The following is a 56,945-nucleotide window of genomic DNA, read 5'->3' as shown; positions in this document are numbered from 1 at the left end:
CGCTGTTGGGCAATCTCCTTTTCAGTGATCACTTTGATCACCTGCGGGGAGTCATTGCGCGAGCCGTCGGTGCGCGTAGCCGTTACAACCACGTCTTCTTCACTGCTTGTCGCATCCTGCGCATAAAGCGGCGACGCGATGACCAGAGTAAGCGCGCCATATAAAGGGGAAAATCGCATGCAAACAACCCTCAATGTAATATCTCGCCGCACGGGCAAAGATCATCCGTAACAACATCAAATAAGAACAATAAGAAACAATTTGAGACCGATTATCATTATCAATAACTCAATGTAAAGTGAATATTCCCGTCTCGAAACTTATAACTATGCAGAATGCGTTATGGCGCACAACGCTGCTAACAAACCGCCGTTTCACATTATTTTGTCTACCCTTTATCAGGCACGTTCTGTGGCTTGAGTCGTGGTCACTTCCCGATCCCCCGTTTACTAAGGAAGACCAATGCAAACTACCTCCGGACCATCGCGGGTCGCCATTGCGCTCTATGAACTGTTAAACCCCCTGCCGCTCGGCTTTTTCACCGCCGCGTGGATCTTCGATATTCTCTATCTCAAATCTTTTCAAATTATGTGGACCGACGCGGCAAGCTGGCTTATCGCCATCGGGCTGGTGCTGGCGATTGTGCCGCGGCTAATAAACCTGGTGCAGGTGTGGTTCACCCAACGCCCGCTGGCGACGGCGGCGGTGAAAATCCACTTCTGGCTCTGGCTGCTTGCCATTGTGCTGGCGATTTTTAACGCCTTTGTCCACAGCCGCGACGCCTACGCAGTAGTGCCGCTGGGGGTGATCCTCTCCACCGCCGTGGTGGCGCTGCTGCTGATTGCTAACGTCCAGCTTGCCCTTCGTACCCGCAAAGGAGTGATCGCATGAGAATCCACCGCAAAACACTCCTCGCCTTTACGCTCACCGCACTGCTGGCCGGCTGCGATCAGGGCGCGAGCCTCGATCCTGCCAAACAAGTGGGGCCAAACCCTGAACTGCCGAAAGCGCAAAACTTCCTGATGCCGCCGATGCAGGTGCCGGAAGGGGTGGCGTGGAAAGAGGGCGAGATGCCAAAAGTGGCGCAGGGGCTGAAGATTGAGAAAGTCGCCGATGGCCTGCAACACCCGCGTCAGGTCTATGTGCTGCCAAATAACGATGTGCTGGTGGCGGAAGCCAACGGCCCGGCGAAGCCAACCACGCGCCCGAAACAGCTGATTATGGGCATCGTGCAGAAAGCCTCCGGCAAAGGCGGCCCCGGCGGCAATCGCATTACCCTGCTGCGCAATGTCGACGGCAAATGGCAGAAGCACACCTTTATTGAAAACCTGCACTCGCCGTTCGGTATCCAGCTGATTGGCAACACCCTGTGGGTGGCGAATGCCGACAGCCTGGTGAAATTCCCCTATCAGGAGGGGCAAACCTCCATCACCGCGCCGGGTGAAGTGGTGACGGAACTGCCGGGCGGGCCGATTAACCACCACTGGACCAAATCTCTGCTCGCCAGCCCCGACGGCAGCAAGCTCTATGTCGGCGTTGGCTCCAACAGCAACATCACCGAGAATGGAATCGGCGCGGAATACCGCCGTGCGGCGGTGCTGGAAGTGGATGCCGCGACCGGGGCGAGCCGCATTTTCGCCAGCGGCCTGCGTAACCCGACAGGATTGCAGTGGGAACCGGAAAGCGGTGCGCTATGGGCGATCGTCAACGAACGTGACGAGATTGGCTCCGATCTTGTGCCGGATTACATGACCTCGGTGCAGGATAAAGGCTTCTACGGCTGGCCTTATAGCTATTTTGGTCAGCATGTGGATGAGCGCGTCCAGCCACCGCGCCCGGATCTGGTGAAGCAGGCGATTAAGCCAGATTACGCGCTCAGCTCCCACGTCGCGCCGCTCGGCCTGCTCTTCTACACCGGCGAGAATATGCCGCAATACCGCGGCGGCGCGTTTGTCAGCGAGCACGGAAGCTGGAACCGCAAGCCGCTTAACGGTTACCAGGTGGTGTGGGTGAAGTTTGAAAACGGCAAACCGGTCGGGCAACCGCAGCCGGTGGTGAGCGGTTTTCTTACCGATGACGAGAAGCAGGTGCGCGGCCTTCCCGTTGGACTGGCGATGGATAAGCAGGGCGGCGTCCTGATTGCCGACGATGCGGGCAACACCATCTGGCGGGTCAGCGCGCGCTAACCTTGTGGCTGCCTGCCGCCTCGCTTATAACATAGCCTCAACATTTTTAAGGAGAGGCGAATGGAGAGCAGGTTGCAGGCAGCGATTGCGCTGCGAAAAGCGGGCGAGCATGAGCAGAGCCGCGAAGCGTTAAAGGTCCTTGCCGACGAACCGGCGCTGCGCGCGCAGGCGCTGCTCAATATCGCCTGGTCGTTTGACAACCAGGGCCGCGAGCGGGATGCCGAAGGGTATTACCTGGCGGCGATTGAGGCTGGCCTTGGCGATGAAGATGAGTTTGAAGCGCGCTTTGGCCTCGCCTCAACCTGGCGCTGTCTCGGGAAATACCCGCAGGCAAAAGCGCAGTTTAAGGAGATTATCGCCCGCTGGCCGCAGGCAACCGAAGTGCCGCCCTTCTATGCGCTTTGCCTGCACAACCTCGGCGAGCACGACGCCGCGCTTGCCGTGCTGCTGGGATCCATTGTGCAAAACCCCGATGCCCGCACAGCACCCTACGCTGAGGTGCTGCGCAACTACGCGCAGAACCCGCATCAGTGCTGGTAACAAGTGCATGCTGGCAGCGTCTGACTGTAAAAAGGGCTGCGCGAACAGAAACCTGCCAAATTTGCAGACTTTCCATTTAAGGCAGCTATGTGTAGATTACGCGCACTCTTATTTTTTCTGCTTCCGTTGCCTTCGAGGCAAGAGATCGTCTTGTGCTTTATACCTATACTGCTTATATCCTTGAATATTTAGTCTATTTCGGCATTCTTGTCGCAACGGTTACAGCTACATCTTCCCTTATCGGGATTAAGCCGCCCGAGCAAAAATACCTTGCCCTCGACGGCCTGCGCGGTATTTGCGCAGCGCTGGTGGCGATATTTCATCTCTTCTGGCGAAATGGCGGCGCAGCAGACGATTACTGGTCGCTCGACTATATCTCTTTCAGCCAGATTAAAAGCGCGATTTTCATCACCGGACAGCTCCCCGTCGGTATTTTCTTTATGCTTTCCGGCTTTCTTTTTTTTAAGAAAGCCCTCGCCCCCACCTTTAATTATCGCGGATTCGCGCTGTCACGACTGGCAAGGATCTACCCGCCGGTTATCGCCACGCTGGCGCTTATCTATGCCGCGACGTTTATTATGCATCCAGGCAGCCATACGTCGCCGGACGAGTGGTTTATCTCGTCGCTGCCCTTCCTTTTTGAGCCGCCTGGCGCCGTGATCAATGGCACCACGCTGCAAATCGCTACCTCGGGTATCTTCTGGACGCTGGTGTGGGAGCTTCGCTTGTACCTTGCGATCCCTTTCTTATACCTGCTCATGCGCCACATTAAGCACGCGACGCTCTTTGTCATTTTCTTAATGGCGCTGGTAATGGGCGGAAAGTATCTGCTCGGCAGTGACGAACGGCTGGCGTATGTGATGTATTTTCTGGTGGGCTTTTTGGTTGCCACTATCAAGTCGGATAAACGCCCGTCGGATCTCATTTGTCTGGCGCTGCTTATTGCCGCAATCGCCTTTACCCGCCATGCCTATAATCCGACTACCGCGTTTTACATGCTGGTGGTCTTCTATACCGTGAAATGCGGATGTGACTATTTCGGCCTGCTGACCTCTCTTCCGCTACGAATGCTCGGCACCTGTAGCTTTTCGCTCTATCTGGTGCATGGCATTACGCAAACCGTCGCCAAGCACTATCTCTACAGCGCCGGTCACTATCTCTGGCAGGTTTGCGCATTGGTCGCGGCAGGCGTGATTGCCCCGGTGATGTATAAATGGGTTGAGAGCAAGTGCATGTGGAAATCTGCACCTGCTCCGCAACAGCATCTCTCAAACTAAACCGTCAATAATCACCTGTTTCATGCCCTGCGAGCAGGGCTCCACCCGCCCGCGCACGCCGTACACCTCTGCCAGCGTGTGCGGGGTGATCACCTCACCCGGATCGCCGTTGGCTACCAGTTGGCCCTTTTTCAGGATCAGCACATGGTCGCCGTGGCGCAACGCGATATTGATATCGTGCACCACTACCACGGTGACGATATTGCGGCGCTGGGTTTCGCGCTTCACCAGATCCATCACGTGAAATTGATAATTAAGATCCAGCGCGCTGAGCGGCTCGTCCAGCAGCAACAAAGTGGGCTGGCGGATCAGCGACTGCGCCAGACCGACCAGCTGTTTCTGCCCGCCGGAGAGCTGATCAAGATAGTGCAGCGCCAGGTGCTCAATGCCCAGCTGGCGCAACAGCGTCATCACCTGCGCCTGCTGCTCAGCGCTGTGCAGGCCGCCGGACGCGCGCTGCGCCACAATAATTGACTCCAGCACATGCAGATGCACGCCCGCTGGCAGCGACTGCGGCAGGTAAACCACCTGCTCGGCGCGTCTGGCGAAGGGTTGCGTCAGCAGATCCTCCCCGTCGAGCCGCAGTTCGCCCTGGGCTTTGTTCAGCCCGGCCATGGCGCGCAGCAGCGTCGATTTGCCGCTGCCGTTCGGCCCGAGCAGGATCGTCACTTTGCCGCGCGGCAGATGGTCAATCGCCAGATCCTGAATAATCGGCTGTTTGTGGTAGCCCGCGCTGAAGCCGCGCAGGGATAAACCGGACTGCGGGCTCATACACTCCCCCGGTGGCGCACAATAATGGTGATAAAGAACGGCACGCCGACCAGCGAGGTGACGATGCCGACCGGGATGATGACGCCATCAATCAGGTTTTTGGAGACAATCGACGCCAGTGACAGTACCAGCGCGCCAATCAGCGCACTGCCCGGAAGATAGAAGCGGTGATCTTCGCCAAACAGCATGCGGGCAATGTGCGGTGCTACGAGGCCGATAAAGCCAATCGGCCCGACGAATGCCACCGACAGCGCCGACAAAATACTGATGCGCAGCAGCGTCGTCAGCCGCAGGCGTCGCACATTGATACCAAAGCTGATGGCGCGATCTTCGCCTAAACGCAGGGAAGTGAGCTTCCAGGAGCTGAGCATCGACAGCGGCATAATCACCGCCAGCGCCAGCAGCAGAATGCCGAGCTTCTCCCACGAGGCGCGGGCAATGCTGCCCATCGTCCAGAAGACCAGCCCCTGCAAGGTGTCCTCATTGGCGATAAATTGCAGCATCGACACCAGCGCGTTAAAGGTGAAGACCAGCGCGATACCAAACAGCACCACACCGGAGGTCGCCACCTGCGTCCAGCGGGTAATGCCATCCAGCAGCAGCGCCGCCAGCAGCGCGAAGATAAAAGCGTTAGCCGAGATAAACCACTGCGCGGGGATGCCGGGAATGCCGATGCCAAGCACAATCGCCAGCGCCGCGCCAAAGGCCGCCGCTGACGAAACGCCGAGGGTAAACGGGCTGGCGAGCGGGTTATTAAGGATGGTCTGCATCTCAGCCCCTGCCAGCCCCAGCGTTAAGCCGACGACAATCGCCATCAGCGCATAGGGCATGCGGATATCCCAGACAATCACCCGTGTTCCGGCATCCACGCTCTGCGGATGCAGCAGCGTTTGCCCCAGCACATCCAGCGACAGGCCAGAGGGGCCGAGGGTAAAATCGAGCAGCATTGAGGCGATAATCAACCCCACCAGCAGTGCCAGCAGGCCGACGCGACGACGAATTATCGCGCGGTAGTTGTCCATCAACGCGCCCGCGTCAAGAGTGGTACTCATTCTGGTTATTTGCCCTGCTGCCAGCTGTAAACAAAGCCGTCATCCGGCAATTTGGTGAAGTTTTTGATGATGTGATGATAAGTCGCATCGGGGTCGAGGTCGGCAAACGCCTGCGGGTAGATATCCTTCGCCAGATACTCCATGCCCACGATGTTATACGGGTGGTTATAGAAGTGATGATAAACGCCATAAACGTGCTTTTGCGCCACCGCCGGGATCTGGCTGACTCCGGTGCGGCTCAGCAGCACCTGCGCCTGCTTGTTCACCTCGTCCGGCGAGGCATTCAGGCCGAGCGGCAGCACCTGGCCGTTGCCGCGTTTGGAGCCGGTCATGATGTAGACATCCGGATTGACGCTGATGAGCTTCTCAAGGGAGATAAAACCGGTGGCACCCGGCAGCAGCTCGGAGCCGAGGTTGGTTGCGCCGACCGCTTCCACCAGACCGCCCCAGCCGCTGTGGCCGTGGGTAAAGCAGCAGCTGTCGGCTCTGCCCGCCAGCGCTTCGACAAACACTTTCGGCTTCGGCGTAATGGCGGCGGTTTTCTGCGTGATCGCCTGCTGATGCTGGCGATAGTAAGTGGTGTAAGCTTCAGCGTTGCTTTCGCGGTTAAGCACTTTGCCCAGCAGATCGATGCTCGGCGCGGTATCTTTCGCCGGGTTCACATTGTAATCGACAAATACCACCGGGATTTTCAACGCCGTCAGCTTGTCGAGCACGCCGCTGTCCGTCAGCGACGGTTTCGCGCGCAGCTGGGCAATCATCAGGTCCGGCTGCTTTGCCAGCACGCTTTCGAGTTCAACATTCCCTTTATCGCTAAAGCCCATATCGAGAATGTTGACCGCTTCCGGCCAGCGGGTTTTCAGCATCTTCCAGCTTTCGATATCCTGCTTTTTCGCCAGGTTGTTCCATGCCACCAGCCGCTTAAACGGGTTATCGCGATCGAGCAGCGCGAGGGTCATGATGTCGCGGCCATCCTGCAAAATCACGCGCTGCGGCTCGTGATCCAGCGTCACTTTGCGACCGCTAAAATCGGTCACCGTAAGGGGGTACTGCGTGGCCTGCGCGAGAACGGGCAGCGTGAGCAGCGCGCCGAGAAGCAGCGTAGTGCGGATTTTTCCATGCATAGAAAAAGGTGTCCTGATGGTAATGAGAATTTTATACTTTTGATAATTATTATCATGTTTAGCTCAACAAAACCTATACGGTTTCAACAAATACACCCCTTTCTTAACATCCTGATTCTCTTTCTCTTTTTCTGACATATTTTCTTACGGGTTTATACGCGGCAATGCTTTACCCTCATGCTTTGCTTTTGCCGGACCCGCTGCCATGAAATACACCCTCTTTCTGCTGTTGATGTTTATTGCCACCGCCCGCGCCGACGATGCGGTGAGGCTGAACTGCCCGACGCGCGGCGCGTTGACCATCTCTTTTTTTGATTACAGCCTGACGACCATGAAGTGGGGCGACCATTTTCAAATCGCGGCGGGCAAAGAGAAGGCGCACACCAAAGCGGGCGTGCCCTTCTGGAGCACCACCTTTCGCAACGGCGACAGCCTGGCCTTCTTCCCGGATTCGAACCAGTATTATCTCTTTTATGCGGGTGATGAAGATCCGGAGCAGTGCAGCGAAGTGGGCAGCTTTGTTTACCCGGCGATCACCCCGCCGCGGTATGAAAAAGGGCAGGATGACGCCGCCACGCAGGCGCAGGCCAACCGAAGAGAGAGTGAAGTGGTTTTGCAGCACCCGTTCGCGTGATGCGGCGGTTTTGGTATTGCCGGATGGCGCTGACGCTTATCCGGCCTACGCCGTTTCAGCAGCTCCTCACCCGTAGGCCGGATAAGCGTTTACGCGCCATCCGGCAACGTTTTATGCACGACGCGTAAAAAGATCCGCGGCCTTCGTTACCACGCCGCTATCGAGCACCCAACCGCTGATCAGCGCGGCGGGGGTAACATCAAACGCCGGGTTATACACCTGCGCATCTTCCGGCGCCCACTGCACCGCGCCAAAACTCCCCGCCACGCCGGTCACTTCCGTGGCGGCGCGCTGCTCAATCGGGATCGCCTCGCCGTTCGGGCAATGGGGATCGAGGGTGGTTTGCGGCGCGGCGACATAAAACGGCACATTGTGGAACTTCGCCAGCACCGCCAGCGAATAGGTGCCAATCTTATTCGCCACATCACCATTCGCCGCGATCCTGTCCGCACCGACCCACACCGCATCCACCTGCCCTTTCGCCATCAGGCTGGCAGCCATCGAATCGGTAATCAGTTGATACGGCACGCCCAGCTCGCCCAGCTCCCAGGCGGTCAGCCGCCCGCCCTGCAACAGCGGGCGCGTCTCATCCACCCACACATTGCTGATGTTGCCCTGCTGATGCGCCAGCGCAATCACGCCGAGCGCCGTGCCGACACCCGCCGTTGCTAGCCCGCCGGTGTTGCAGTGGGTCAAAATACGGCTGCCGGGTTTAACCAGCGCGGCACCCGCTTGCGCAATGTTGTCGCAGAGCTGTTTATCCTCTTCCACCAGCCGCAGCGCTTCCGTCATCAGCGCGTCAGAGTAAGTCTCCTGCGCCAGCGCCTGCTTCATGCGGTCGAGATTGTTCATCAGATTCACCGCCGTCGGGCGCGCCGCGCGCAGGGTTTCCAGCGCCTGTGCCAGCTGTTCACGGCCCTCACCGCGCGCGGCCAGCAGCGCCAGCAGCAGGCTGGCAGAGAGGCCAATCAGCGGCGCACCGCGCACGCGCAGCGCATGAATATGGCCGACAAGGTCATCTACCGAATCGGCGGCAAGCCAGCGTTTCTCCTGCGGTAACGCCTGTTGATCGAGAATAAATAAACGATTTTCGGCGATGCGCAGGCTGGTGGTCTGTAATGACGTCATATCGTTAAATCCCTGTTGCGTTAATGTGGCGTATTGTGTCAGGATGCAAAGCGGATGTATAGACGTCTAAATGGCTTAAATCGCAAAAAGAGGATCGAGGCAATGTCGCAATACCATACCTTTTCCGCCCGTGATGCCGTGGCATATGCACAACAATTTGGCGGTCTTCGCGATCCCTCCGAACTGGTTGACGCGCAGGAAGTGGGCGACGGTAACCTCAATCTGGTATTTAAAATTTTCGACCGCAATGGCACGAGCCGCGTCATCGTCAAACAGGCGCTGCCCTATGTGCGCTGCGTCGGTGAGTCCTGGCCGCTGACGCTCGATCGTGCGCGTCTCGAAGCACAAACGCTGGTCGAACACTACCAGCACTGCCCGCAGCACACCGTTAACATCCTCCATTTCAACCCGGAGCTGGCGGTGATGGTGATGGAAGATCTCTCCGATCACCACATCTGGCGCGGCGAACTGATTCGCAATGTCTATTATCCGCAGGCAGCCTCGCAGTTAGGTGAATACCTGGCGCAGACGCTGTTTCACACCAGCGACTTTTACCTTCACCCGCATGTGAAAAAAGCGCAGGTGGCGAAATTCATTAACCCGGCGATGTGCGAGATCACCGAAGATCTCTTCTTCAACGATCCCTACCAGATCCACGAGCGCAATAACTACCCGGCCGAGCTGGAAGCAGACGTCGCCGCCCTGCGCGATGATGCGCAGCTGAAAATCGCAGTCGCGTCGCTTAAGCACCGCTTCTTCTCACACGCAGAAGCCTTGCTGCACGGCGATATTCACAGCGGCTCAATTTTTGTTGCCGACGGTAGCCTGAAGGCGATTGACGCCGAGTTCGGCTATTTCGGCCCGATTGGCTTTGATATCGGTACCGCTATCGGCAATCTGCTGCTTAACTACTGCGGTCTGCCGGGCCACCTCGGTATTCGCGATGCAGCGGCGGCGCGCGAGCAGCGGCTGATCGATATTCAGACCCTGTGGGCCACCTTTGCCGAGCGCTTCCAGGCGTTAGCAACCGAGAAGACGCAGGACGCGGCGCTGGCGCAGCCGGGCTACGCGTCGGCGTTTCTGAAAAAAGTGTGGACCGATGCGATTGGCTTTTGCGGCACTGAGCTTATCCGCCGCAGCGTTGGGCTGTCGCACGTGGCGGATATCGACACCATCAAAGATGAGGAGATGCGCCACGCCTGCCTGCGCCATGCCCTCTCCCTTGGCAAAGCGCTGATTGTGATTGCCGATCGCATTGATAGCGTCGATGAGTTAATTGCCCGCGTGCGGCAATACTCGTACGCCCGATAACAAAGCGCCTTCCGGCGCTTTACTCACCCCAGATACTCAATAATCGACAACCCGCCGTTATAGTCGGTGCTGTAGATGATCCCCTGCGCATCAACAAACACGTCGCAGGACTGGATCACGCGCGGGCGACCGGGGCGGGTATCCATCATCTTTTGCGGTGCGGCTGGCACCAGCGCGCCGGTCTCAACCGGGCGATAGGGGTTAGAGATATCGTAAGCACGCACACCGGCATTCTGGTAGGTGGCGAAAATCAGCGTTGAGCTGATAAAGCTACCGGGGCGGTTCTCATGCAGGTTGTGCGGGCCGAAGTGCGCCCCTTTCGTCACATAATCGATCTCATCCGGCTGCGGGAAGGTGGCGATGCTCACCGGGTTAGCGGGCTCGCGAATATCGAACAGCCAGATCAGCTTCTCGCCATCCTCCTGATTGTCCAGCACCGCTTCATCCAGCACCACCAGCAGATCGCGATCCGGCAGCGGCAGCGCGGTATGAGTGCCGCCGCCAAACGGCGGGCTCCAGTTGCGGTGGCTGATAAGTTTCGGTTGGGTGCGATCTTTCACATCCAGCAGCGTCAGGCCGCCGTCGCGCCAGCTGCCGTAGGCGGTATCACCGGCAATGATTGCGTGGTGCAGCGCATAACGTTTGCCCTCCTCCCAGCCCGGCGTTTCGCCTGCGGCCTGGTTCATCCCCGGCAGCCACCAGCGCCCGGCCACCTCAGGTTTGCTCGGGTCTTTGAGATCGATGGTCAGGAAGATGTAGTCGGTAAAACCGTCGATCAGCGCCGAGACATAGGCCCAGCGCCCGCCCACATACCAGATGCGGTGAATGCCGATACCCTCAAGCGACAGAAAGCTGATTTCGCGCGGCTTGTCCGGCGTGGAGATATCGAAAATGCGCAGCCCGGCGCTCCAGCCTTTATCCTGCACATCGCTTACGGTTTCGCCCACCGAGCGGGTGTAGTAAACCTTTTCATCGGCAAAGCGGGCGTCGGCAAAGAGATCGCGGGCGTTGATCACCAGCAGCAGATCGTCGTGGGCTTGCAGATGCACGTTCCAGGTGCCGGGCGGCGCGGCGATATAGCCCACGGGTTTCGGGTTCTTTGGGTCGCGGACGTCCACAATGGAGAAACCCTGCGACACCATATGGCCGATATAGGCAAAGCCGCGGTGCACCATCAGCTGCACACCGTCCGGGCGACCGCCCTGGTCGCTGTGGCCAATCAAGCGCATATTGCGGCTGTAGTCCGGCCGTGGAAGTTCAGTTGCCATGATTTATCCTTCGACGTGATACGCCCTTGTAGGCCGGATAAGCGCCAGCGCCATCCGGCAATCAATGCCGCACCGGCCGACAAAACCGGCTCGCGTTGCAAAACTACTTATTCTTCGCTTCCAGCGTCGCAAACCACGGCGCAATAAAATCCTGCGTCTGGCCCCAGCCGGGAATGATTTTGCCGAGCGACGCCACATTCACCGCGCCAGGCTGGCTGGCGAGCAGCGCCTGCGGAATGGCGGCGGCTTTAAAATCGTAGGTCGCAGGCGTCGGTTCACCGGCAATCTTATTGGCGATCAGGCGCACGTTGGTGGCACCAATCAATTTCGGATCCACCGCCACGCTCACCTTCCACGGGCTGCCCGCTTCGCGCATCAGTTGCAGATCCTGGTTTGAGACATCAATGCTGTAGAGCTTGATCTCGGTGCGGCCATTCTCTTTCAGCGCTTTATAGGCCCCCTGGCTGAAGGCATCCCAGGTGCCCCAGATGGCATCAATCTGCCCTTTCGGGTATTTCGCCAGCACCGCGCCCACTTTATTAGCCGTGTCGCCCTGCACATCGGATGAAACGGCACCAATCGACTCCAGCTCTTTAATACCCGGATTTGCTTTCAGCAGTTCCGCATAAGCCGCCTGGCGGCGCTCCATCGGCGGGAAACCGGCGACCCACAGCTTGATAATGTTGGCTTTGCCGTTGAAATCTTTCACCAGCTCACCGAAGGAGAGTTTGGTCAGCGAGGCGTCATCCTGCTGCGTCACGGTAACGCCGGGAATTTCGCCCTTAACGGCGGTATCAAACACCGCCACTTTGATCCCGGCGGCGACCGCTTTTTTGATCAGATCCGTCGAGTAGGGATCGCGCCCCTGCGAAAGGATAATGCCGTCATACTTCTGGCTGATCGCCTGGTTAACGAAGTCCTGGAATTTGGCGTCATCACCGTTGCTTAAAAAGGTGCTGATCTTAAAGCCAAGTTTTTTACCCTGCTGCAAAGCACCGGCGACAAACTGGGTGGTGTTGTCATCAGAGCCGAGGTTGCGGATCAGCGCAATGCGCACCGGGCCGTTATGGTTGGCGATGGCATCCGGAACCGGCGCAGGTGTGGCGGCGTGGCCCGGCAGGGCGTTGAGTAATCCCAGCGCCAGCAGTGAAAGTGCTATTTTTTTCATCTCTGTTTCCCCTGAAAGTTAACGACGCTGGAAGTAAGTCAACGCAAGAGCACCGGCCAGCACCAGCCCCTTAATAATGTCCATGGCGTAATAGGGCACCGACAGCATCACCAGCCCGTTAGAGAGCACGCCGAGGATCACCGCCCCGACCAGCGTGCCGAGCGCGTTCGGCTTCCCCGAGCCCGCCAGCGAGAAGCCGATCCACGCCGCAGCGACCGCATCCATCAAATACCCGCCGCCCGCATTCACCTGCGAGGAGCCAATGCGCGAGGCGAGCAGAATCCCGCCCAGCCCCGCCAGCAGCGAGGCAATGACATAAGCCGCCACTTTGTAGCGCGTAGTGCGAATGCCGGAAAGACGCGCCGCTTCCGGGTTGCCGCCAATGGCGTACATCCGGCGGCCGTGGGTAGTCAACGAGAGGCCAAGCTGTGCCACCACGGTAACCACCAGCATAATGATGACGATGGTCGGCACCTGGCCGAGCAGCGAAAACGCCGCCGGAATGGTGCCTTCCGCCATATCACCGCTCGGCAGCACCATGTTTTCGGTAATCGATCCGCCGTAGCTGTAGGTCATCGCCACACCCTGAATAACAAACAGGCTGCCGAGCGTCGCCAGCATGTCGGGAATGCGCAGCACCACAATCAGAAAGGCGTTAAACAGGCCGACCAGCGTACAGAGCGCCAGCGTCACAAGGATCGCCTCCGTCGTGTCAAAGCCGTGCCAGACAAAGAGTGAAATCACCAGCGCGTTGGCCAATGACGCGGTGGAACCGACGGAGAGATCAAACCCGCCAATGGTCAGCGAGATCGACACACCAACGGCAATCACCGTGACGATGGCGATCGAGCGCAGGATATTGATGATGTTATTGGGATCGAGGAAGTTGTCCGAGGCGATGCCAAAAATAGCCACCAGCGCCACCACGGTGAGCAACATGCCCCACTTATAAAGGAAATCGAAAAATTGCTGCCGCGGGGATGCCGCCGCACTGACTGAAAGGGCCTTACTCACGGGCCGTTCCTCCGGTGGAATAGTAAAGGAGTGTCTCTTCGCGGGCATCCTCGCCCTGCACTTCTGCCACAATGCGCCCATCCCACAGCACACAAATCCGGTCGCACAAACCCACCAGCTCGGCGAATTCACCCGACGCGTAAATCACGCCTTTGCCCTCGCGCGCCAGCCCGTCGATCAGCTGGAAGAGGTCGGTTTTCGCCTTCACATCGACGCCTTTGGTCGGCTCGTCAAAAATCACCACGTTCGCCTGGCCGCGCAGCCACTTGCCAATCGCCACCTTCTGCTGATTGCCGCCGGAGAGGCGGCGCAGCATCTGGCCTGGGCCGCTGGCGCGCACGCCAACGCGGGCAATTACCTCTTGCGCCCAGCGCCACGCCTGGTGATGGGCAAAGATCCCCCAGCGCGAAAAGGTGCGATCGGCGCTGACGGCGAGGTTCATGCTGACCGGCTCATCGATAAAGATCCCCTCTTTGCGCCGCTCTTCCGGCACCAGCGCCATGCCGCGCGTCACCGAATCGGCCGGATCGCGCGGACGCCACGGCTGATGGTTTAGCTCGCCGCGCGTAACACGGCTTTTACTCGCACCAAACAGGGCTTTGCACAGCTCGGTTTTGCCCGCGCCCGCCAGACCGGCGATGCCAAGGATTTCGCCTTTGCGCAGCCGCAGCGAGATATTTTTCAGCAGCCCCTCGTCATGCAGGCCATCAATGCTGAGCAGCAGTTCGTCGCTGTGCGGCGGGCGCGCGGGCGGGTAGATATCGCTCAGTTCATGGCCGAGCATTTTCTCAACAATCTCTTCGCCGCTGAGCGTCGTCATCGGCCCGGACTCCACCAGCCTGCCGTCGCGCAGCACCGTCAGGGTGTCGCAAATCGCCTTCACCTCATGAATGCGATGGGAGATAAACACCACGCCGATCCCCTGCTGTTGCAGGCGTCTGACCACCGCAAACAGGCGCTCGCTTTCATGCTGATCGAGCGGCGCGGTTGGCTCGTCGAGGATCAAAAAACGGCAGTGATGGGAGAGCGCCCGCGCCAGCAAGATGTGCTGTTTTTCCGCCAGCGTGCAGCTGTCGATGGCGCGGGTGACGTCAAACTCTACATCGAGCTGTGCCAGCGCTTCGCGCGCCTGGCGGCGGATCTCACCCCAGCGAAAGCGGTGCCCGCCCTCGGCCAGCTTATCCAGCATGATGTTCTCAGCGATGCTCAGCCCCGGCACCAGCGCAACGTCCACCTCCTGCTGCACCAGGTGAATGCCGAGCTGTTTCGCATCGCGCGGGGAGCGGATCGACACCACCTGATGGTTAATGGCGATCTCCCCTTCGTAATGGTCATAGGTGCCGCACAGCACCGCCATCAGGGTCGATTTGCCTGCGCCATTTGCGCCGGTTAAGGCATGGACTGAACCGCCCCGTAAGGTGAGGTCGACATTCGACAGAGCGTTGAAGCCGCCAAAGGCGAGGCGCATGCCACGCATTTCGAGGAGGTTGCTTCCCATAGCGCGTGAATACCTGCGATTAATAGATTGATTTAGCGAATTTTTCACAGCCTCGCTTGACTGGCAACGACAGAAAAGGCATAAGTTAAAGCGAAATAATATTAGCCATCCGGATGTCCAGACATAACATCGGGTTAGCGATCACCTTTAAGGACACCTCATATGAGCAGCACCGATATCCGCGTTGTACCCGGCCCCGCCAACTACTACTCCCACCCAGGCAGCCTTGCGCGGCTGGAGGATTTTTACTCCGCTGAGCAGCTTTCACGCGCGGTATGGATCTACGGCGAGCGCGCCTTTGCTGCCGCAAAACCGTTTCTGCCACAAGGGGTTAACGCACCTGGCGCCACGCATCTGCTGTTTAAAGGGCATTGCAGCGAGCATGATGTGGCGGAGCTGGCTCAGCAGGCGGGTGCGGATCGCAGCGTGGTGATCGGCGTTGGCGGCGGTGCACTGCTGGATACGGCAAAAGCGGTGGCGCGCCGGCTCGGCTTGCCGGTGGTGGCGATCCCGACCATTGCCGCTACCTGCGCGGCGTGGACGCCGCTGTCGGTCTGGTATAACGATGCCGGTCAGGCGCTCCATTTTGAGATCTTTGATGACGCTAACTTCCTGGTGCTGGTCGAGCCGCAGATCATCCTTGATGCCCCGGTGGAGTACCTGCTGGCGGGCATCGGCGATACGCTGGCGAAGTGGTATGAAGCGGTGGTTCTGGCACCGCAGCCGGAAAACTTACCGCTGACGGTGCGCCTGGGTATTAACAACGCGCTGGCGATCCGCGATGTATTGCTGGAGAGCAGCGAAGCGGCGCTGGCCGATCAACAGCGCGGGGAAGTAACGCAGGCGTTTCGCGATGTGGTGGATGCAATTATCGCCGGTGGCGGCATGGTCGGCGGGCTTGGCGAGCGCTATACCCGCGTGGCGGCGGCGCATGCGGTGCATAACGGGCTGACGGTGCTGCCGCAGACGGAGAAGTTCCTCCACGGCACGAAAGTCGCCTACGGCATTCTGGTGCAGAGCGCCCTGCTCGGCCAGGACGACGTGCTGGCGCAGCTTGTGGCTGCCTATCAGCGTTTCAACCTGCCGACTACGCTTGCAGAGCTGGAGGTGGATATTCATAACCGCGCCGAACTGGATAAGGTGATCGCCCATACCCTGCGCCCGGTGGAGTCGATCCATGCTCTGCCGGTGGCTGTCACCGCCGACAAGCTCTATGCGGCGTTTGAGAAGGTGGAGACCTTCGCGCGGTAAATTACAAACGCGCCATCCGGCACTCTTTTCGCGGCACCATTGCCGGATGGCGGCGATGCCTTATCCGGCCTACAAAAACGGAACCCGCTGAAACGGCGTAGGCCGGATAAGCGGTACGCGCCATCCGGCGTGGCATGTTGGATTAGTGGAATTATTCCGTTCACCAGAGGTTCTGGAGTTCCATTAATCTCATAGGCGGTGAACGGGACAAGGGAAGCGGCCGCGCTCCCCTTGTCAATCCCCGCGGCCCCGCGAGGAAATCGGTGCTGCGCACTGCGCTCACCTCCCGCGCGCCTGACTGCGGCCGGCTCGACTCGACATCCTGTCTCGGTTCGCCTCTGTCCGCCATCCATGGCGTCCAGACCTTGTCATTCACGCTCCGGTTCGCCGATTTCAGCGGGGGTCAACACCACCGCTGTAAGATGGACGTCCAATGAAAAACAGTCGTTGCTGGAACCGCGTAGGCCGGATAAGGCGAAGCCGCCATCCGGCAATGTTGCCGCTGATAAAATGCCGGATGGCGCTCACGCTTATCCGGCCTACAAACCACCGGTATTTATTCCTTCGGCCACAGCCCCATCGCCATGCGGGCGATGCCGAGCAGCGTTTCGCGGCTGGCACCGTCGCGGGCCTGGATCGACATCCCCTGCTGGATGCTGGTGTAAAGCCGGGTTAGCGCATCAATATCAGTATCGGCAGGCAGTTCGCCCTGCGCTTGTGCCTGCGCCAGACGCGCTTTCAGTAATGCCATCCCGCCGTTGCGCATAGCCTGCACGCGTTGACCAAGGCGATCGTTACCTTCGCTGGCGACAGCGGAGAGCGTCACCATGCAGCCGTGCGGCAGATCGCAGCGCGTCAGCATGTCGGCTGAGCGTTCAAGCCAGCTTGCGACAGCGCGTTTTGGCGAGGGCTCCTGCTCCATATCGCCCCAAATCAGCGGCGCAACGCACTGCTCGTAGTGCTGCAACACCTCATCGTAGAGGTTCTCTTTACTACCGAACGCCGCATAGAGGCTCGGCGACTTAATGCCCATCGCCTCATAGAGATCGCTCATCGAGGTGGCGGTATACCCCTTGCGCCAGAAGAGCAACATCGCCTTGTTCAGCGCTTCTGTTCGATCAAACTCGCGCGGTCTTCCCCGGCTCATCATCAGCTCCTCACATTTTGTGCTGATCGGTATATTAATAATATTGACGAATAGATGGAAGCCTGATTATTTTAATTATGTATCAATCGACACATAATCCAGGAGTCATCATGTCATATTCACTGTCAGGTAAACGCGCGCTGGTCACTGGCGCCAGTCGGGGTCTCGGCAAAGCCATCGCTTTAACGCTGGCGCGCGCCGGGGCGGATGTCGCCATCACCTATGAAAAATCGGCACAGAAAGCCGAAGCGGTTGCTGAAGAGATCCGTGCGCTTGGGCGCAACGGCGTCGCTATTCAGGCCGACAGCGGCGATCCGCAGGCGGCACAGGCCTCCGTTGCACAGGCGGTTTCACAGCTGGGCGGGCTGGATATTCTGGTCAATAACGCCGGGATTGCGCGCGGCGGGCCGCTGGAGTCGATGTCGCAGGCGGATATCGACGCGCTGATTAACGTCAATATTCGCGGCGTGGCCTATACCACCCAGGCGGCGCTGGCGCACCTGCCGGATGGCGCGCGCATTATTAACATCGGCAGCAGTCTCTCCGACCGGGTGCCGTTTAAAGGCGTCACGATTTATTCGATGACCAAATCAGCGCTCAACTCCCTGACACGCGGTCTGGCGCGGGATCTGGGCGCGCGCGGCATCACGGTGAATATGGTGAAACCCGGCTCGACGGACAGCGATATGAACCCGGCAGATGGCGAGCAGGCAGACGAGCAGCGCAGTTTTACCGCGTTAGGCCACTACGGCGAGCCGCAGGATATTGCCGAAGCGGTGGCGTTTCTTGCCAGCCCGGCGGCGAAGCACATCACCGGCGCGGATATCGTGGTGGATGGCGGGACCAACGCCTGATTAGAGGCAAAAAAAAGGCGGCACATTGTGCCGCCTTTTTAGCGTTAACAGCAGCGTGCGCCGCCTTTGCCGCCGTAGCGCGCATCCTGGCGCTCGCGGAAAAACTCCTCGTAGGTCATCGGCGTCTGGTCCGGATGAGTGACGCGCATATGCTCAACGTAGTTGTCATAATCCGGCACGCCAATCATCATCTTTGCCGCCTGGCCTAAGTATTTGCCCGCTTTTGAGAGCGTATCGAACATATCTGCTCCTTCGCTTAATGCGCGTTTTTGGCGCGCGCCACAACCTGATCAACGTTGTCCGGCATCGCTTCGTAAGGCGTCTCTTGCGCCGTTGGGTGATCCGCTTTCAGCGCCGCCAGCGCGGTCTTCAGCGAGTAGAAAGCGAGTACCACCACCACAACCATAAAGAAGAGCGTTAACCCGGCATCGAGACGGTTGTTAAACACCAGCTGCGCCAGCTGTGACTGGGTATACTGCGCCGGAATATTGCCGCTGTCGATCATCGCCTGGAACTTATTGGCAATCGCCAGGAAGCCCACTTTGTTGTCCGGACTGAAGGTCTTCTGCCAGCCGGCGGTCAGCGTACAGATCAGCAGCCAGGCCGTTGGCACTAACGCCACCCACGCGTAGCGCTGGCGCTTCATCTTGAACAGCACCACCGCGCAGAGCATCAGCGCCATGCCTGCCAGCATCTGGTTGGCGATACCAAACAGCGGCCACAGCGTATTGATACCGCCCAGCGGATCGACCACTCCCTGATGCAGGAAGTAGCCCCAAGCCAGCACGCAGAGCGCGGTGGCAAGCAGGTTAGCGGGCAGCGATTCGGTGCGTTTCAGCGTCGGGGAGATGACCCCCAGCAGATCCTGCAACATAAAGCGCGCCGCGCGGGTTCCGGCATCCACCGCCGTCAGAATAAACAGCGCCTCAAACAGAATCGCAAAGTGATACCAGAAGGAGACATCCATCAGGCCGCCGAGCGCGCCGTGCAGAATATAGGCCATGCCGACCGCCAGCGTCGGTGCCCCGCCCGCCCGCGAGATGATCGACTGCTCGCCCACTTCATCGGCAATCTGCTGCAGCGCATCCGGCGTAATGGTAAAGCCCCAGTTGCTCACCACCTGTGCCGCCGAGGCGACCACATCAGTAGTGCCCGCCGGTGCCAGCACCGCCATCGGGCTGTTCATCGCAAAGTAGACGCCCGGATCGATAATGCACGCCGAGACCAGCGCCATGATCGCCACAAACGACTCCATCAACATGCCGCCGTAGCCGATAAAGCAGGCCTGCCCTTCGCTGGCGAGCATCTTCGGTGTAGTGCCGGAGGAAATCAGCGCGTGGAAGCCGGAGACCGCGCCGCAGGCGATGGTGATAAAGAGGAACGGGAAGAGATTACCGGTCCACACCGGGCCGGTGCCATCGACAAACTTGGTCAGCGCGGGCATTGTCAGCGTCGGGCGCATAATCAGGATGCCAATCGCCAGGCCAATAATGGTGCCGATTTTCAGGAAGGTGGAGAGGTAGTCGCGCGGAGCCAGCAGCAGCCACACCGGCAGCACCGAGGCGACAAAACCATAACCGACCAGCATCCAGGTGAGCTGCACGCCGGTGAAATCAAACCACGGTGCCCAGGTCGGGCTTTCCGCGACCCAGCCGCCGGAGATAATGGCGAACACCAGCAGCACCAGTCCAATCACCGACACTTCGCCAATGCGCCCCGGGCGCAGGTAGCGAATATAGATGCCCATAAACACCGCCAGCGGAATGGTAAACGCCACGGTATAGGTGCCCCACGGGCTGTGGGTCAGCGCTTTGACGACAATCATCGCCAGCACCGCGAGGATAATCACCATGATCATAAAGGTCGCCACCAGCGCGATCACGCCGACGGTTGGCCCCATCTCTGCCTTCACCATCTCGCCAAGGGAGCGCCCGTCGCGGCGGGTGGAGATAAACAGCACCATAAAATCCTGCACCGCACCGGCTAACACCACACCGGCGAGGATCCAGATCATGCCGGGCAGATAACCCATCTGCGCCGCCAGCACCGGGCCAACCAGCGGGCCTGCGCCTGCAATCGCTGCAAAATGGTGGCCGAACAGCACTTTTTTGTCTGTCGGTACATAGTCGAGGCCATCGTTGTAGCGCACCGCCGGGGTCATGCGCGTCGGGTCAACCTGCAGCACATTTTTGGCGATATAGAGGCCATAAAAACGGTAAGCAATGAGGTAAATACAGACGGCTGCGACCACGATCCAGAGTGCGTTGATCGGTTCGCCGCGATTCAGAGCGATATAGCCGAGGGCAAACGCGCCAACAAGCGAGAGCGCGCCCCAAACAAGGTATTTCCCTGGGTTGTTCATAGCGGTTATCCGTTTGAGAGACAGAGAGATGTTACATTTTGTTTCTATATCAACTCAAAGAACTTAACAACTTTGAAACACAGGAAAGGCGGCCTGCCGCACGGCATTTCGCTGATTGTGTTAACGGGATCGCAAGAATGCCCTCCTGAGCCGGAGGGCGAAGGGTTAGCCGAGCACCGCAGTACTGAGACGACAGGTTGCGCAGCGCCGCCCCTGCTCATCAAACACCACGATCTCCCAGCTCTGATTCTGGCGGCCAAGGTGCAGCGGCTGGCAAACGCCGCGCACTTTGCCGTGCGCCACCGCGCGGTGATGGGTGGCGTTCAGCTCGGTACCGACCACGCACTGACCGTCGCTGGTCATCATAAAACCGGCCATCGAACCGAGGGTTTCCGCCAGCGCCGCCGATGCACCGCCGTGCAGCAGGCCAAACGGCTGATGCGTGCGGCTATCGACCGGCATCTCCGCTTCGAGAAAATCATCCCCAATGCGGGTGTAGGTAATCGCCAGATGTTCAATCAGGGTGTTATCGCTGGTGGCATTCAGCGCCTCCAGCGTTAAGTGACGTTTCCAGATCATCACGCCCCCAGCGTCGAGCCGCCATCCACCACAATATCCTGCAATGTGATGTGGCTGGCGAGATCGGAGGCGAGGAACAAAATGGTGTTCGCTACCTCCTGCGGACGGGCGATTTTCCCCAGTGGAATACCGAGCTTAAACTGCTCGCCAAAGCCGCGAATGCGCTGCTGCTCCGCATCGTCGCTGACCCACAGCGTGCGCTGCATATCGGTATCCGTCGAACCCGGCGAGACGATATTGCAGCGCACATGGCTGGCGGCCAGTTCAAGACCGACGGTCAGGGCGAGGCTTTTCAGCGCCGCTTTCGAGGCGCCATAAGCACTCATGCCGATGCGCGGCGTGTGGGCGGCGTCAGAGCAGACGGTGACAATCGCTCCGCGCTGCTGGCGGCGAAAGTGCGCCATCGTCTGGCGAAAAAGGTTAAAGGCACCGCCGACGTTAACAGTGAACGTCTGCTGCCACTCTTTGTCAGAAAGCGCATCCGTTGCGCCCATATGCAAAATGCCCGCGGCATTGACCAGCACATCCAGCGGCGCGTTGTTTGCCAGCAGGCGCTCGCTGACGGCGGCGACCTGCGCGGCGTCGGCGATATCCAGCGTTTCACAGGCAAACGGATAGTGCTCGCCGTTAAAGGCGAGATCGAAGCCGGTCACCTGCGCGCCCGCCTCAACGAAGGCGAGCGCGGTGGCATAGCCGATCCCCTTCCCTGCCCCGCTCACCCAGACGCTGCGTCCGCTGAAATCGAGGCTCGCCATCACTGCACCCCGCGCGCGAGCAGCGCCCACCAGGCATCGATGGTTGGTTTTTTCGCCAGCATGACAAAATCGATATCGCCATGCACTTTGCGCCAGCGGGCGGCGAGCGCCATCATGCGCACCGAATCGAGGCCGTAATCAATCAGGTTTTCGTCATCCAGCGGCTCGTCAGACTCATCCAGCAGCGGCAGGATGATTTCACGCAGCGCCGCTTTACTTGCCGGCAGCGGCAGCAGCTCTTGCGTCAGCACCACGCGACCGGAACGCCCGGCGACATAGTTGAGCGACATTAAGTGCTCTTCGCGGCTGAAATCCGCCAGCGCGTCGGCCACCATAAACGGCTTGATATCGCGCATAAAGGCGTCGGTGGCGGTGGTCATACAGCCGATATGCGAATAGACGCCGGTGATCAGCAGCTGGTTGCGGCCGGTCTCTTTCAGCATCTGCTCCAGCGGCGAGCGGTGAAACGCGCTGTAGCGCCACTTCACCAGCACGGTGTCGGCCTCGTCCGGTGCCAGTTCGCTGACGATCTGCTGCTGCTCCGGCGAGCGAGTCAGGCCCGGCCCCCACATGTCGTTCAGCAGCGCGCGATCTTCATCGCTCTGCTCTTTCGGCTGCGCGGTGTAGTAGACCGGAATATTGTGCTGTTTGCAGAAGTGACGCAGCGCGGCGATGTTCGCCACCACTTGCTGCATCATCGGACAGTTATCGCCCCAGAAATTAATAAAATAGTCCTGCATATCATGGATCAACAGCGCCGCACGGGCGGGCTCAAACGACCAGTTCACTTTGTTGTCCGGGATATCAGCCGCTGCGGGCAGCGCGTAGCCCTGTAGTTTTGGGATTGCCATCTTCTCTCCTTTACGCCGGGGTGCGTTGTGCTAACCACTGGCGTAACTGTTTCTTGTCAACTTTTCCTACCGGTGTCAGCGGCAGCGCTTCAAGGCACTCGACGCGATCCGGCAGCTTAAATTCCGCCACACCCTGCTCGCGCAAAAAGCGGCGGATCGCCACCGCGCGCAGCGGGGTTTTCACCACCAGGTACGCGCAGCTCTTCTCGCCGAGCAGGCTGTCCTCCATGCTGACGAGCGCAGCGTGGATCACCGCGTCGTGGCGCAGCAGCAGGTTTTCGATCTCCTCGGCGGCAATCTTCTCGCCGCCGCGGTTGATCTGATCTTTTTCCCGCCCCTGCACGGTGATGTAGCCCTGCTCATCAATAGCGATGAGATCGCCCGAGCAGTAAAAACCCTCAGCATCAAAGGCGCTGGCGTTGTGTTGCGGGCTGTTGAAGTAGCCGCGGAACGTATACGGCCCGCGCGTCATCAGGCGTCCGGTCTGGCCTGCGGGCAGCGGATTGCCATTCTCATCGGCGACCCACACTTCATCATCCGGCGACATCGGGCGGCCCTGGGTGTTGATGATGCGCTCCAGCGGATCGTCGAGGCGGGTGTAGTTCACCAGCCCTTCTGCCATGCCGAACACCTGCTGGAGCTGACAGCCAATCTCCGCCGGAATACGCGCGGCAAGCGTCGCTGAGAGCCGCGCGCCGCCCACTTGCAGCAGCTTCAGCGAGGCAAGCTGGGCATTGCTGCCCCACTCGGCTATCGCCTGTAACCAGAGGCTGACCGCCGGGGGCACCAGCGCGGTGACGTTAATCTGATGTTTTTCAATCAGCGGGAAACAGAGCGTGGCGCTAGGATCGCTCGCCAGCACCACACACCCGCCAGCCAGGAAGACGCCGAGCGCGCCGGGCGAACTTAACGGGTAGTTGTGCGCCGCCGGTAAGGCGCAGAGGTAGCGGGTCTGCGCCGTGAAATGGCAAATCTCATTACTGCGCACAATGCTGTAGAGATAGTCATTGTGCGTGCGCGGGATCAGCTTTGGCGTGCCGGTGCTGCCGCCGGAGAGCTGGAAGAAAGCCACTTCATCCGCCGGGGTTGGCGCAGCGGTAAAGTTATCTGCCGGGCGGGCAATCGCCTGCTCCAGCGACTCACCGCGCAGCAAAATAGCGCGCAGTGACGGCTGATCGTTTTCCAGCGCGCGGAGGAAAGCGTCATCGGCAAACAGCCCGTGGGCGCGATCGGCAATCAGCAGCACAGGTTTGATCTGCGCCGCATAAGCATTAAGTTCGCTGCGCTGATGGCTGAAGAGCGCATTCACCGGCGCGACGCCGATTTTCAGCAGGGCGAAAAAGGTGATGTAAAACTCGGCGACATTGCCTAGTTGCACCAGCGCGGTATCGCCGTGCGCAATGCCCATCGACTGTAATGCGCAGGCGAGGTTGTCCGAGGCGGCATTCAGCTGGCGGTAGCTCAGCTCGCGATCGCCGTCGATCACCGCAACGGCTTCGCTGGCAGAATGGCGCGCCAGAATGTCGCTCAGCGGCAGATCCTGCCAGTAGCCCTTTTCACGGTAACGATGGGCAAACTCTTGCGGCCAGCGGCTAAAAGGAATGGTCACTGTGGCTCCTTAATGCAAACCGAAGGCGTTCAGCATGGTGGTCAGTTTGACGCCGGTTTCGCGCCACTCAGCCAGCGGCGACGAGGCGGGGACAATCCCGGCTCCGGCAAACAGGCGCACGTTGTTGTCGCGGATGCGCGCGCAGCGGATGGTGACCACCCACTCGCCGTTTCCTTCCGCATCGCACCAGCCGACAATGCCGCCGAAGAGTTCGCGGTTAAACGGCTCAAGTTCGGCGATGATTTTCTTCGCAATCTGGTGCGGGAAGCCGCTCAGCGCGGGTGTCGGATGGAGCAGGCAGGCGAGCGTCAGGGCGTTTTCACCCTCTTTTGCCGTGCCCTCAATCGGCGTTGCCAGGTGCCATAGCGTCGGCGTATTCACCAGCTGCGGCGACGACGGCAGGGTCAACATGCGGCTGCGCGGTTGCAGCACTTTTTTCATCGCCTGGGTCACCAGTTCGTGTTCATGGCGATCTTTTTCTGAGGCCAGCAGTTTGTTGCCCGCTTCACGATCGAGCATGTCATCAGGCTGACGGCGCGCCGAACCGGCCAGCGGCAGAGAGCTGAAGTGATCGCCCTCTTTGCGCAGCAGCAGCTCGGGGCTTGCGCCCAGCAGCGCGCCGCCATCGGGCAGCGGAACGTGGAAGTTGAAACTGGCAGGGTTCTGCGCAATTAAGCGCTCAAGCAGCACGCCGCTGTCGACCGGGCGGTCAGTTGCGATCTCAATCAGACGTGAGAGCACCACTTTGTCCACTTCCGGCGTCGCGGTACGCGCGGAGGCATTCGCCACCATTGCCATAAACAGATCCTGCTCGGGCACCGCTGTCTGCGCTTTCACATTCGGCATCGCGCCGCTGTTGAAGTAGCGCGCAGCGCGCTGTTTTTCCGGGCGGGAGAAGCTCTGCCAGCGTTGAGGGATAAAGAGCGCCGAAGGCTGCGTGGTATCAAACGGGATAGCGCCGACCATAATCGGCCGCGCGATGCCCTGCGCTTTGGCATCGGCAAACGCCTGCGCCAGTTTTTGCTGGAAAGCGCTGTCTGGCGCATCGCCCCCCGCTGCCGGCTCTGAGAAACGCGCAACACACCCCGACGTGGTGAAACTGCGGTACGGCGACATAAAGAAAAATTGATCGGCGGCCAGTGTCGTTGCAGACAGCTGGATCTCTTCAGCCAATGACGTATCCATATCATCCTCCGGCAATGATAAATGTATTAAGAATGATTATCATTTTTGTTTGGTGCAGTAAGATAAAAAGTTATTGCCGGTGATGTCAACAGCAGAATCTCCTCTCACACTGCCACAACTTGCATCCATGACGCGCAACGATGAAAATGAGAAGCATTAACTTCAACAGAAACAGGACTCACGTTGTGAATTTTCTTAGCTGGTGTCGTAAACACGCTTTTTTAGTGGGCGTTTTCGTTTTAGGACTTAACTCAGCCTGCGCCGCCGACTGGCCGCGCCAGGTGACCGACAACCGCGGCGTGCATCAGCTTGCCAGCGCGCCGCAGCGCATTGTTTCCACGAGCGTTACCCTCACCGGCTCGCTGCTGGCGATTGATGCGCCAGTGGTCGCCAGCGGCGCAACGACACCAAACAACCGTTTTGCTGACGATCAGGGCTTTTTGCGCCAGTGGGGCGAGATTGCCAAACAGCGCAACGTCGCGCGTCTCTACATCGGCGAAGCCAATGCCGAAGCGGTTGCCGCGCAGATGCCGGATCTGATTTTGATCAGCGCCACCGGCGGCGACTCCGCGCTGGCGCTCTACGATCAGCTCTCGACCATCGCGCCGACGCTAATCATCAATTACGACGATAAAAGCTGGCAGGCGCTGCTTACCCAGCTTGGCGAGATCACCGGCCACGAGAAGCAGGCCGCCGCGCGCATTACTGAATTCAACCAGCAGCTTGCAGCAGCAAAAGCGCACATGAAACTGCCGCCGCAGCCGGTGAGCGCGCTGGTTTATACGCCCGCCGCGCACAGCGCGAATCTCTGGACCCGCGACTCTGCGCAGGGCCAGTTAATGCAGCAACTCGGTTTTACCCTCGCCCCGCTGCCGGCAGGCATTCAGGCGAGCCAGAGCCAGGGTAAGCGCCATGACATCGTGCAACTCGGCGGTGAAAACCTGGCTGCCGGGCTGAATGGCGAAGCGCTGTTCCTCTTCGCCGGCGATCAAAAAGAGGCCGACGCCCTGAGCGCTAATCCGCTGCTGGCGCACCTTCCCGCGGTACGCAATAAGCGGGTTTATGCGCTGGGTGCCGAGACCTTCCGGCTTGATTACTACAGCGCAACCCGCGTGTTGCAGCGCTTGTCCGCGCTGTTTGGTTGAGGGGTTGGCGCAAGCCTTATTGCCGGATGGCGCTAACGCTTATCCGGCCTACAAAAATCCTCACCATTGCCGGATGGCGCTGACGCTTATCCGGCCTACAAAAACCCCGGTATTGCCGGATAAGGGTCGTGACTTATCCGGCCTGTGAAGGCATCCCGTTTGCAGTCAAGGGGTGATCAGATCGCCGTAACGCTGAGGCTCCGGTGACGCTAACGCCACCGGAGAATTTTATGCGCCGGACTGAACCTGTCGGAAACGGCGTAGTTCGCCGAGTATGAGAACCAGCACTAATCCCACTATCGCTAACGCCAGCCCGCTGAAGCTCGCCGAGGCAGCGGGCGTCAGCATCGATCCCATTGCGCCCAACAGCGCCGCGCCGATGGCGTCGCCGGTGACGTTTTGCGCCGTCCATAAGCCGTTAATGCGCCCGAGCATCGCTTCCGGGGTCTGGGTTTGCAGCAGGGTGTATTGCAGCAGCGAACTCACCGCCGTCAGCCAGCCACAGAGCGCGAGAAAGAGCACGCCGAGCGGCCAGACGGGCATCAGGCTAAAGAGCGCAATGGCGATAAACGCGCCGACGCTGGTCAGCAGCATAATGATGCCGGGCCGCTCGCTGTGCGCCAGCCTGCCGCTGGTCAATGCACCGATGGCTGCACCGAACGGCAGTGCGGCGTAGAGCACACCAATTTCCGCCGCCGACATCTGCCAGCTCATCGCCAGCGCCGGGTAGAGCACGCGCACGGCGCTGGCCATCGTCAGCAGGCCGCCGAGCAGCGCAATGCCGCCAACTAACGGGTTACGCAACAGAAAGTGCAGCGCGGTGGCGAGGGATTTAAGCGGGTGTTCGCGCGGTTGCGGCGGCGGCGGGAGGGAGGGCAGCGTCAGCAGCGGCAACAGGGTGATAAAGGTGCCCGCCGCCGCCAGACCGTAGTTCCACGCCACGCCGCCGGAGGCCAGCAGCAGGCCGCCGACCATCGGCGAAATCACCGAACCGATGCGCACGGTGAGCATGGTGATCGCCCCCGCCTGCATCAGATTTTCCCGCCCGACCAGCGCAGGCGTTGCCGCCAACAAAGCCGTCACGCCGAGCGCGCCGAAAAAGCCATCCCACACGCCAAGCAGATAGATCGCCGGGAGCGATGGCGCGGGTAACAGTGCATTGAGAAAGAGGCCGATAAAGCCGATACCGCAGGTGGATCGCGCGAGCAAAATCAGCTTTTTACGTTCAAAGCGATCCGCCAGCACGCCGCCGAGCATCAGGCCAACAAACATCGCGCCGCCGGTCAGCGTGACCGCGAGCCCGACCTGCCAGCTGGAGTGGGTCATCGCCTGGATCTGCACCGGCACAGCCACGCCCAGTAAGCCCAGCGATAAGATTGAGATAAAACGCGCGAGGAAAACGGCGCGATAAGCCGGATGTGTACGCAGCAGGCTGAGATTCAGCAGCCAGGAGTGTTGCTTCATTACAAGACCTTGTATTCCATACTTTCTGTGTCCAATCTCAGGCTGCGCATGGTAACATAACAAAACAGGATCGATAACGATAATTACTATCATTATCAAAATTGGGATTTTTATGCCGTTTTCTGCTTCCCCGGCGCGCGTATTGGTTCTCGTCGGGCTATTGATACTGCTTATATTTGCTGCGGCACTGAGCCTGTTTATTGGCGCAAAACCGATGCCTGCCGCGGTCATCTCCGACGCCCTCTTTGGCGCTTGCCACAGCGCAGATTGCACCATCATTCGCGATGCGCGCCTGCCGCGCACGCTGGCAGGCTTACTCGCCGGCGGCGCGCTCGGCCTTGCCGGTGCGCTGATGCAAACCCTGACGCGCAACCCGCTGGCCGATCCGGGTCTTTTAGGCGTCAATGCGGGCGCCAGTTTCGCCATTGTGCTCGGCGCCGCGCTGCTGGGCGCGACCACGCCAACGGAGCAGCTGCTGCTCGCCTTTTGCGGCGCATTTGCCGCCTCGCTGCTGGTGGCGTTTACCGGCAGCCAGGGCGGTGGTCAGCTTAGCCCGGTGCGCTTAACACTCGCGGGCGTGGCGCTCACCGCCGTGCTCGATGGTCTCTCCAGCGGCATTTCGCTGCTCAATGCTGATGTCTACGATCAGCTGCGTTTCTGGCAGGCTGGTTCCCTTGATATTCGTACGCTGGCAACCCTGCGCGTAGTGCTGATCCCAGTGCTGCTGGCAGCGGGCGCTGCCTTGATGTTGAGCCGCGCACTTAACAGCCTGAGCCTCGGCAGTGAAACGGCGACGGCGCTCGGCAGCAAAGTGGCACGCACCCAGCTGCTGGGTCTGCTGGCGATAACCGTGCTCTGCGGCAGCGCCACGGCGGTCGTCGGGCCAATTGCCTTTATCGGTCTGATGATGCCCCACCTGGCGCGCGGGCTGGTTGGGGCCGATCACCGCTGGTCGCTCCCCGTCACGCTGATTGCCACCCCTGCTCTGCTGCTGTTTGCCGATATCATTGGTCGCGTGATTGTGCCGGGCGAACTGCGCGTTTCGGTAGTGAGCGCCTTTATCGGCGCACCGATGCTGATCCTGCTGGTGCGCCGCGCGCGCGGAGGCGGCTTATGATCGCCCCCTCCCGCCGTTTAGTGGCAAGCTGCCTGCTGACGGTTATCGCCGCCCTGCTGCTCGCAGCCTGGGGGTTACGCAGCGGTACGGTGATGCTCACCTTTACGCAGGTATTTGACGCGCTAAGCGGTGCGGCGCCGCGCGCAATGCAGCTGGTGGTGATGGAGTGGCGCTTGCCGCGAGTGTTGATGGCGCTGGTGGTTGGCGCAGCGCTTGGCGTCAGCGGCGCGATTTTCCAGTCGCTGATGCGTAACCCGCTCGGCAGCCCGGATGTCATGGGCTTTAACACCGGAGCCTGGAGCGGCGTGCTGGTGGCGATGGTGCTGTTTGGCCAGCATCTGACGGCGATTGCGCTGGCGGCGATGGCGGGCGGCATCCTTACCTCGCTGCTGGTGTGGCTGCTGGCCTGGCGCAACGGTATTGAAACCTTCCGCCTGATTATTGTCGGCATTGGCGTACGCGCGATGCTGGTGGCCTTCAACACCTGGCTGCTGCTGAAAGCGTCGCTTGAAACGGCGCTCTCCGCCGGGTTGTGGAACGCCGGATCGCTCAATGGCCTGACGTGGGCGAAAACGCTGCCGTCGGTGCCGATTATGCTGGCGATGTTTGTCTGCGCTGCGTTACTGGCACGGCGCATGCGGCTGCTGGAGATGGGCGACGACAGCGCCTGCGCACTGGGCGTCAACGTTGAACGCTCGCGTTTGCTGCTGATGCTGGTGGCGGTGGCGTTGACCGCAGCCGCCACGGCGCTTGCCGGGCCGATCTCCTTTATCGCACTGGTGGCCCCGCATATTGCCCGCCGCCTGAGCGGCACGGCGCGCTGGGGGTTAACCCAGTCGGCACTCTGCGGCGCGCTGCTATTGCTACTGGCGGATATGATCGCCCAGCGCGGCTTTACGCCTTACCAGCTACCGGTTGGCGTGGTCACCGTCAGCCTCGGCGGTATTTACCTTATCGCCTTGTTAATTCAGGAGTCCCGCAAGAAATGAGCGTCTTATCCCCCCGTTTGCGCGGCGAAGCGTTAACCCTTGGCTACGGCAAAAAAGTGATTGCCGAGCAGCTGAGCGTCGCCATTCCTGATGGTCATTTCACCGCCATCATCGGCCCGAATGGGTGCGGCAAGTCGACCCTTTTACGCACCCTCAGCCGCCTGATGACGCCGAGCGAAGGGCATGTCTACCTTGATGGCGAGCAGATCCAGCGTTTTGCCAGCAAAGAGGTGGCGCGCCGCATTGGTCTGCTGGCGCAAAACGCCACCACGCCTGGCGATATTACGGTGCAGGAGCTGGTGGCGCGCGGGCGTTACCCCCATCAGCCGCTCTTTACCCGCTGGCGCAAAGAGGATGACGAGGCGGTGAAGCGGGCGATGAAAGCCACCGGTGTGGAGAGCCTGGCGCAGCAGAGTGTCGATACGCTCTCCGGCGGTCAGCGTCAGCGAGCGTGGATCGCGATGGTGCTGGCGCAGGAGACGGCGATTATGCTGCTTGACGAGCCGACTACCTGGCTTGATATCAGTTATCAAATCGATCTGCTGGAGCTGCTCAGCGAGCTGAACCGCGAGCAGGGGTATACGCTGGCGGCGGTGCTGCATGATTTGAATCAGGCATGCCGTTACGCGACCCATTTGATTGCGTTGCGCGACGGGAAGATTGTGGCGCAGGGTGCGCCGAAAGAGATCGTCACCGCCGGGTTGATCGAGGAGGTGTATGGACTGCGCTGCATGATCATTGACGATCCGGTGGCGCATACACCTTTGGTGGTGCCGCTGGGGCGCAGCGGTTGAACGTTGTTGGCAAATCCCATTGCCGGATAAACGTTTATGCGCCATCCGACATGATCCCCCAGAAAACAGAGCCACTGAAACCGCGTAGGCCGGATAAGGCGAAGCCGCCATCCGGCATTATCACCGCGGCACCGATTGCCGGATGGCGCGTTACACGCTTATCCGGCCTACGCGGTTCCAGCAACAGCTATTTTTCATTCAGCCCCCATCTTGCAGCGACGGTGTTTACCCCCGCTGAAATCGGCGAACCGAAGCGGGAATGACAAGGTCTGGACGCCATGGATGGCGGACAGAGGCGAACCGAGACAGGGAGCGAGCCCCCGTAGGGGCGAGCAAGTCGAGTCGAGCCGGCCGCAGTCAGGCACGCGGGAGGTGAGCGCAGTGCGCAGCACCGATTTCCTCGCGGGGCCGCGGGGATTGACAAGGGGAGCGCGGCCGCTTCCCTTGTCCCGTTCACCGCACCGGTGATAAAAATATTCCTCCGCACGCCTGGTGAACGGAACCATTCCACCGAGGTAATCCCATCGCCGGATGGCGCGTAAACGCTTATCCGGCCTACAACGTTTTTTTACTTCTCCAATAACTCCCTCAAAACCGGCCCGATCTGCCCGAACGCCTGCGGGGAGATGATATCGACATGGGCGCAATCCTGCCGGTACACCGCCAGCTCACGCACCCAGGGTGCCCATGCGCGTTGCGGGTCGGTGCCCGGCGGCAGGGTGCGCTCGGCAACAAACAGCGTGGCTTTACCATCAAACGGCACGCTGTGCGCAGTGGTCAACAGCCGCACCGCATCGGCGTAATTGCCCTCAATCTGCGAGAAGAGCTCGCTGGAAGCCTGCCCCTGCTGCGCGGCGAGAAACGCCTGGCGCTCGCGCTCAATCTCCGCCAGTACGGCAGGATCGAGCCCGTTGGCTTCTTTTTCCGCCCAGTTTTGCGTCTCCGGCGGCCAGGTATCGAGCAGTCCGAGGAACGCCACCTCTTCGCCGCGCTGTCGCAGCCGCGCCGCAATGCCGTGCGCCAGCGTCCCGCCAAGGGAGTAACCGAACAGGTAGTAAGGCCCGTGCGGCTGCTGCGCCAGCAGCGTCGCTAACTGTTGATCGCAGGCCTCATCCAGCGTTGCCGCCTGCTGTAGCGGGCCATCCGGGCGCGGAGACTGAATACCGGTAATCGACCAGCGCGGCGCGAGATAGCGCGCCAGCACGCTGAACTGCCAGGCGAAACCGGAGGCCGGATGGAAGCAGAAGAGCGTCGGCCCCCCGCTTTCGCGCAGCGGCAACACCGCTTCCAGCCCGAGCCGCCCGGCCTGCTCGTTTGAGAGCGGCTGTTCCAGCAACGCCGCAAGTTTCTCCACCGTCGGCGCGACCATAATCTGCCCCGGCGTTACCTGGCGGTCAAACTCGCGGCTAAGCTGTGCGGCAAGGCGCATCGCCAGCAGCGAGTGGCCGCCAAGGGCGAAGAAATCCGCCTGCGCATCATTCACTTCACAGCCCAGCAGTGCAGCAAAAGCCTGTGCCACCTGCGTTTCCATCCCGGCATTGAGCGGGCGACCGCCCTGCTCTGCCTGCAACGCGGGCAGCGGCAGCGCTTTGCGATCGAGCTTACCGTTCGCGCTGAGCGGCAGCGCGCTCACCTGCATTAACAGCACCGGCACCATATGCGCCGGTAGCTGCGCACGCAGCTGCTCCAGCAGTGCAGCCGTATCCAGTTGCTGACCAGATGAAGAGACCAGGTAGCCAACCAGCTGGCGGGCGTCGCCGCCGCTCGCCGCCGCCTGGTTAAAGACGCAGGCATGGGCCACCGCCTGAGCGATATCCGGCAGTGCCAGCATTGCCCGGTCAATCTCGCCAAGCTCAATGCGCTGGCCGCGAATTTTTAGCTGATCGTCGCTGCGCCCCAGATACTCTACCGCGCCATTCTCAAGCCAGCGGGCAACATCCCCGGTGCGATACATACGCTCGCCCGGCGCAAAGGGGTCGGCAATAAAGCGACTGGCGGTCAAATCCGGGCGGCCAAGGTAGCCCTGCGCCAGCTGAATGCCGGTGAGATAGAGATCGCCCGCCACGCCGAACGGCACCGGGCGCATCATCGCATCCAGAATGCGCAGCCCCGTGTTCCACACCGGGTAACCAATCGGCACGCTGTTGCCGCGCACCTGCGCCAGCGTCTCGCCATACGCCGGATAGAAGCTGACATCCACTGCCGCCTCCGTCGGGCCATAGAGGTTATGCAGCGCCACGCCGGTTAAGGCTTCCCACTCGCGGCAGAGGTCGGCGGGCAGCGCTTCGCCGCTACAGAAAACCTGCTTCAGCGTGCGGCAGCTCTGCTGCGCGCTTTCCGGCGTTAGCGAGGCAACAAAGGCCGCCAGCATCGACGGTACAAAGTGGGTCGTCGTCACACCCGCGTCAGCAAAGAAGGCTTGTAACGCCTGCGGATCGCGGTGCGCCTCCGGCTCGGCCATCACCAGGCTGGCTCCGGCGATAAACGGCCACCAGAACTCCCACACCGACACATCAAAACTGCACGGCGTTTTTTGCGCCACCACATCGTTAGTGCTAAGCGGATAAGCTGCCTGCATCCACAGCAGGCGGTTGACGATGGCGGTATGCCCAACCATCACCCCTTTTGGTCGCCCGGTGGAGCCGGAGGTGAAGATGATATAAGCCGTCTGCTCCGGGCGGGCCAGGTTAAGCGGCTCAGCGCCGTTGCTCTCCAGCGGCGCGTCGTAGCAGAAGTGCGCCAGCCCCGGAATATCGGCGAAGCGCGCATACTGATCGTCGGTGGTGATCAACAGACGCGGGCGGGCATCCTCCAGCATCATGCGCAGGCGATCGTCGGGGTAGCCGGTATCGAGCGGCAGCCAGGCGGCGCCCGCTTCAACAATGCCATGCAGCGCGAGCGTCAGGAAAACCGAGCGCGGCAGCGCGATCGCCACGCTGTCGCCAGGCTGCACACCCAGCGCGCGTAGCTGGTTCGCCAGCGCCACCACTTGCTCGCGCATCTCCCGGTAGCTGAAGCGCCAGCGGGCATCGGATAGCGCCGGGGCATCGGGCGTTTTCACCGCCTGCTGTGCCACCAGCTCGCTCAGAGTTGTGGTGGGCAGCGACACGGCGGTAGCGTTAATCTGCGAGAGTTGCTCCGCTTCGTTCGAAGTTAATAGTTCCGCATCGCCACAGCGCAGCGCCGGGTCGTCGGCAAACTGCTGCAACAGCTGGGCAAGGCGCGCAACGTGAGTATTGAGCGTCGCCTCATCATAGCGGCTGCGGTTCGCCAGCACTTCCAGCGACAGCCCGCCCGCTTCATCCGGGAAGAGCGCGATCTCCAGGTCGTTGACTGGCCCGGTGGCTAAGGTATGGGTAATGCCCGGGATGCCGTCGAGATCGAGCTGGTAATCAAACAATTTGACGTTCAGCACCGGGCCGAACAGCGGCTCACTCCCCGCCGCGCGCCCGGCGTCGCGCACGATCTGCTCCGCGTCATAGCGCTGGTGGCGGCGCATGGTTTTAAGCGTTCGGGCAAGCGCGTTTGCCAGCTCCGGCAGAGTTTGCGTGCCATCAAGATGAATACCCATCGGCAGGACATTGAGCACCGGGCCGGTGGCGGTGAGCGCGGCCGATCCCATGCGGCGCATAAAGATAAACCCGGCGGCATAATCGGTGCGTCCGCACAGCCGCCCCAGCCAGAGCGCGACTAACGCCAGCGCCAGATCGGCAGGCGCAGTGTTTGCCATCGCCTGGCTCAGACGGCGAAAGGCCGCGCGCTCCATCGCCATATTGAGGCGCAGAATATCGGTGGTTGCCGTGCGCCCCGGTAGCGGTTCGCTGGAGAGCGACGCCGGCGGCGGAAGTGCGCACCGCTGCTCTGCCCAGAAAACAGCATCGCGCGTAAAGGCATCGCTGCCCTGATAGCGTTGATACTCTTCAACGACCTCGGCAAAAGGGGTAAATGGCGAGGCGGGCGTCGGCTCGCCGCGTCGCCAGGCGGTATAAATGGCGGCAATCTGACGGGTAATAGCGGGGAAACTGAAGCCATCAACCAGCAAATGGTGATAACGCTGATACCAGTACCAGCGCCGCTCGCCGACGCGCATCAACTGGTGGTGCACCAGCGTTTTGCCGCTCTCCACGCGCAGGTTTTGCGCCAGATCGGCCTGCATTAACGCCAGCGCAGCGCTGTGTGCATCGTCATGTTGGCGCAGGTCGGCAATCTCGGGGGCGGCAAAGGTCATCGCCTCATCGACCCACTGCCACACTTCGCCGTTATCTTCAGTAAAACGCATGCGCAGCGTGTCAGCCTGCGTCAGGCCGGTGATAATCGCCTCGCTAAGCTCCACGGCGTCGATATCGCCCTCAAGCTCAACATAGTGCGCCACGCTCCAGGCATTGGGCAGCGAGGAGAGTTTTTCTGCCATCCAGATCCCCGGCTGTGCGGCGACCAGCGGTAAACGTTCGCTCATCTTCCGCTCCTTATTGCGCGTGGGGGTGCGCATAGTGCGCCGGGGTTAAGCTCTGCCAGTGTGCGGCCAGCCAGTTGTTACAGTCCGCCTGCGACTGCGGCTCGCAGATCACGCGCCAGCCTGCGGGCAGCGCGCACTGCGCGGGCCACAAGCTGCACTGCTGCGCGCTGTTTTGCAGAATATAAAACCGCCCTTGCGGATGATCGAAGGGGTTAGTGAACTCCATAGCAAACTCCTGTCGTGGAAAAGCGCACTAGCGTTCCAGCGGCTGCCAGAGGGTGATTAACCCCGCCGTCAGCCCACCGCGCCAGCAAAGCGCATCATGTCCGCCGTCAACCTGACGCCAGAAAACCGGCTGCTGTATGTGTTGTAAGAGGGAAAAAAGAGCCTGGTTGGTACGAAAAATCAGCGGCTCGCGTACACCGGCTTCAAGCACGATGCGCAGCCCCTGCGGGCGTATTTCGCCCTGTTTGAGTTGTTCGATAAGCAGCCCCTCCCCTTCGCCGCCCCGATGGGGCCACCAGTAAGAGCCGGACTGGCTCAGCACGCAGCCAAAGCGCGTCGGCCAGTGCAGCGCGGCATAGAGCGCGGAGAGACCGCCGAAGCTCTGCCCCGCCACCACCGTGCGATCGGCGCGATCGCTGAAGGGGGCAATTTCGCGTACCTGCGGCAGGAGCTCCTCCTGCACCGCCAGCCAGAAATCGGCATTACAGGGCAGCTCCCGGCCGCGCTGAGCGTTATCTATCGCATCGATCAGCACATAGACCGCAGGCGGCAACTGGCGGGCATTGGTCAGCGCCGCCAGCGCAGGCCACACCGGCATGCTTTCGGCCCAGAACTGACCGTCGAGGAGGATCGCCAGCGGCCGTTCAGCATCCTGCGCCTCGCCGGTGACATAGACCCAGACGCGGCGGCGGTTTTGCAGCCGCTGGCTCTGCCAGTGCAGCAGATGAGGGGGGGTGAAAGGGGTATTGGTTGCCTGCCAGCCAGGCTGAGCCGGTGCGTCGGGCATCTCCAGCGCCGAGACCGGATGACCGCGCCCGCCGCGCCAGCTTTGCGCATTCAGCGGGTCGGCAACCGCGCGCGGCAGCAGTTTGCGCCACCCTTCGCGCAGCGCCGCGCGATCCGGCGGCACGCTGGCGAATACGGCGTCGGCAAAGTCGTTATCCTGTTCAGAGGGGATCAGGCAGTAGCTGCCGCGCCAGCCCGCTTCGAGGGTGGTTTTCCAGCACCAGACATCGCTTCCGGCGATGCGTGCCAGTGATTGCGGCTGCGCCTGTTGATGGTGATCGGTCACGCCGGTGATGTAGATCCAGACCCGACGCAGGCGCGAAGTCTGCTCTGTACCGGCCGGATCGCGCCACCAGAAGGTCACTTCATAGCGCCCGTCGGCGGTTTTAACCCACTCCGGCCCCTGTTTTGACGCCCACCAGGCATCGCTTCCCGTCGTTGACGTCACGGTTTAACCCCAAATCGCTGCGGACTTATATTTATCGATCAAATTTATAGATAATATTATTGATAACTATTCTTATTTGCAATAGCGTATTGGCGCGCTGTGGGAAGCGCGTCTTTCACCTAACTCTGCCTGTCGCAGGCCTTTTTTCTCAGGGCTGAGAGAATCGCCGCGCGCGGGCTTCATCACTGCCGTCTCCTCTCCCCTGGGAATGGAGAGTTACGGGGATACGGCAAAGGAACGCAGGTAACATAATGAATAAGAAGATGAAATCCCTGACCTTGCTGGTCAACCTCGGGATCTACGGCGCGGCAATGCCCGTGATGGCGGCGGAGGAGAAAAGCAGCGACGCCAGCAGCGCGGACACTATCGTCGTCACGGCGGCACAGCAGAACCTCCAGGCACCCGGCGTGTCGACCATCACCGCCGATCAGATCCGCAAAAATCCGCCTGCGCGCGATGTGTCGGAAATTATCCGCAAGATGCCGGGCGTAAACTTAACCGGCAACGCCACCAGCGGCCAGCGCGGCAACAACCGCCAGATCGACATTCGCGGTATGGGCCCGGAAAACACCTTAATCCTGGTGGATGGCAAACCGGTCACCAGCCGTAACTCGGTGCGCTTAGGCTGGCGCGGCGAGCGCGACAGCCGCGGTGACACCAGCTGGGTACCGGCAGAGATGATTGAGCGCATCGAAGTGATCCGCGGCCCGGCGGCCGTGCGCTACGGTAACGGCGCGGCGGGCGGCGTGGTGAATATCATCACCAAAAAAGATAGTGCCCAGGAGTGGCATGGTTCATGGAACGCCTACTTCAACGCGCCGGAGCATAAAGCGGAAGGTGCCACCAAACGCACCGACTTTAGCCTCAGCGGCCCGCTGGGGGATGATGTCAGCTTCCGTCTCTATGGCAACCTGGCGAAAACCCAGGCCGATGCGTGGGATATCAACCGCGATCACCAGTCTGAACGCACCGGGATTTACGCTAATACTCTCGCCGCCGGGCGCGAAGGCTCAATCAATAAAGATATTAATGGTGTGGTGCGCTGGGATTTCGCGCCGATGCAGTCGCTGGAGTTCCAGGCGGGCTACAGCCGCCAGGGCAACCTCTACGCGGGCGATACGCAAAACACCAATAATGACAGCAGCAGCAATAACTACGTGCGCGAGAATTATGGCAAAGAGACCAACCGTCTCTATCGCCAGAACTACTCCGTCACCTGGAATGGCGGCTGGGATAACGGCATTACCACCAGCAACTGGATCCAGTATGAGCACACGCGTAACTCGCGCCTCGGCGAAGGGCTGGCCGGGGGGACGGAAGGGCTGTTTAACAGCAATAAATTCACCGATATCGACCTCTCCGATGTGATGCTGCACAACGAAGTGAATCTGCCGCTGAATCTGCTGGTTAACCAGACCTTGACGCTGGGCACCGAGTGGAACCAGCAGCGGATGAAAGATCTCGGCTCCAATACCCAGGCTTTCCAGGGCGGGGCGATTAGCGGGCTGAGCAGCACCAACCGCAGCCCCTACTCCAGCGCCGATATCTACTCCATTTTTGCCGAAGATAATATGGAGCTGACCGACAGCACCATGCTAACCCCGGCGCTGCGTTTCGATCACCACACCATTGTTGGCGATAACTGGAGCCCGTCACTGAACCTCTCGCAGGGATTAGGCGACGATTTCACCCTGAAAATGGGCATTGGCCGCGCGTATAAAGCGCCCAGCCTCTACCAGACCAACCCGAACTACATTCTCTACAGCAAGGGCCAGGGGTGCTACGCCAGCGGTAATGGCGTCGGTTGTTACATGATGGGTAATGACGATCTGAAAGCGGAGACCAGTATCAATAAAGAGATCGGTCTTGAGTTCAAACATGATGACTGGCTGGCCGGTGTGACCTGGTTCCGTAACGATTACCGCAATAAGATTGAAGCGGGTTACTCACCGATGGCGCAAACGGCGGCGGGCGCGACCAAAACCGATATTTACCAGTGGGAAAATGTGCCAAAAGCAGTGGTTGAAGGGCTGGAAGGTACGCTGAACGTGCCGGTTTCTGAAACGGTGGCCTGGAGCAACAACTTCACCTATATGCTGCAAAGCAAGAACAAAACCACCGGTGAGCGGCTCTCCATCATTCCGGAATACACGCTGAACTCAACGCTGAGCTGGCAGGTGACGCAGGATGTCTCCCTGCAATCGACCTTTACCTGGTACGGCAAGCAGCAGCCGAAGAAGTATGACTACAAAGGCCAGCGCGTGACCGGCTCTGCGACGAACGAAGTGAGCCCCTACAGCATTGTCGGACTCAGCGGCACATGGGATGTGAACAAAAACGTCAGCCTGACTGCCGGTGTCGATAATGTGTTTGATAAACGCCACTGGCGCGCGGGCAATGCCCAGAGCACCGGCGGCACTACCGGCTATATGTATGGCGCGGGCGCAGAGACCTATAACGAATCGGGCCGTACCTGGTTTATGGGCATCAACACCCATTTCTGATGAGAGCCTGACCTGCTAAAAAGAAAAGGCCCCGTCATTGCTGGCGGGGCCTTTTATTACTGATTACCTGGGTGTTGAATATCTTAACTGTTATACCCCGCCCGGCGCTTATCTCCGGCACTCACTCTGAGGTGGTGTTAGCTCTTCGCTGGGGTGAATCCACAATAAGCCATCGGAAAATTCCTAACAAGAGAAAAATAATACCTGTACGTGAATATATGATTTCGATCATACTTTCTTGCTGCTGTTCATATCCTGGCGTGATGAGCGTCACGATTATTTTTCACCCAGTCGTCAACCTTTTTACAGGCGTAAAAATTGTGGGCCGGTTAAACAGACACTCTGCCCATCTCTCAGCACGATCGCCGCAAGTGTGCTTATTTTTTGCTTGAGTTGCCTGGAAATGCAGCAGCAGATATTATTTTGCACTGCGGAATTTGACTTAAATTCTGCGGAAGTTTACAAAAGATACCGCCTTTCCCCTATCCGACTTGCGTCTTTGCGGTTTTCGTCCAGGCTTCCCTTTCAGGCGCTGGAAAATTAGCAAGGAGCCGCCCGGTTCAGGTTTGCGCGCCACCGACGTTTCTATAATTTGCAGGCATCTGTGAGTGGAGTATCGAATGTTCTCTTTTGTCGCCCGCCAGGCGATTTTTGATGCAAATATGAACACAGTCGGCTACGAGTTGCTGTTCAGGGACAGTATGACCAACCGGTTTCCTGACGTCACACCGGAGTACGCCACTGCGCAAATTATTGTTGAACAGTTTCTTGGCGCACCGCTGGGGCGGTTAAAAGAGTACAGTGCGATTTTCGTTAACTTCCCCTATGAACTGCTGGTGCAGGGAATGGCGGAAACGCTGCCGAAAGATCGGGTAATTGTTGAGATCCTCGAAACCGCTGAGCCGACGCCGCTGCTGCTGGAAAGTATCAAAAAACTCTCCGCGCAGGGTTTTCGCATTGCGCTGGATGATTTCGCGCTCGGTGATACGTGGAACGACTTCCTGCCCTTTATTCACATTATTAAATTCGACGTGCGCAATAATACGCCGGAAGAGATCGGCGGTTATATTCATGGCAAAGCACATTTACTGCATAACACGCTCTTTCTCGCCGAAAAGGTGGAGACGCAGCAGGAGTATGAGTGCTACCGAAACCTCGGCTGCACGCTATTTCAGGGCCACTTCTTCAGCCGCCCGGTGATCCATGCAGCCAACAAGCTGATCCAGAATCAGGCGATCACCTTTAGGCTGATGAAAGAGGTGAATGCCGATAAGCCCGATTTCACCCGCATCGAGGCGCTGTTAAAACAGGATCTTGCCCTCTCCTTCAAGCTGATGCGCTATGCGCAAAATATTGTCTTTAACGCGCGCGGGATTAAAAACGTCCGCAGCCAGTCGTTAAAAGATATTATTTTTTACCTCGGCGCCAATGAGCTGCGCCGCTTCGTGCTGGTTTCCTGCCTGACCTCGGTAAATAAAGAGGAGATTGGCGAGATTTATCAGCAGAGCCTGATCCGCGCTAAGTTCTGCGAGCTCGCGTCATCCCACTCCATTACGCGCCACTCGGCGGATGACGCCTTTATCGTCGGTCTTTTTTCGCAACTCGACAGCATTTTTGAAATGCCAATGGCCGATCTGATAGGCCAGATTGATATTTCCGACAATGTGATGATGGCGCTGAAAGCACAAAAAGGGCCGCTCTATCCCTATTTGCGCCTGATTGAGCTGTATGAAAACCATCAGTGGGAAGAGGTCAGCGCGCTGGGCCATCGCCTCGGTTTTCATCGCGGCACGGTGGCGGAGCTGGTCAAAACCGCGACTGAATGGACGCAGGCGATCCCCTCAACCCGCCGCTGATTTTAGTTTCTTCGTCAAAAGGCCGATGTAATTAGCAGAACGCATCTCTTTGGACGAACACGATGGAATCACTCTCGGTATATGGCTACCGCCTCGGCAACGATCATGAGGTGGAATATCTGCCGTTTAAAAAACGCCTGATTAACCACGCTTCGCCAGGCCAGGCCGACTATTTACGCGCTACCATGGCAAACCTGCTCCACTTTCTGCTGACGCACGCCGTCGGTCGCGTGGTGGCAGACAGAACGCTGCAAACGCAGGTGTGGGAAAATAACGGCCTGAGCTGCTCCAGCCAGCGGCTGTGGCAGGTGATGAATAATCTGAAGCGTAAACTGGCGGCGTTTGATCTGCCCGAGGATTTTATTCTGCGCGTTGAGGGCAGAGGCTACCTGATCCCCGAAGAGAGAGTGCTGCAACTCTACTGCCGCCGAACCTTTTTTACCGCCTGCGAACACGCCGCGCGCGCGGGCGTGATGCGTTAATAGCCGACGATGCCCCCTATTTTTATCCGCCTTATCTGCCCATTTATGCTAACGTTGTGCCGCCGCAGGCGATGCGGCACCCTCCACTCCCCTGCTGGCAAAATTGAATGAGGCTTTATGAGAATTGGTATCGCGTTTCCCGTGCTGGTATTTATTGTCGCCGTGGTATTTCTGACCTGGTTTATTGCAGGCGGCTACGCCACACCGGGCGTTTAATATTAAGAGCTCTCCCGGCTGCGTTATTCAATACAGCGCATCACTTGCCGCTCAACCACGTTAATTTGTGATCCTGCTCGCCTTTTGACGGGTGTAGAATGCCGGGCACGCAAGTTCACCGGAGCGGTTAATGAATATCATCGAAATCATCATGTCGGCGGGTCGGGTATCCGTAGATGTCGCCCTCTATACCCTGCTGCCAATCATGGTGGTGATGCTCATCATTATGAAATACCTCGAGGAGAAAGGCGTGCTGGACGCGATTGTCCGCCTCACCTCCCCGGCTCTTAAACCTTTTGGCATCAGCGGGATGGGCATTTTTGCCCTTATTCAGCTTAACTTTGTCAGCTTTGCTGCTCCGCTCGCCGCGCTGGCGATTATGGAGCGACGCGGAACCTCCGATCGTCATCTCGCCGCGACGCTGGCCATGGTCTTTGCCATGGGCCAGGCAAACGTCTTCTACCCTCTTACCCCCTTTGGCCTGCACTGGGGCGCGGCAATTGGCATTTCGCTGATTGGCGGGCTGGCGGCCTCGTCGTTTACCTATTACCTTGCCGGGCGAAAACTCTCCAGCGCCACGCTGCGTGACGAAGAGGGTGAGCTGGCGCAGGAGAAGCCGCGCGCCGGGTTAATCGCGGTGATTAACGGCGCGGGCGCAGATGCGATCCGCTTATCACTCGGCTCGTTGCCGATGCTGCTGCTGTCGCTGACGGTGGTCGGGATATTAAAAGCGGCGGGCGTGGTGGAGGCGTTAACTTCGCTACTGACGCCGCTGATGTCTTTCTTTCACATCTCGACGGTCTACGTGTTGCTGACACTGACCAAATGTCTGGCTGGCGGTACCGCTTACTTTGGCGTTGCCTCAGAAATGGCGCAGCACGGCCAACTGACGGCGGCGCAGATTAACGCCTCGGCAGGCTTTCTGGTACAAACCCTCGATCTGCCGGGGATCGGGATTTTTCTCGGTATCGCCAGCCGCTTTGTACGCCTCTTCCGCTTCGCGCTCGCGGGCGCGATTGTGGGCATTCTGCTGCGTACGCTGCTGCACGCGCTGCTGTTTTAAACCTCACCTGGCCGTTAAAACTTCGACCTTCTCCCCTTACCGTCAGGCTGGCTACAAATGAAGCAGGTTGTGCTATTTTTGGGAGGGGCAAGAGGGGAGGACAGGGTATGAAGTTCAATGATGAGCTCACGGGACTCATTGGATTAGCCATTGGTGCAGCGGTGATTGGCCTGGTTGCGGCGCGTGAGCCTCTCAATCGGGACAATATTGTGCGTGAAATTGAGCGGCAAGGACGGGGCCGGGGAGATGGCGTTGAGGAAGAGGTGTTTCTCAAAGCCGCAGAGCTGGTCAGTAAAGGCGTGTAGCCACGCCCTTTAATCACAACAGGCGAGTTTGCCACAGCGGCAAACTCGCCTGTTTGTTTCTATTTCACCGTCCCTTTAACACCGTGCGGCTCAGCGCGCTGATACTGCGGGGCAATATTCACGGCACCGCCCAGTTTTGCGGCAGCGTGCCACGGCCAGCGCGGGTCATAAAGCATGCCGCGCGCCAGCGCCACCAGATCCGCCTCGCCTTGTTGCAGAAGAGCTTCCGCCTGCTCTGCTTCGGTGATCAGTCCCACGGCGATAACCGGCATCTTTGTTCTTTCGCGCAGCGTTTTAGCAAACGGCACCTGATAACCCGCTTTTACGCTGATCTGCTGTAACGGCGAAAGACCGCCGCTGGAGACGTGCACATAGTCGCCGCCGGCCGCTTCGATCTGTTCGGTGAGCGCTGCGGATTGCTCGATATCCCAGCCGCCTTCCACCCAGTCGGTAGCCGACAGGCGGATCCCCACCACCACGGAAGCCGGTACCGCTTCGCGCACCGCGCGGAACACTTCCACGGTGTAACGCAGGCGATTTTCAAGGCTGCCACCATACTCATCGTCGCGTTCATTAGAGAGCGGCGAGAGGAACTGATGCAGTAAATAGCCGTGCGCTGCATGGATCTCAATCACCTCAACGCCAAGCTTCACCGCGCGCAGGGCGCTGTCGACAAAACGCTGCTTCACGCGCGCCAGATCCGCTTTGCTCATCGCATGCGGTGGTCGTTCTGTTTCGTCATAAGCCTTAGCAGACGCGGAGAGTGTCTCCCATCCGCCCTCCTCCAGCGATAGCTGGTTACCGCCCAGCCACGGCGCGCTGGTCGAGGCTTTACGCCCGGCGTGACCGAGCTGAATACCGATTTTGATCGGTGAGTAGCGGCGAATATCCTCCAGCACCACGCGCAGCGCCTCTTCGGTGGCATCGTCCCACAACCCAAGATCCTCTGGCGAAATGCGCCCTTCCGGCTCAACGGCGGTGGCTTCAATAATCAGTAGCCCCGCCCCGGAGAGCGCAAGGTTGCCGAGATGAATGCGATGCCAGGCGGTCGCCTTACCTTCGTCAGCCGAATACTGACACATCGGTGCGATCACAATACGGTTATCCAGCGTCACACGCCCAAGAGTCACTTCTGAAAATAATTTGCTCATATCTCATCCTTTTCCGGCTTCGTTTACTGCACAACTGCAAGCATTTGCGCGCAGTAAAGAGAAGAAACTGTCAGCCAATTACCATAGCTTGTCTTTGGCGGGATGTGCCGTTAGCGGCAGGCTGAACGATATTCAGGCAATCAATGGTTTGGTTAACTTTATGAAAGCTAAGTTGAAAATAATTTTTGTTTTTGAGATAAAACCGCATATATCGCGACGCACAAGGGGACGATATCCTGCCGCTAAGGGGGTTATTATTGCGCTGAGTCGTTTTTTAACCGCCCGCGCAAGGCAAAAGATCGCCTGAATTTTTTTCAGCATCAGCGCAATCATATAGCGATCTTTATTGCAATGGTGATTAAAAGGCAGCGAGCAAATATCTTCAGCCTGACAGTACGAAGTATTAACGCTGACTATTGCCCATTAACCTGAGCCGTTTCTCAGCGAAGAAAGATCTGAAAGTGAGATTTTGCCGCTAACTGAGAATATTCTCAGTTAGGATGGATATAAGTGAAACTTTCTGTCGCTTATTGCGAAGTTGTTGAACAAAGCGTATGCGCAATGTTTAAGTAATCCTACAGTGTTGCTGAAATCGCTGCCCTTCTAACCTATAAGCTATTTTCTTAATACCACTTAAGTTTCAACCAGGGCTTAACTTAAAAATAACCCTTAAATGACCCTGCCTTTATCACGGTCCGATCTTACTAAATTTCTTAAGGCAACATAGCTACCCAACATCAAGGGTTGCAATTTCCTCACGCTATTTGATAAAACACATAATCCTAAGTTGATTTTTATCTCTTTATCACTAAAAATTAATTCCGATCGATTTTCATTTACCCGCACACGGAGTGACATCATGTCAGAAGCACTTAAATCGTTAAATAACATTCGCACTCTGCGAGTTCAGGCGCGTGAAGTTACGCTCGAAACGCTGGAAGAAATGCTGGAAAAATTGTCCGTGGTTGTAGAAGAGCGCCGCGAAGAAGAATCTTCTTTACGTAAAGAGCAGGAAGAGAAAGAAGCTAAACTGGCGGCATTCCGTCAGAAGTTGCTGGATGAAGGTATCGACCCAACCGAACTTTTATCCTCTTTGAAAGGTCAGGCGACTAAAACCAAATCCGTTCGCGCACCGCGTCCTGCTAAATATAAGTATATTGACGAAGACGGCACCGAAAAAAGCTGGACCGGCCAGGGCCGTACGCCGAAAGTCATCGCGAAGGCGCTGGAAGAAGGCAAAAAGCTGGAAGACTTCTCCATCTAAAAGGCAGGGCGATAATAATATCGCCCTCTTTTTTATCTGCTCTGCAACGTCCTCATTTCCTTTGCAAATACGGCATTACACCTGTTTTTATCAGGGTTGTAGTAAATAGTGCCTGCGCAGATCTCCCTCTTTCCCTGTCGCCAAAAATTTATACCGATAATGCAGAGCTTCGCTCACCACTACGCGAGCGCGGTTTTTCGCTGGCATCTAATGTGCGCCAGGCTTCGCTATTGGTGATGATGACAGGCGTTACCGTGTCATAACCTTCCGCGGCGATAGCCAGCAGGTCGAATGTCATTAACAGTTGTCCCTGTTTTACCGCCTCTCCCGTTTGTACCTCGACACAAAAATAGTTCCCGCCCAGCTGCACGGTATTAATCCCGACGTGAATCAGGATCTCTGCCCCGGCGTTAGAGCAGATGCGTATTGCATGCCTGCTGGCATATGTGGTGGCGATATAACCATCCACCGGCGAATAAACGCGTCCTTCATCCGGAATAATCGCAAAACCCGGCCCAACGCTGCCTGCAGAAAAGACGCCATCATTGACCTGGGCAAGTGAGATCACCTCGCCTGAAACCGGGGCGATAATTTGCTCTGTAATATCAGAAACCGGTTTCGGTGGAGGCGGAGGACGCCTTACCGCTATATTTTCCTCGCCTGAAGATTCCACCTGACTCACCGGCAGCGAACTCTCTTCAACCCCTGTCAGCAGGATTAATCCCAGGCTGCCTACAAATGCGAGGCTGCACGCAAGAATAAAGGTGATAAAGCCTTCGCCATAAAAAACCGGGAATGTCAGTAGCCCAGGCATTGCCATGGTGATAGCGAAACTTTTGCCGTAGCCAACCATTGCACCGCCAAATGCCGTGACCACCAGCACGCATATAAACATTTTCTTACGTTTTAACGTTACGCCATAAATAGCCGGTTCGCTGAGACCAAAAAGCGAAGGAATAATTGCGCTGCGGGTCAATGTTTTCAATTTAGTGTTACGGGTACGCAGATTGACCGCCAGCAACATAGCGGAGCAGGCAAATATTGCCGGGCCGCACGCCGCCAGCAAAAAACTCTGCCCCATCACCGAAATATCATTAATAAAAAGCACAATAAATGCCTGATGAATACCGAACATCACCAGCAGCGGCCAGGCGGCCGCCATTAGCGCGCAGGTAAAAATGGGGCTGAAGTTATAAAGCGCACTAAATAGTGCGCTAATTGCCTGGCTTATACTCACCCCCACCGGAAAGAGGAGCAGTAAGATTAAGGGCACGACAATAAGAATCAGGAAACAGGGCGTCACTGTGGCGCTTTTTGCCGCGTCAACATAGTGATCGATGACCCGCTCAACGCGCGATATTAACCAGACACTGGCAATGACCGGGATCACCGCCCCGCTACTGTTCATTATCCTGAACGGAAGCCCTGGAAAAGCCTCTTGTTGCCCGCCTGCCGAAAGCCCGATGCCCAGCGGCGAGAGAGAAGCGCCCGCCATCGCGACGGCAATAAACAGATTGGCCTTAAATTTACGCGCGCAGAGGATAGCGAGAAAGATGGGCAGAAAGTTGAAAGGGCTTTCGGCAATGGCAAACAGGATTACGGCGCTTTGTTTGCCAGGGTTCAGCCATCCGGCATCGACACACATGATGAGAATACCTTTCAGGATCCCTGCGGCCATCATGATGCCCAGAAGCGGCATCGTTATATCGGCCAGACCATCGAGCCATCTCACCAGCTGCGCGCAGCCCGCCCCTTCATACTGCCCGCTCTTTTTTTCAGTGCTGATTAAACCACAGCGCACGCTCAGGGCGTGGAACACTTTCGCCACGCGATTGCCAATAACGACCTGTAACCGATCGCCCTCACTCACAACGGTAAGTACGCCATCCAGCGCCCTGAGCTCCGCCAGTTTCACTTTGCGATTATCGATAACAGTGATGCGTAAGCGCGTTGCGCAATGGATTACCGTTACGACGTTACTTTCGCCCCCCACCATCCGCAGAATATTGTCTGCGAGAACCGTGCAATTCATTCTTCTTCTTCCGTTTTATCAAACAACCTGAAACGTCGTTTGTCGCCGCTGTCCGTTGACGAGTGAGCAAAAGGGCCATCGCAGTGCAGCGATGACCGTTGTAGCGTAACAAGGGATACCTGACTAAATCGGCTCGCTCAGCGTGGCACCGTTGCTGTGGATCACATCGCGATACCAGTAAAAGCTTTTCTTGCGCTGACGCGTCAGGCTGCCGTTACCGCCATCGTCGCGATCGACGTAGATAAAGCCGTAGCGTTTTGACATCTGCCCCGTTCCGGCGCTGACCAGATCGATCGGCCCCCAGCTGGTGTAACCAAGCAGTTCAACGCCATCTTCAATCGCCTCGCGAACCTCCACCAGGTGGGAGTGAAGATAGTGAATGCGATAGTCATCCTGAATCGAACCATCCAGCTCCGGTACATCTTTCGCACCAAGGCCGTTTTCCACGATAAAGAGCGGCTTACGGTAGCGATCGTAGAGTTCGTTGAGCAGAAAACGCAGGCCCTTAGGGTCGATCTGCCACCCCCACTCCGACGCAGGGAGAAAGGGGTTGGGGATCATATTGAGGAGCGTGCCGTGGCCGCGCTGATAGAGGTCGGGCCGTGCCGCCGCACAGCCGCTCATGTAATAGCTGAAGGAGACAAAATCGACGGTCTCTTTGAGATCGTCCCTGTCCTGCGGTGTCACACACAACGTAATGTTATTTTCGCGAAAATAGCGCGCAATCCACGCCGGGTACTCCCCTCGCACCTGAACATCGCCGAAGAAAAGCCACTCGCGGTTCTCCTGCTGCGCTTGCAAAAGATCCTCCGGTTTACAGCTGATGGGGTAGCGTACCGCCCCCAACAGCATGCAGCCGATCTTCGCATCCTCAATGATTTCATGGCACGCTTTGACGGCCCGCGCACTGGCGACCAGCTGATGATGAAGCGCCTGATAAATCTCCTGTTTACTGCGCTCACCCATCAAGCCTGCGCCGGTAAAAGGGGCGTGCAGCGTCATATTGATCTCGTTAAAGGTGAGCCAATATTTCACTTTATGGCGGTAACGGGTAAACACCGTGCGGGCGTAACGTTCAAAAAGATCGATAACCTGCCGGCTGCTCCAGCCGTCATATTTTTTCACCAGACCAAAGGGCATTTCATAATGTGAAAGGGTGATCAGCGGCTGAATTCCATGCTGTGCCATTTCATCGAAAAGCCGATCGTAGAATGCCAGCCCCTCTTCATTCGGCTCCGTTTCATCACCGTTCGGGTATATTCGCGCCCAGGCAATCGAGGTACGCAGGATGGTAAATCCCATTTCAGCGAAGAGTTTTATGTCCTGCGGGTAGCGGTGGTAAAAATCGATAGCGATATCTTTGAGATTGCCATTTGTGCCCGGACGCACGGCAATCTCGCTATCGATTCCCCCGGGTTGCAGATCGGCGGTTGAGACGCCTTTTCCCCCCTTACTCCAAGCGCCCTCGATCTGGTTGGCAGCGACCGCTCCCCCCCATAAAAACCCGTCGGGAAATACCATTTTCATCGCTTCTCTCTCCTTGTTGTCATAGCGCCTCGACGCGGAGCGTCGAACGACAGGCGAAAAAAAACCTGATTCCCTTAACGCCAGGCAGGCATTAAGGGGATCAGGTTTCGCTCGGTTTATTGATGACGATCCGGGTGGACTTTTATAACGAATCCCATTATTTGGCTCAAGCGCTCAAAACGGGAAATGTGATGATAATCAAGGATAAGGGGAGAGAGTAAAATAACGATAAATTGATGAAGACGCCCATTCGGGCTGCTTCATCAATGCGGGGGTAAAGCGTTAATCTGCTTCTAACGCATCCTGGATAGCATCGGCAAGCGTAGCGACTTCTTGCGAAACATTACGTAAATCCATCTGGCTGCGAATACCGGCATTTGCCGTGGTTGCAGAGACAGCCGCTTTCGAAATTTCCAGCGCTGCCTGTACGGCCAGTAACCGTTTTCTGTTTTCCAGCGCGTCATTGCCGGTCGCGCCATCGAGATCAAAATATCCTTCTAACACTGTTTGCTCCTCAAATTTCATTTCCAGTGGTCGGATATAACACCATCAGGTGCAGCAGGATGCAATCACATCCCTTTAAGATGTGAATAAAAACACCGCCTGGCAGGTAAAGGGGTAAAAAAAAGCCGCTCGGGCAGAGCGGCGCAGAAACATTATCAGGGTTAATAGGGGTTAATGATGATAGCTAGTCAAATCATAGCGTTATATTAAACCCCTGGCGTAATATTGGGATTTATCCTGGAGGCGTCTGAGCGCTAAATTATTAATAAAGATAATGATATCGAGCTATGCGCAGCAGAATCGTGTATGGTTGCCGGCCATTCATCAGGAAAAAATCTATGTCACAACGCAAAGATGCCAAAAGCCGCCGTAACTACCTCGTAAAATGTTCCTGCCCTCACTGCTCACAACATTCCGAACACAGTTTCTCCCGCGTCCAGAAAGGGGCAATGTTAATGTGCCCGCACTGCAGCAAAATTTTCCATCAAGATAAAAACGCCCTCGCTCAGGCGACAAGCTGAGTCTTCTCTCACCTTTGGTGAGAGAAATAAGGCCCGCACGGGCGGGCCTTAAAACATGTGATTTAAGAAAAAAACGTCACGATTATGCCTGGTGCTCAATCACCTTCTGGCTATTCTCAATAGCGATTTTGCGGGGTTTTTCACTCTCCGGGATCTCCTGGTAAATGGAGACCTCCAGAATTCCGCTCTCTAATTTCGCGTTGCTCACTTTTGCATGATCGGGCAGCGAGAAGCTGAGGCGGAAATCCGCACGCCGTATGCCTTTATAGATCCAGCCCTGCTCCTCCTCGGAAGCCTCTTCACTGCGCTTACCGGAAATATGCAGGTTGCCCCCTACCGTCTCGATTTCCAGCTCCTCCTCCTTCCAGCCAGGCACGCTGACGTGCAACAGGTAGTTATTGGCATCGACTTTTTTCAGATCGTAGGCAGGCGTCGCCGCCACAGGCGTGTTGCCGGTGAGCTGGCTAAAAAGCGAATCAATACGATTAAAACGATCGGCAAAAAGCGAATCTGAAAAGCCAGGGAGTGCTGACAAGGTTCTGAGTGCCATAAGTTAACCTCCTGAATAATCAATTCAAAAGCTCAAGTTACAGGCAAGCCTTGCTTGTCCGCTAATAAAAATAATGCCGACGGCACGTTTTTCAAGAGTGGGTAAAAAATTTTTTTGCGGCTGCGCGATGTGCAGAAAAAGCAGTGGGGGAAAACAGTACGCGGTGCCGGGAGCGGCGGGAAGATGGTACGCCCTACAGGGTTCGAACCTGTGACCTACGGCTTAGAAGGCCGTTGCTCTATCCAGCTGAGCTAAGGGCGCATTACGCGAATGCCACCACCTTTACGGTGGAAACGCCTGGAATTATACGGTGAGCACCAGGTGAGTCAATGTATTTTAGGCTGGTTGCCTGCGAAGTGAACGCGCCTGCGCGTTTTCCCGGCAATCCGCCAGTTTATGCGGCGTTACGCCTACGTCCCCGCCTTAACCCTGCCTTACTTCTTGGGAAATGTCTCAGGAAGCTTTAAGTATCTGTACCTGTTTCTGCATGAATCAGATTGTAAAAATGTTGATCTTAACAGGGCATAAAACAGGACATGCAGTGTGTGTTTGCTGCTGGCAAAGCCTGAATGGACAGGGCGTTTTAGCCGAAGAATAAAATACGTTGGCGAGGGAAAAATGCGAAAACGTATCCGTAGAGAAAAACATCGCAGCGATAAACCGACACATCGGGTTCTACCTTACCGGGGCGCAACGCCTCCCCTTTTTGATACGCTGGAACAACTCGTCCAGCAACTCAATTTCGCACTGCCGGAATATATGATTAGCCAGACGCTAATCTCCACCGATCACTATTTGAGTTACGCCTGGCGCAGTTGCCTCTTCTCCGGTAAACGAAATGCAGTCTTTCCATCGCTTGAGATGGCAAACCATCAGCTTTGCGAACCCTATCTGTCGCACTTAATTGTGGATATGGAGACCCTGACTACCTCCCGGCTGGAGGCGCTGGAAACCCTGCGGCAGCCCAACTTATGTAATCGCGGTCTACATATCTATCTCTTAACTTCAAAAGACGATCCGGCACAAATGAGCTTTCTGCGCGCAGCAGGCCCTTTTCATGTCATTGCCCGCGATCTCTCCGTTGTTCCGTTCCGCCAGGCACTGCTGGTGCCCCCTGAAAGAAGTATTCACGCTCCGCTCTTTCCGGCCACAGAGTGGAAAATTCTCTCTTCTCTGGCGCGAGGACTAACCATGAAACGCATCGCACGACAACTTAACCTCCCTTACCATCGCGTTGTTTACCGACTCAATACCCAACTTAAGCTGCTTGGCCTCCCCGATCGACAAAGTCTTATTCATCTCCTGCATCGTCTGACCCTCAACAGGCATCACCCGACGCTATGAATGAAGCCTCTCCTCAGCTTGTCTTATGGGTAAAAGAGAGAAGAAAGCGCACCTGGTCAGATCTTTTTTAACAAAAAGATCACAATTAAAACTAATCCTGGGACCGGAGAAAGCACCTGCCTTTCTCTGGTATCAGCTCTCCACAATGCTTTGCTCACGCCAGCTGCGAATAATATGTCGCTCATCTTCTTAACAGGTTGAAAACAATTAGTTTGTTATTTTGTTTTGCTCGCCGTAAAAATCATAATTCCCTAAAACAAGAAAAATTGATAACAGATAGATTCAAATATCTTTTATGCTCTTTTATTCCTCAGGATTTCCTGTCGGCAAATAACTCACGCTAACTCATAAGACCTCTCCATACATACTTACCAGGTATAATTGATCTAGCGCATTAACTCGCATGCCATTTCTCTTGCGTTAATCCGGAATAGATTATTTTTCCCCTTCGCAGTCTGCGAGGGAAAATAGTCTGGCAGACACAAGGATGCTACCGGTTTTCCCATGAAAATTATCTTCGTCACAGAAAACGTCAACGGCAATTACTCCTCTTAACGTCTGTGGCACACCTGCGTAGACGAGGCATAAAAAAACAATCAGAGGCTAAAAAAGATGAAACCGGCTTCCGTCATTATTATGGATGAACATCCTATCGTCAGGATGTCGATAGAAGTTCTGTTGCAGAAAAGCCAGAATGTGAACGTCGTTCTGAAAACAGATGACAGCCGCAGTGCGCTTGATTTTATTCGCGCCAATAAGGTGGATCTGGTTATTCTTGACATTGAATTACCGAAGACTGATGGTTTTACTTTATTAAGAAAAATCAAAGCAGTAAGAGAAGATGTCAACGTGCTTTTTCTCTCTTCAAAATCAGAGTCGTTTTATGCCGCACGTGCAATCCGCGCAGGCGCGAATGGTTTCGTCAGCAAAAGAAAAGATCTCAATGATATTTATAATGCGGTAAAGATGATTCTTGCCGGATACTCTTTCTTTCCTTCTGAAACTCTTAATTACATTAATCATCCCGGCAAACGAAAAGGGGAAACACGGGATATGCCGCTCTCTAATCGCGAAGTCACGGTATTACGCTACCTGGCTAACGGTTTTTCGAACAAAGAGATTGCGGAGCAATTGATACTTAGCAACAAAACTATTAGCGCCCATAAATCAAATATCTTCTCTAAGCTTGGCGTTCATACCATCGTTGAGTTGATTGATTATGCCAAGGCGCACGAGCTGTTATAAAAAAGGCCGCAACAGATGCGGCCTTTTTTAGACACTCTTTTAAAAAGAAAGCTTAATAATAATTAATGGTAAACGTGGCATCTGATTTAGCAATACCAGGCGTGGGATTATTCACCAGCGCAATGTAATTGGCAAAAAACTGCAAAAGCGAATTGCCATTACCATCCACGATAATTGCCTGGCTGGGCACCTCAAGATCTAAAGGCGACAGATCGTGGTCACGCAGTTGAATCGCCACCTGATGCGCCATCTTACTGTCGCTAAGCGCTAACCATGCAGGATTGCTGGCGGCTTTTCCCGAAAATGTTATCGAAACACTTCCCGGCGGACACCCCTTCAATTTCAACGAAAAAGCGACCGGCGTGGTGATATGTCCTGCCATTTGCAACTGCCTGATCGGCCAGCGTCCTAACGAGACCGTTTTTTGGCTATCGCTGCTTTCCACCGCACATCCGGCGTTAATAACTCTGGCGCGCAACTCAATGTTGGTTTGCGCAGCGGCAGCATTCAGCCCGTAGCCGAGCAGCAAGACAACGTGTAAAAAGCGGGACATTACGGCTCCTTAATTATATTCCACGCGTAAAAATCCGCGGGCGCTGAAGGGCCCCTCCGCCGGTTTATTGCCGGTAACGCTGACGGGCCAGGCACGAATGCCGAACCGTGCCGCAGCGTTCTTATCGAGCTGAAGCGGGATCACACTGAAAATATTATTGGGCGTAAAGGGCTGGCCAGATTCATTGGCGACGACAAAGCCTAAATCCGGATTATCTGAGAGCAGAATGTGATTGTCCGACTTCTCCGCTTCGAGCCGCACCGAGATATTTGCCTGGGCGTTAACATTGGTACAGCTGATGGAAACCGTGCGGCTTTGCGGCGTCACGCCGCGCGGGCGATTCCCTGCTCCGGCCTCGCTAAACAGCGCGGCACGAATATCGCCAAAATCAAACTCTACCACCTGCCCGGCATTCACCTCGCAGCGCTGCGGAACTTCCACCACGCCGCCAAGGCTAATGGTGTAGACCGGCGTGATCAGCGGATCGTTTACGCCAGTGGTGACATACACAGTGAAGAGGGTCTGCTGCGGAATAGTCACCCGGTTCATAAAGCGCTCGGTTACCCGGAGCTTAAGCGTCAGCTGCGAATCCATCACGCCAAATGGGCGCTGCTTCGCCACATTCGGCTCCCTCCCCATGCGGATATAGTTACCCGGCGGATAAAACTCACCGGCGTAGCTATCGTGAATGCGCATTGCCGCCTGCAAATGCGGGGAAATTTGCAGATAACGATAACCGTGCGCAGTAAATTCCACCGGAAAACGCGTCACGTAACTGCGGTAGGTATGGGTTTGTCGGGTACCCGCCGGGCAGATTGCCCGTACGCCGATCCACGCTGATTTCTCCGATCGCGTAAGCACTTTATTTAACTGGTTACTGCTGCTATCGAAGCTGTCCGACAAATCGTAAGAAATATCGGTAGGTGTGCCTTTGGCGTTGTAACAACTGGCGGCGAAGGCCTGCGTTGCCGCAAGCCATAACACGCCGGCAAAAATCGATCGCATCGCGTTATCCTTTACTGACACAGTATGTACTGGCGAGGGTGATGGGCTGCTGCAGGCTGGCTTCTGGTAAGGCGTATGGGGCGAAACAGCGTTCATGATCGCGCTCCCCCCACTGCACCATTAGCTCCCCACGCAGCGGTAATCCACTTAAAAAGACCTGTCCCTCCTCGCCCACCATGCTGCTGACGCCGCTGTCGCGCTCAGTGACCAGCGATCCAAAGGGAACCGCCCGGTCGGCAAGCATGACGGTAAGTAGTGCACGCACGCCGATGCGGGTGGTGAAACTGGCGCGCACTAACGCGCCCTGGGTGGGGACAACACTACCGACATTACTCTCAATATCGGTGTGATCGCTGAGCGTAGCCGTATCGAGCGCCACGCGGTTATGGCGATAAACGGTGGCATAAGGGACGACGGCGTAACCGCGCCAGTCGGTCGTAATGGCGGGCTGATTCTCAATCCTTACCCCCTGCGCGCCCGGCGCTTTTATCAGCACATTAGTATCACCAAGCGGCTGGGCAAACGTGAGGCCATCGGCATGGGCTACCGCGCCACCACCGAATTGCCAGTTATAGTCACGCTGCTGTTTATCGTAGTTGTAGCCGAGATTGAGCCTGCCCCATGCTGCCTGCCAGTGCGCGTTGGCACTGCCGTTATAGCCGCGGGAATTGCTGCTCCCCTGATTGAGGTTGTAACTGAGGTTACCGTCGTCCAGCAGTGTCCCGCCGATGCCGGTCTGCCAGCTGGACTGCCCGCTGCTGCTGCGGTTGAAATTGGCGCTGGCGTAGACGTTTTGCGCCGCCCCCCCGCCCGTTCCAAAGCCCAGGGCGCTAAAAGGAACAGAGATATTGAGCGCTGCGATACGTTCCGCCCGCCTGTCGCCGGAAGCGTAGCTCCACGACCACGACAGGGCGTAGCTCATCCCTCGCCAGCCGTCGGCATAGCCAAGCTGCAACCAGCGTCGGCTACTCGATTTATCCCAATATGTCTGCTGCATGCCGGAGAGATAGAGAGATCCGTAATCAGTAAAGCTATGGGTGATATTGGCCTGCACGCGCCGTTTTTTGTTCGCGCTCTCTTCTCCCGATGGCCTCACTTCGCCGCCCGCGGTTTTGCTGGCCGGATAAGCCACCTCGTCCAGGGTGTGAAAACCGCGCGTGGAGTAGCGCCACGCCAGAAACTGAAAGTGTGTACCGAGTTGATTGAGAGATTTGGCATACATAAAGCGCAGCGACTCGCCCTGCTCTTTACGGTCTTTGGCAAGGCGGCTACGCGCATGGGTCAGATCGAGTGAGAGTGCGCCCAGATCGCCCAGATTCACGCCTGCACCGCTGGCGAACGCAGCGTAATCGCCGGCAAGCTGCGTCCCCCCGTAAAGGGTATAGCCATCTGCCAGACCCGCAACGATTGTCCCCTGGGTAAAAAAGGGTGAAGCGTACTGACGATTACCGCTGCGATAGCGCCCGGCGACCACATCATATTTGATGCGTCCTTCACGCTGCAGCAGCGGCAGCGTCGAATAGGGCACGCTATAACGCTGTTGGCTGCCATCTTTCTCCTCCAGCACCACGTCAAGATCGCCGCTGGAGGAGGTTGGATTGAGATCGGTGATGGTAAAAGGCCCGGCGGCAACCGTGCTTTGATAGATGACATAGCCATTCTGACGAATGGTGAGCCGCGCAGGCGTTCGCGCAATACCGCGTACGGTGGGCGCATAGCCCTGCTGACTATCGGGGTACATGGCGTCTGCCGAAAAGAGGCGCAGCCCGCGAAAACCAATACTGTCAAACAGCGCATTCTGCGTGTTGCTGTCACCCATTACCAGCTCGCTTTTC

Annotated in this window: 52 protein-coding genes and 1 tRNA gene (2 of these 53 running past the window's edge); 22 read left to right on the top strand and 31 right to left on the bottom strand. The window is 57.7% G+C overall.

Annotated features, from left to right (window positions below; genetic code table 11):
* Positions 1–179: the start of a TonB-dependent receptor gene (locus ACWPW2_RS04890; protein ID WP_454121787.1), read on the bottom strand. It extends 1,918 nt beyond the left edge of the window; the window shows 179 of its 2,097 coding nt (coding positions 1–179); it begins with the start codon at positions 177–179; its stop codon lies off the left edge, out of view.
* 283 nt (positions 180–462) lie between these two features.
* On the opposite strand from ACWPW2_RS04890, the gene ACWPW2_RS04885 reads away from it, so the two are divergent.
* The 4 genes from ACWPW2_RS04885 to ACWPW2_RS04870 all read left to right on the top strand — a co-directional run bounded on the left by ACWPW2_RS04885 (position 463) and on the right by ACWPW2_RS04870 (position 4,003).
* Positions 463–891 carry a DUF2231 domain-containing protein gene (locus tag ACWPW2_RS04885; protein ID WP_023479947.1) on the top strand — a complete coding sequence of 143 codons (429 nt, stop codon included), beginning with the start codon at positions 463–465 and terminating at the stop codon, positions 889–891.
* Positions 888–2,186, top strand: coding sequence for a PQQ-dependent sugar dehydrogenase (locus ACWPW2_RS04880; protein ID WP_076769533.1), 1,299 nt, complete (start codon positions 888–890; stop codon positions 2,184–2,186). Before ACWPW2_RS04885 ends, ACWPW2_RS04880 begins: the two co-directional genes overlap by 4 nt.
* A gap of 60 nt (positions 2,187–2,246) precedes the next feature.
* On the top strand, positions 2,247–2,726 hold the full coding sequence (locus tag ACWPW2_RS04875) for a tetratricopeptide repeat protein (RefSeq protein ID WP_454121786.1): 480 nt from the start codon (positions 2,247–2,249) through the stop codon (positions 2,724–2,726).
* Positions 2,727–2,878: 152 nt separating this feature from the next.
* Complete coding sequence (locus tag ACWPW2_RS04870; protein WP_454121785.1) at positions 2,879–4,003, top strand: acyltransferase family protein; 1,125 nt, start codon at positions 2,879–2,881, stop codon at positions 4,001–4,003.
* Here ACWPW2_RS04870 and ACWPW2_RS04865 read toward each other — a convergent pair.
* From ACWPW2_RS04865 to ACWPW2_RS04855, 3 genes are read right to left on the bottom strand one after another with little or no spacing between them, the layout of a single operon-like run.
* On the bottom strand, positions 3,995–4,774 hold the full coding sequence (locus tag ACWPW2_RS04865) for an ABC transporter ATP-binding protein (protein WP_454121784.1): 780 nt from the start codon (positions 4,772–4,774) through the stop codon (positions 3,995–3,997). The genes ACWPW2_RS04870 and ACWPW2_RS04865 overlap by 9 nt on opposite strands.
* The gene (locus ACWPW2_RS04860; protein WP_023480010.1) at positions 4,771–5,799 is read right to left on the bottom strand and encodes a FecCD family ABC transporter permease; all 1,029 of its coding nucleotides are present in this window, start codon (positions 5,797–5,799) and stop codon (positions 4,771–4,773) included. Before ACWPW2_RS04860 ends, ACWPW2_RS04865 begins: the two co-directional genes overlap by 4 nt.
* A 32-nt stretch (positions 5,800–5,831) precedes the next feature.
* Positions 5,832–6,950, bottom strand: a complete 1,119-nt coding sequence (locus ACWPW2_RS04855) for an ABC transporter substrate-binding protein (protein WP_454121783.1) — start codon at positions 6,948–6,950, stop codon at positions 5,832–5,834.
* Positions 6,951–7,155: 205 nt separating this feature from the next.
* Between ACWPW2_RS04855 and ACWPW2_RS04850 the strand changes: the two genes are divergently transcribed.
* The gene (locus ACWPW2_RS04850) at positions 7,156–7,584 is read left to right on the top strand and encodes a hypothetical protein (RefSeq protein WP_454121782.1); all 429 of its coding nucleotides are present in this window, start codon (positions 7,156–7,158) and stop codon (positions 7,582–7,584) included.
* Positions 7,585–7,695: 111 nt separating this feature from the next.
* On the opposite strand, the gene mtnA is transcribed toward ACWPW2_RS04850, so the two are convergent.
* Positions 7,696–8,712 carry an S-methyl-5-thioribose-1-phosphate isomerase gene (gene mtnA / locus ACWPW2_RS04845; RefSeq protein WP_454121781.1) on the bottom strand — a complete coding sequence of 339 codons (1,017 nt, stop codon included), beginning with the start codon at positions 8,710–8,712 and terminating at the stop codon, positions 7,696–7,698.
* A 102-nt stretch (positions 8,713–8,814) separates the two neighbouring features.
* Between mtnA and mtnK the strand changes: the two genes are divergently transcribed.
* Positions 8,815–10,023, top strand: a complete 1,209-nt coding sequence (mtnK, locus tag ACWPW2_RS04840; RefSeq protein WP_454121780.1) for an S-methyl-5-thioribose kinase — start codon at positions 8,815–8,817, stop codon at positions 10,021–10,023.
* Positions 10,024–10,046: 23 nt separating this feature from the next.
* Here the strand turns inward: mtnK and ACWPW2_RS04835 are convergent, their stop codons facing one another.
* The 4 genes from ACWPW2_RS04835 to ACWPW2_RS04820 all read right to left on the bottom strand — a co-directional run bounded on the left by ACWPW2_RS04835 (position 10,047) and on the right by ACWPW2_RS04820 (position 14,971).
* The gene (locus ACWPW2_RS04835) at positions 10,047–11,291 is read right to left on the bottom strand and encodes an LVIVD repeat-containing protein (protein ID WP_454121779.1); all 1,245 of its coding nucleotides are present in this window, start codon (positions 11,289–11,291) and stop codon (positions 10,047–10,049) included.
* Positions 11,292–11,394: 103 nt separating this feature from the next.
* A complete protein-coding gene (locus tag ACWPW2_RS04830) occupies positions 11,395–12,459 on the bottom strand; it encodes a sugar ABC transporter substrate-binding protein (protein WP_279792327.1) in 1,065 nt (354 codons plus the stop codon).
* Between the two features lie 18 nt (positions 12,460–12,477).
* Positions 12,478–13,473: an ABC transporter permease gene (locus ACWPW2_RS04825; RefSeq protein WP_023479978.1), complete on the bottom strand. Its 996-nt coding sequence runs from the start codon at positions 13,471–13,473 to the stop codon at positions 12,478–12,480.
* Complete coding sequence (locus ACWPW2_RS04820; protein WP_454121778.1) at positions 13,466–14,971, bottom strand: sugar ABC transporter ATP-binding protein; 1,506 nt, start codon at positions 14,969–14,971, stop codon at positions 13,466–13,468. Before ACWPW2_RS04820 ends, ACWPW2_RS04825 begins: the two co-directional genes overlap by 8 nt.
* Before the next feature lie 162 nt (positions 14,972–15,133).
* On the opposite strand from ACWPW2_RS04820, the gene ACWPW2_RS04815 reads away from it, so the two are divergent.
* The gene (locus ACWPW2_RS04815) at positions 15,134–16,222 is read left to right on the top strand and encodes an oxidoreductase (protein WP_454121777.1); all 1,089 of its coding nucleotides are present in this window, start codon (positions 15,134–15,136) and stop codon (positions 16,220–16,222) included.
* A gap of 556 nt (positions 16,223–16,778) precedes the next feature.
* On the opposite strand, the gene ACWPW2_RS04810 is transcribed toward ACWPW2_RS04815, so the two are convergent.
* A complete protein-coding gene (locus ACWPW2_RS04810) occupies positions 16,779–17,372 on the bottom strand; it encodes a TetR/AcrR family transcriptional regulator (protein WP_312122915.1) in 594 nt (197 codons plus the stop codon).
* Between the two features lie 107 nt (positions 17,373–17,479).
* Here ACWPW2_RS04810 and ACWPW2_RS04805 point away from each other — a divergent pair, with 107 nt between their 5' ends.
* A complete protein-coding gene (locus tag ACWPW2_RS04805) occupies positions 17,480–18,223 on the top strand; it encodes a 3-oxoacyl-ACP reductase family protein (RefSeq protein ID WP_454121776.1) in 744 nt (247 codons plus the stop codon).
* A 44-nt stretch (positions 18,224–18,267) separates the two neighbouring features.
* Here the strand turns inward: ACWPW2_RS04805 and ACWPW2_RS04800 are convergent, their stop codons facing one another.
* From ACWPW2_RS04800 to entC, 7 genes are all read right to left on the bottom strand, one after another.
* Positions 18,268–18,465 carry a YbdD/YjiX family protein gene (locus ACWPW2_RS04800; RefSeq protein WP_000460621.1) on the bottom strand — a complete coding sequence of 66 codons (198 nt, stop codon included), beginning with the start codon at positions 18,463–18,465 and terminating at the stop codon, positions 18,268–18,270.
* A gap of 14 nt (positions 18,466–18,479) precedes the next feature.
* Positions 18,480–20,585 (bottom strand): pyruvate/proton symporter CstA, encoded by a 2,106-nt coding sequence (gene cstA / locus ACWPW2_RS04795; protein ID WP_454121775.1) that lies wholly within the window; start codon positions 20,583–20,585, stop codon positions 18,480–18,482.
* Positions 20,586–20,750: 165 nt separating this feature from the next.
* Positions 20,751–21,164, bottom strand: a complete 414-nt coding sequence (gene entH, locus ACWPW2_RS04790; RefSeq protein WP_124969240.1) for a proofreading thioesterase EntH — start codon at positions 21,162–21,164, stop codon at positions 20,751–20,753.
* Positions 21,164–21,919 (bottom strand): 2,3-dihydro-2,3-dihydroxybenzoate dehydrogenase EntA, encoded by a 756-nt coding sequence (gene entA, locus ACWPW2_RS04785; protein ID WP_076769525.1) that lies wholly within the window; start codon positions 21,917–21,919, stop codon positions 21,164–21,166. The genes entH and entA overlap by 1 nt, the downstream gene beginning before the upstream one ends.
* Entirely contained in the window at positions 21,919–22,770 is an 852-nt protein-coding gene (locus ACWPW2_RS04780; RefSeq protein WP_454121774.1) for an isochorismatase family protein, read from the bottom strand. Before ACWPW2_RS04780 ends, entA begins: the two co-directional genes overlap by 1 nt.
* A 10-nt stretch (positions 22,771–22,780) precedes the next feature.
* Positions 22,781–24,379, bottom strand: coding sequence for a (2,3-dihydroxybenzoyl)adenylate synthase EntE (gene entE, locus ACWPW2_RS04775; protein ID WP_454121773.1), 1,599 nt, complete (start codon positions 24,377–24,379; stop codon positions 22,781–22,783).
* A 9-nt stretch (positions 24,380–24,388) separates the two neighbouring features.
* Positions 24,389–25,564: an isochorismate synthase EntC gene (entC, locus tag ACWPW2_RS04770; protein WP_312122933.1), complete on the bottom strand. Its 1,176-nt coding sequence runs from the start codon at positions 25,562–25,564 to the stop codon at positions 24,389–24,391.
* A 224-nt stretch (positions 25,565–25,788) separates the two neighbouring features.
* On the opposite strand from entC, the gene fepB reads away from it, so the two are divergent.
* The gene (gene fepB / locus ACWPW2_RS04765) at positions 25,789–26,709 is read left to right on the top strand and encodes a Fe2+-enterobactin ABC transporter substrate-binding protein (protein ID WP_454123585.1); all 921 of its coding nucleotides are present in this window, start codon (positions 25,789–25,791) and stop codon (positions 26,707–26,709) included.
* Between the two features lie 228 nt (positions 26,710–26,937).
* Here the strand turns inward: fepB and entS are convergent, their stop codons facing one another.
* Complete coding sequence (gene entS, locus ACWPW2_RS04760) at positions 26,938–28,173, bottom strand: enterobactin transporter EntS (protein WP_454121772.1); 1,236 nt, start codon at positions 28,171–28,173, stop codon at positions 26,938–26,940.
* Between the two features lie 112 nt (positions 28,174–28,285).
* On the opposite strand from entS, the gene fepD reads away from it, so the two are divergent.
* Genes fepD through fepC form a run of 3 tightly spaced genes read left to right on the top strand, consistent with a single transcriptional unit; the run spans position 28,286 to position 31,073 of the window.
* A complete protein-coding gene (gene fepD / locus ACWPW2_RS04755) occupies positions 28,286–29,290 on the top strand; it encodes a Fe(3+)-siderophore ABC transporter permease (protein WP_454121771.1) in 1,005 nt (334 codons plus the stop codon).
* Positions 29,287–30,279 carry an iron-enterobactin ABC transporter permease gene (gene fepG / locus ACWPW2_RS04750; RefSeq protein ID WP_454121770.1) on the top strand — a complete coding sequence of 331 codons (993 nt, stop codon included), beginning with the start codon at positions 29,287–29,289 and terminating at the stop codon, positions 30,277–30,279. Before fepD ends, fepG begins: the two co-directional genes overlap by 4 nt.
* A complete protein-coding gene (fepC, locus tag ACWPW2_RS04745; protein ID WP_454121769.1) occupies positions 30,276–31,073 on the top strand; it encodes an iron-enterobactin ABC transporter ATP-binding protein in 798 nt (265 codons plus the stop codon). The genes fepG and fepC overlap by 4 nt, the downstream gene beginning before the upstream one ends.
* 568 nt (positions 31,074–31,641) lie before the next feature.
* Here the strand turns inward: fepC and entF are convergent.
* From entF to fes, 3 genes are read right to left on the bottom strand one after another with little or no spacing between them, the layout of a single operon-like run.
* Positions 31,642–35,529 carry an enterobactin non-ribosomal peptide synthetase EntF gene (entF, locus tag ACWPW2_RS04740; protein WP_454121768.1) on the bottom strand — a complete coding sequence of 1,296 codons (3,888 nt, stop codon included), beginning with the start codon at positions 35,527–35,529 and terminating at the stop codon, positions 31,642–31,644.
* 10 nt (positions 35,530–35,539) lie between these two features.
* Entirely contained in the window at positions 35,540–35,755 is a 216-nt protein-coding gene (locus ACWPW2_RS04735) for an MbtH family protein (protein WP_023479066.1), read from the bottom strand.
* A 27-nt stretch (positions 35,756–35,782) separates the two neighbouring features.
* The gene (gene fes / locus ACWPW2_RS04730) at positions 35,783–36,988 is read right to left on the bottom strand and encodes an enterochelin esterase (RefSeq protein WP_454121767.1); all 1,206 of its coding nucleotides are present in this window, start codon (positions 36,986–36,988) and stop codon (positions 35,783–35,785) included.
* A 251-nt stretch (positions 36,989–37,239) separates the two neighbouring features.
* On the opposite strand from fes, the gene ACWPW2_RS04725 reads away from it, so the two are divergent.
* The 6 genes from ACWPW2_RS04725 to ACWPW2_RS04700 all read left to right on the top strand — a co-directional run bounded on the left by ACWPW2_RS04725 (position 37,240) and on the right by ACWPW2_RS04700 (position 43,414).
* On the top strand, positions 37,240–39,492 hold the full coding sequence (locus ACWPW2_RS04725; RefSeq protein ID WP_454121766.1) for a TonB-dependent siderophore receptor: 2,253 nt from the start codon (positions 37,240–37,242) through the stop codon (positions 39,490–39,492).
* A 620-nt stretch (positions 39,493–40,112) separates the two neighbouring features.
* On the top strand, positions 40,113–41,348 hold the full coding sequence (locus tag ACWPW2_RS04720) for an EAL and HDOD domain-containing protein (RefSeq protein ID WP_454121765.1): 1,236 nt from the start codon (positions 40,113–40,115) through the stop codon (positions 41,346–41,348).
* A 62-nt stretch (positions 41,349–41,410) separates the two neighbouring features.
* The gene (locus ACWPW2_RS04715) at positions 41,411–41,830 is read left to right on the top strand and encodes a winged helix-turn-helix domain-containing protein (protein WP_454121764.1); all 420 of its coding nucleotides are present in this window, start codon (positions 41,411–41,413) and stop codon (positions 41,828–41,830) included.
* A gap of 117 nt (positions 41,831–41,947) precedes the next feature.
* Positions 41,948–42,046 carry a YoaK family small membrane protein gene (locus ACWPW2_RS04710; RefSeq protein WP_023479085.1) on the top strand — a complete coding sequence of 33 codons (99 nt, stop codon included), beginning with the start codon at positions 41,948–41,950 and terminating at the stop codon, positions 42,044–42,046.
* Positions 42,047–42,176: 130 nt separating this feature from the next.
* The gene (locus tag ACWPW2_RS04705; RefSeq protein WP_023479089.1) at positions 42,177–43,109 is read left to right on the top strand and encodes a nucleoside recognition domain-containing protein; all 933 of its coding nucleotides are present in this window, start codon (positions 42,177–42,179) and stop codon (positions 43,107–43,109) included.
* Positions 43,110–43,216: 107 nt separating this feature from the next.
* The gene (locus ACWPW2_RS04700) at positions 43,217–43,414 is read left to right on the top strand and encodes a hypothetical protein (RefSeq protein WP_023479060.1); all 198 of its coding nucleotides are present in this window, start codon (positions 43,217–43,219) and stop codon (positions 43,412–43,414) included.
* Between the two features lie 59 nt (positions 43,415–43,473).
* Here the strand turns inward: ACWPW2_RS04700 and ACWPW2_RS04695 are convergent, their stop codons facing one another.
* Both ACWPW2_RS04695 and ACWPW2_RS04690 read right to left on the bottom strand, forming a co-directional pair.
* Positions 43,474–44,565: an NADH:flavin oxidoreductase/NADH oxidase gene (locus ACWPW2_RS04695; RefSeq protein ID WP_312121540.1), complete on the bottom strand. Its 1,092-nt coding sequence runs from the start codon at positions 44,563–44,565 to the stop codon at positions 43,474–43,476.
* Between the two features lie 132 nt (positions 44,566–44,697).
* Positions 44,698–44,898 (bottom strand): hypothetical protein, encoded by a 201-nt coding sequence (locus ACWPW2_RS04690; RefSeq protein WP_454121763.1) that lies wholly within the window; start codon positions 44,896–44,898, stop codon positions 44,698–44,700.
* A gap of 526 nt (positions 44,899–45,424) precedes the next feature.
* Here ACWPW2_RS04690 and ACWPW2_RS04685 point away from each other — a divergent pair.
* Positions 45,425–45,829 carry an H-NS family histone-like protein gene (locus tag ACWPW2_RS04685; protein WP_023479043.1) on the top strand — a complete coding sequence of 135 codons (405 nt, stop codon included), beginning with the start codon at positions 45,425–45,427 and terminating at the stop codon, positions 45,827–45,829.
* A 148-nt stretch (positions 45,830–45,977) separates the two neighbouring features.
* Here ACWPW2_RS04685 and ACWPW2_RS04680 read toward each other — a convergent pair whose 3' ends face one another.
* The 3 genes from ACWPW2_RS04680 to ACWPW2_RS04670 all read right to left on the bottom strand — a co-directional run bounded on the left by ACWPW2_RS04680 (position 45,978) and on the right by ACWPW2_RS04670 (position 49,892).
* Positions 45,978–47,861 carry a glucose PTS transporter subunit IIA gene (locus ACWPW2_RS04680; RefSeq protein ID WP_454121762.1) on the bottom strand — a complete coding sequence of 628 codons (1,884 nt, stop codon included), beginning with the start codon at positions 47,859–47,861 and terminating at the stop codon, positions 45,978–45,980.
* A 123-nt stretch (positions 47,862–47,984) separates the two neighbouring features.
* Positions 47,985–49,388 carry a glycoside hydrolase family 1 protein gene (locus tag ACWPW2_RS04675; RefSeq protein WP_454121761.1) on the bottom strand — a complete coding sequence of 468 codons (1,404 nt, stop codon included), beginning with the start codon at positions 49,386–49,388 and terminating at the stop codon, positions 47,985–47,987.
* 282 nt (positions 49,389–49,670) lie between these two features.
* On the bottom strand, positions 49,671–49,892 hold the full coding sequence (locus ACWPW2_RS04670; RefSeq protein WP_187801684.1) for a hypothetical protein: 222 nt from the start codon (positions 49,890–49,892) through the stop codon (positions 49,671–49,673).
* Between the two features lie 287 nt (positions 49,893–50,179).
* Here ACWPW2_RS04670 and ACWPW2_RS04665 point away from each other — a divergent pair, with 287 nt between their 5' ends.
* Positions 50,180–50,413, top strand: a complete 234-nt coding sequence (locus ACWPW2_RS04665; protein WP_308810495.1) for a YnfU family zinc-binding protein — start codon at positions 50,180–50,182, stop codon at positions 50,411–50,413.
* Between the two features lie 82 nt (positions 50,414–50,495).
* Here the strand turns inward: ACWPW2_RS04665 and ACWPW2_RS04660 are convergent, their stop codons facing one another.
* Positions 50,496–50,963: an Hsp20 family protein gene (locus ACWPW2_RS04660; protein ID WP_023479051.1), complete on the bottom strand. Its 468-nt coding sequence runs from the start codon at positions 50,961–50,963 to the stop codon at positions 50,496–50,498.
* Between the two features lie 184 nt (positions 50,964–51,147).
* A tRNA-Arg gene (locus ACWPW2_RS04655) sits at positions 51,148–51,224 on the bottom strand.
* 357 nt (positions 51,225–51,581) lie between these two features.
* On the opposite strand from ACWPW2_RS04655, the gene fimY reads away from it, so the two are divergent.
* Positions 51,582–52,307, top strand: coding sequence for a fimbria biosynthesis regulator FimY (gene fimY / locus ACWPW2_RS04650; RefSeq protein WP_071789467.1), 726 nt, complete (start codon positions 51,582–51,584; stop codon positions 52,305–52,307).
* A 612-nt stretch (positions 52,308–52,919) separates the two neighbouring features.
* A complete protein-coding gene (gene fimZ, locus ACWPW2_RS04645; protein WP_023479072.1) occupies positions 52,920–53,552 on the top strand; it encodes a fimbria biosynthesis transcriptional regulator FimZ in 633 nt (210 codons plus the stop codon).
* Positions 53,553–53,604: 52 nt separating this feature from the next.
* On the opposite strand, the gene sfmF is transcribed toward fimZ, so the two are convergent.
* The 3 genes in view from sfmF to fimD are tightly spaced (at most 9 nt apart) and all read right to left on the bottom strand, a layout consistent with a single transcriptional unit that may run on beyond the window.
* Entirely contained in the window at positions 53,605–54,105 is a 501-nt protein-coding gene (gene sfmF / locus ACWPW2_RS04640; protein ID WP_279792376.1) for a fimbria assembly protein, read from the bottom strand.
* Positions 54,106–54,114: 9 nt separating this feature from the next.
* On the bottom strand, positions 54,115–55,110 hold the full coding sequence (fimH, locus tag ACWPW2_RS04635; protein ID WP_279792377.1) for a type 1 fimbria D-mannose specific adhesin FimH: 996 nt from the start codon (positions 55,108–55,110) through the stop codon (positions 54,115–54,117).
* A gap of 4 nt (positions 55,111–55,114) precedes the next feature.
* On the bottom strand, positions 55,115–56,945 hold the 3' portion of the coding sequence (gene fimD / locus ACWPW2_RS04630) for an outer membrane usher protein FimD (protein ID WP_454121760.1). 695 nt of this gene lie beyond the right edge of the window; only the last 1,831 of its 2,526 coding nucleotides appear in the window; its start codon lies beyond the right edge, outside the window; it ends in the stop codon at positions 55,115–55,117.

It is taken from the genome of Kosakonia sp. Marseille-Q7440 (genome assembly GCF_965119485.1).
Note: the sequence above shows the minus strand (reverse complement) of the source record. Positions and strands in the feature narration are given on the sequence as shown.

Coding starts and splice junctions, on each gene's coding strand:
- ACWPW2_RS04885 (WP_023479947.1), top strand. CDS start 463: ATGCAAACTACCTCCGGACCATCGCGGGTCGCCATTGCGCTCTATGAA.
- ACWPW2_RS04880 (WP_076769533.1), top strand. CDS start 888: ATGAGAATCCACCGCAAAACACTCCTCGCCTTTACGCTCACCGCACTG.
- ACWPW2_RS04875 (WP_454121786.1), top strand. CDS start 2,247: ATGGAGAGCAGGTTGCAGGCAGCGATTGCGCTGCGAAAAGCGGGCGAG.
- ACWPW2_RS04865 (WP_454121784.1), bottom strand. CDS start 4,774: ATGAGCCCGCAGTCCGGTTTATCCCTGCGCGGCTTCAGCGCGGGCTAC.
- ACWPW2_RS04855 (WP_454121783.1), bottom strand. CDS start 6,950: ATGCATGGAAAAATCCGCACTACGCTGCTTCTCGGCGCGCTGCTCACG.
- ACWPW2_RS04850 (WP_454121782.1), top strand. CDS start 7,156: ATGAAATACACCCTCTTTCTGCTGTTGATGTTTATTGCCACCGCCCGC.
- mtnA (WP_454121781.1), bottom strand. CDS start 8,712: ATGACGTCATTACAGACCACCAGCCTGCGCATCGCCGAAAATCGTTTA.
- mtnK (WP_454121780.1), top strand. CDS start 8,815: ATGTCGCAATACCATACCTTTTCCGCCCGTGATGCCGTGGCATATGCA.
- ACWPW2_RS04835 (WP_454121779.1), bottom strand. CDS start 11,291: ATGGCAACTGAACTTCCACGGCCGGACTACAGCCGCAATATGCGCTTG.
- ACWPW2_RS04830 (WP_279792327.1), bottom strand. CDS start 12,459: ATGAAAAAAATAGCACTTTCACTGCTGGCGCTGGGATTACTCAACGCC.
- ACWPW2_RS04820 (WP_454121778.1), bottom strand. CDS start 14,971: ATGGGAAGCAACCTCCTCGAAATGCGTGGCATGCGCCTCGCCTTTGGC.
- ACWPW2_RS04815 (WP_454121777.1), top strand. CDS start 15,134: ATGAGCAGCACCGATATCCGCGTTGTACCCGGCCCCGCCAACTACTAC.
- ACWPW2_RS04810 (WP_312122915.1), bottom strand. CDS start 17,372: ATGATGAGCCGGGGAAGACCGCGCGAGTTTGATCGAACAGAAGCGCTG.
- ACWPW2_RS04805 (WP_454121776.1), top strand. CDS start 17,480: ATGTCATATTCACTGTCAGGTAAACGCGCGCTGGTCACTGGCGCCAGT.
- ACWPW2_RS04800 (WP_000460621.1), bottom strand. CDS start 18,465: ATGTTCGATACGCTCTCAAAAGCGGGCAAATACTTAGGCCAGGCGGCA.
- cstA (WP_454121775.1), bottom strand. CDS start 20,585: ATGAACAACCCAGGGAAATACCTTGTTTGGGGCGCGCTCTCGCTTGTT.
- entH (WP_124969240.1), bottom strand. CDS start 21,164: ATGATCTGGAAACGTCACTTAACGCTGGAGGCGCTGAATGCCACCAGC.
- entA (WP_076769525.1), bottom strand. CDS start 21,919: ATGGCGAGCCTCGATTTCAGCGGACGCAGCGTCTGGGTGAGCGGGGCA.
- ACWPW2_RS04780 (WP_454121774.1), bottom strand. CDS start 22,770: ATGGCAATCCCAAAACTACAGGGCTACGCGCTGCCCGCAGCGGCTGAT.
- entC (WP_312122933.1), bottom strand. CDS start 25,564: ATGGATACGTCATTGGCTGAAGAGATCCAGCTGTCTGCAACGACACTG.
- entS (WP_454121772.1), bottom strand. CDS start 28,173: ATGAAGCAACACTCCTGGCTGCTGAATCTCAGCCTGCTGCGTACACAT.
- fepD (WP_454121771.1), top strand. CDS start 28,286: ATGCCGTTTTCTGCTTCCCCGGCGCGCGTATTGGTTCTCGTCGGGCTA.
- fepG (WP_454121770.1), top strand. CDS start 29,287: ATGATCGCCCCCTCCCGCCGTTTAGTGGCAAGCTGCCTGCTGACGGTT.
- fepC (WP_454121769.1), top strand. CDS start 30,276: ATGAGCGTCTTATCCCCCCGTTTGCGCGGCGAAGCGTTAACCCTTGGC.
- entF (WP_454121768.1), bottom strand. CDS start 35,529: ATGAGCGAACGTTTACCGCTGGTCGCCGCACAGCCGGGGATCTGGATG.
- ACWPW2_RS04735 (WP_023479066.1), bottom strand. CDS start 35,755: ATGGAGTTCACTAACCCCTTCGATCATCCGCAAGGGCGGTTTTATATT.
- ACWPW2_RS04725 (WP_454121766.1), top strand. CDS start 37,240: ATGAATAAGAAGATGAAATCCCTGACCTTGCTGGTCAACCTCGGGATC.
- ACWPW2_RS04720 (WP_454121765.1), top strand. CDS start 40,113: ATGTTCTCTTTTGTCGCCCGCCAGGCGATTTTTGATGCAAATATGAAC.
- ACWPW2_RS04715 (WP_454121764.1), top strand. CDS start 41,411: ATGGAATCACTCTCGGTATATGGCTACCGCCTCGGCAACGATCATGAG.
- ACWPW2_RS04710 (WP_023479085.1), top strand. CDS start 41,948: ATGAGAATTGGTATCGCGTTTCCCGTGCTGGTATTTATTGTCGCCGTG.
- ACWPW2_RS04705 (WP_023479089.1), top strand. CDS start 42,177: ATGAATATCATCGAAATCATCATGTCGGCGGGTCGGGTATCCGTAGAT.
- ACWPW2_RS04700 (WP_023479060.1), top strand. CDS start 43,217: ATGAAGTTCAATGATGAGCTCACGGGACTCATTGGATTAGCCATTGGT.
- ACWPW2_RS04695 (WP_312121540.1), bottom strand. CDS start 44,565: ATGAGCAAATTATTTTCAGAAGTGACTCTTGGGCGTGTGACGCTGGAT.
- ACWPW2_RS04690 (WP_454121763.1), bottom strand. CDS start 44,898: ATGATTGCGCTGATGCTGAAAAAAATTCAGGCGATCTTTTGCCTTGCG.
- ACWPW2_RS04685 (WP_023479043.1), top strand. CDS start 45,425: ATGTCAGAAGCACTTAAATCGTTAAATAACATTCGCACTCTGCGAGTT.
- ACWPW2_RS04680 (WP_454121762.1), bottom strand. CDS start 47,861: ATGAATTGCACGGTTCTCGCAGACAATATTCTGCGGATGGTGGGGGGC.
- ACWPW2_RS04675 (WP_454121761.1), bottom strand. CDS start 49,388: ATGAAAATGGTATTTCCCGACGGGTTTTTATGGGGGGGAGCGGTCGCT.
- ACWPW2_RS04665 (WP_308810495.1), top strand. CDS start 50,180: ATGCGCAGCAGAATCGTGTATGGTTGCCGGCCATTCATCAGGAAAAAA.
- ACWPW2_RS04660 (WP_023479051.1), bottom strand. CDS start 50,963: ATGGCACTCAGAACCTTGTCAGCACTCCCTGGCTTTTCAGATTCGCTT.
- fimY (WP_071789467.1), top strand. CDS start 51,582: ATGCGAAAACGTATCCGTAGAGAAAAACATCGCAGCGATAAACCGACA.
- fimZ (WP_023479072.1), top strand. CDS start 52,920: ATGAAACCGGCTTCCGTCATTATTATGGATGAACATCCTATCGTCAGG.
- sfmF (WP_279792376.1), bottom strand. CDS start 54,105: ATGTCCCGCTTTTTACACGTTGTCTTGCTGCTCGGCTACGGGCTGAAT.
- fimH (WP_279792377.1), bottom strand. CDS start 55,110: ATGCGATCGATTTTTGCCGGCGTGTTATGGCTTGCGGCAACGCAGGCC.